We start from the raw sequence: 57,256 nt of genomic DNA on the forward strand, positions 1-57,256 counted from the left end.
GATGCCGGCGAGGACGACGGTCGCCGGCTCGTGACGCGCGTGGGCGAGCGGCACGAGCGCAGCGGATGCGGCGGTGGCGGCGAGGGCGGCGCGCGCGCCGGCGCGCCACCGTGTTAGGCCGGGGTCCGATGCGATCACGAGGTCGAGCGCATGGCGCACGGGAGCCGGGCGCACGGCATCGCGCCGTCGCGACTCGTCCGAGGTCCTCCGTGAGCGCATCGAAGACGCCGGCGTGCATAGACTGCGCCATGCGGCGGCGGTTGACGCCGGGGAGCACGGGCCGCATCGTCCGGGGCGCAGCGTGCGTTGTGCACCGGAGTCGGCGACGCTCGGGGGCGGCAGGCGCGCGATCCTCTTCCGTTAGGCACATGCCCGATTTCATCCCCGGCGCGCGCGACGCCCTCGAGCGGCTGCGCGCGCTTCCTGCCCTTCCGCTCATCACCGAACCGACGCCGATTCAGGAGATGACACGGCTGCGTTCCGCTCTCGGCGGCGGACCGCGACTGGTCGTCAAGCGCGACGATGCGATTCCGTTCGGGTTCGGCGGCAACAAGGTGCGAAAGCTCGCGTACGTCGTTGCCGGAGCGGTCGCGTCCGGCGCCGACGCGCTGGTCACCAGCGGCGGCGTGCAGTCGAACCACGCGCGCGTCACGGCGGCGGTCGCGGCGACGCTCGGCATGCCATGCGTGATCGTCGCGAACGGCGTACGGCAGGAGCGACCGACCGCCAACGCGTTTCTCGACGTGCTGCTCGGCGCGGAGGTCCGATACGTAGGCTCGCGTGAAGCGAGGGCGGCGGCGGTCGAGGACGTCGCGGCGGAATTGCGGCTGCAGGGGCGGACGCCGGCCGCCATTCCTCTTGGCGCCTCGACTCCGTTAGGCGCGCTCGGCTTCGTCCGGGCGGTGGGCGAAATGCTGGAGCAGGGTCCGGCGCCCGACGTGATCGTTCACGCGAGCTCATCGGCCGGCACGCAGGCGGGTCTGCTCGCCGGATGTGCGCTCCACGGCATGCCGACGCGTGTGGTCGGCGTGAGCCCGGACGACCCATCGGCGTCGATCGCGGGCCGGATTCGCGAGGTGTTGCGCGGCATGGGGTATTTGTTAGGCATCGACGGCGCGGCCGTCGCCGAGGCGCAGCCCATCGTCGTGGACGACACGTTCATCGGCGGCGGCTACGGCGTGCCGAGCGATGCGTCGCGCGAGGCGCAGCGTCTGGCCGCGCAGCGCGAGGCCATGTTCGTGGACAACACCTACACCGCCAAGGCGCTGGCCGCCCTCATTGCCTCAGTGCGATCGGGCCGCATCCCGCGGGACGCGACGGTGATGTTCTGGCACACCGGCGGCCAGGTGGGCATCTTCGCCTAACGGCGAAGCGCCGCACCCGGACGCGGCGGGGTATCGGTCAGCGGCGGTGGCGTGCGCGCGTGCGCGCGGCCTTGCGCGCCGCCGCCGAACGGCCGGAGGCGCCTTTCGTCCGCGACGCCTGGCGCGCCGAGGCCGAGCGCTCGGACGCGGTGCGGCGGCGCGCGCTGGTGCGCGCCTGCTTGGAAAGCGAACGGCGCGATGCCGCCTTGTGCCCTTCCCGTCGCAATGCACCGCGCACGGCGCGCGACCGGGTGCTCGACGTCTTCCGACGGCGCTTCCGACCCTTGGACAGGTCGCGCTTCGCCTGCTTCTTCGTGCGCTTCGAGGACCGCTTGCTCGCCGGCAGCTTCACGCCGGCGCGGCGCGCCTTCGAGAGTCCGATGGCGATCGCCTGCTTGGTGGACCGTGCGCCGTGTTTGCCCTCGCGCACGTGCTCCATCTCTTCGCGAACGAACTCGCCGGCCTGCGTCGACGGCGACTTGCCTTCCCGCGCATCTTCGTGCGCGCGCTCGATCGTTTCTCTGTCCGGCATCCTGACCTCCATCCGACTGGTCAGCGTTCCGCTCGCCGCGTGACGACGAGCCCGAGTGACATACGTCGAGCGGCGTCGCATAACACGGACCACACCGCCCGACGAGCGGGACGCGAGAGTCGGACGTCGGTTCAGTCGATTACCGCGGATTCTTCCCTTTCGCCGGTTTGTTGGCCGGCTTCGCCGGCGCGCGCGCCGGTTTCGGCGCAGGCGGCAGCTTGCTCTTTCCCTCGGCCGCGGCCTGCTGATAGCGGGCGGACAGATCGCGGTGCTCCGAGTCCTGACGCGCCGTCAACTCGGGGACGGACTCGCCTTTGGGCGGCTTCGCGAACTCCTGCGCGTGGCGCTGCTCCATCTGCTGCTGCGCCTTCTGGTAGGCCTGATCCAGCTGTGTGCGCGCGGCGGTCGCGTTCTTCCCGTTAGGCGGCGGCGGAGATCCGGGCGGCAGGCGCACGGGCCGCGGCGTGGGCTCGGGCGCGACCCGGGCCGCCGGTGTGTTAGGCGCCGGCTTCCCGGCCACCGGCGGCCGCGTGATGGTCACGCGCGCCGGCGGAAGCTCGGTGGCCGGACGCGTCGGCGGCAAGCCGCTGCGCGCGGGCTTGAGTCCCGCGCCGCCCGGCAGCACCTTGAGGGCCGGCCGGTCGCGGACCTGGCTCGCCGCAACCGGCGCCTGCCGGCGCAGCGTGGTCAGCTCGGTGTGCGTGAGCGGACGGCCGCCCGTGGCGGCGAGCTGACGCTGCTGAACGGCGAACGGAACCGGTGCGGGCGGCGGCGCATGCACCGCGAGCACCGGACGTCGCTCGAGCTTCGCCGGCGGGAACGCGGCGCGACGGCCCGCTGCTTCCTGGCCGATGAGGCTCACACGCGTTGGAACCACGGGCGCCCGCTCGATGACCGACACGCGCGACACGTCCTGCGGCGCCACGCGCACCACCGAGCGCCCAACCGGCCGTCCATTCACGAACGTCTGCTGCGACACCACGGTCACCGCGTTCGTGACCGTGCGGTTTCGATAGTTGACGTTGGTCACGTTGACGTTCGTGATGTTGATGTTGGTCACGTTCACGTTGGTCACGTTCACGCGGCGCAGATACACGGGACTCACCGTGTAGGGCGGCCGGTAGACTTCTTCGGGCGCGAGCGGGAACCACCCGACGCCGCCTCCCGGTCCGAATTGCGCCGACACCGCGAAGCCGCTGCCGCCGACGAACGCGACTAACGCAGGAGCGAAGACGGGCGGCGCCACCGTGCGTCCCGGGCACCATCCCCATCGATTGTTGATGTACGCCCAGCGCCCGTAGTGGAACGGCGCCCAGCCCCAGGGCGCATCGTCCACCCAGGTCCATCCCCAGCGACCGACCCACACCCAGTGCCCGTAGCGATACGGCGCCCAACCGGCGACGACGGTGCGCGGATACCAGACCGGACCATACGTCGCATTCTGCGACCAGCTTCCTTCGTCGTTGAGGTCGGCGGTGCCCGGCATGTACGGCGACACGTATTGCGACGCCGCGGCCGCCGCGGCGTCGATCCGCGCATCTCGCGACCGCGACCACTGGTCAAAGTCATCGGGCGAGCCGATGTCGGCGAGGTTGTAGGTGGCCGTGCTGTCGCCCTGGACCGTCGCCACTTGTCCGGCGTCGACGGCGAACGACGAGCCGCCGGCCGAGACGTTGGCGGAACCGGAAAACACCGAAATCGACGTCGTCTGGCCGTCCGGCGTGACGTCGACGCGATATTCGCCCACCGTCGCCATCTGGACGGCTGCGTTAGGCGCGTCGATCTCGTCGGTTTCGCCGTTGGCGAGCGAGCGGAGTCTCAGGATGGCCGAGCCCTGCGGAACGCTGAACTGGAGCGCCGCATCGTCCAGCCGTTCGACGTCGAGCTCGGTTTGCTGGTCGAGGCGCACTTCGGCGGACCCGATCTCGATGCCGACCCGCCCGTTGGTATCGGCCCAGAGTGCGTCGCCGGTGGTGACGGGGCTGTTGGGCACGGCGACTGCCCAGGCCGTGTCGCCGCCGGCGCGGAACGACACCGTGCCGGTGAGATAGGCGAGGCGCCCGACGCGGCCCGGCGGATCGCCGGTCGCAGCGCCGGGTCTCGCCGGAGGTTGGGCAACCTGTGCGGCCACCGGGGCGACCGACGTTAGGATCATTGCAACCGCCAGCGTCAGCGATCGCGAGCGCTGCAACGAGTGCATCGACATGGATGCGAGCCTCTGCTCGTGAAGGTGGTGTTCCATTCCGAGTCGCGCCTAAAGATGCGCGCGCGACCACGGGGCCGCGAGTCACTTCCGATGCGTCACGGCACGGCTCGCCTGCTTGTGTTGGGCACTGGCGAGGTCAGGCATGAACACGACGAGTCCATCGGCCGCCGTGTTACGCGAATACCCCGCGACGAGCTGCGTGTTGTACTGGTCGATGCTGAATTGGAAGGCGTTGCCGGGATCGAGGTCGATGATTTCCATGTCGGCATCGACCATGTAGAGCTTGCCGAAATGGAGCGTCCCGCCCCGGAAGTACATGTAGTTGCGCGCGGGCTCGGGCGGGTGGAGCGCGGGAGCCGCCGGCGGCGTCGAACCGCCGAAGACCTGGACGACCTCGTTAGGCTCGATGCGGACGGCGGTGACGTGTCCCTCGATGGCGGGCGGCGGCAGGAGCTGCACCGGGTTCAGCAGCAGGTCGTTGCCCTGGACGCTCACGCCATGGGCGTGCTGCACGTCGAGCAGCTTCTGCAGGGTGATGCCTAACGCTTTCATGAGCCCGCGGCCGTTGACCGAAAAGATCTTGATCGCTACGGGGTGTACGCGGATCAAGCCCTCGGGCGTCATCGACATCTCGGCCGTGATCCGAAACGGAATGTCGACCACTTTGTGCAGCGTGCCCTCCTGCACCAGCTTGCCGCTGTCGGTGGAGAACTTGAGGTGGCGCAACGGCGCGCCGCGGTAGGCGAACACCCACCCGTTCATCAGGCTGTCGAGGCTTTCCATACTCAGTCCGACTTCCGCCGATGCGATGTCGATCACGAACGAGGTCTTGTCGTCGAACCCGATGGGCGCGCCGTGCTGTTTGCTGTGCAGCGCGCCGCGCAGCCTCGTGATGTCGAGGGTGATGCCGTGGCCGATCTGGAAGTCGACGTTGCGGAATTGCGCTTGCGTGCCGGCATCCGGCGTATGGTCCGCGACGGACGGCGGCGTTTCGTTAGGAACCGTATCGATGCGCGGCGCGACCGCAGCGCGGCTCGCGACTGGCGTGCGCGCGATCGCGACGGCGCTCGCCGCGCCGGCGAGGAGCAGGAGCACCAACCACGGACGGCGGGTGCGCGAACGTCGGCGAAGACGCGTCGATGGAGACACCATGACCCGACGCTCCGGCAAGCACCGCGCCGGATCGCCATTACCCGGACGCGCACGGCGCAACCTGGAACGGAGCTTGATTCCGTCTCACGGCATGCCGCGCGCGCGACGCAAACGCTCACCCTCGAATCCGAGACGCCGACCCGCGAATAAGCGCTGGTCGGGCTACGTCACCAAGCACAGCAATGCGCTCGATCTGGATCGCAGCGTCTTCACCTGGAAGGATCCCCATCGCATCGCGCGATCGCTCAAACGCTCGGCCGACCGGAGCCATCGTCGCAAGAGCGATCCGTACCGCTCGGCGATGTCGATGCTGACGTTTTACATCAATCGGGCGGGCAAGAATCTGGGAGCGCGCCAGAAGGGTGTGCTCGAACGGGCGAAGACCGAGTTGCGCAAGTTGTACAAGCGACCGGCGTAGGACGGCGCCGGCGTCATCGCGTTGAGGGCGATGGCGTCTCGCGGCGGGCCGCGCCGCGATGCCTAACCGCCTGACTGCCCCTCGATGCGCACGCCCTTGATCGGTTGCGACGGGAGCGAGAAGGCGGCGCCGTTGAACGTGCCGGCAGCCGATGCCGTCGTCGTTTCGAGCTCGCACGAAATACCCGGCGGCACCGAGATGTCCGGGGGCAGATGACCGAGGAGCGAGGCGCATGCTCCGTTAGGCGGCTGCGCGGTGGCCGACGCGCCGGTGCCCGCGGATCCCGCCACGACCGATCCGGCCGTCATCACGAGGCCGCTCGCCTGGTGAAAAATCTGCAGCGTCACGAGTGTGTCGGCATCGCCGCCGCGCCAGCCGATGATCGTGAACGCCGAATCCGCTGGATTCCCCTCGATGTCATCGGTTACTTCGAACGCGGCGACGCTCGAGTAGGTGACCGTCTGCCCGTTCGTCGTCAGCTGGACGTCGTGCACGGGTGCGCCGAGCGCGAGCAGCGTGATCGCGCCGGCGAGCTGCGTGCGGCGCTCCGACTCGCTATCGGGGCTCGAGGATGCACGGAGCGAATCGAAGTGCGCCATGAGCGCGATGTTCTGATTCTGCTGCGGCGCCGTGGAATCGCTTGAGCAGGCGGCGGCGAGCGCAACGCACACGACACTCGCAACGAGCGGCCGGGTTGGAACGCGATGCGCGAACAGCGGCCGAAAATTCCGAATCAGCATGGGCACGTCTCGTGTGGCGGAGTCCAGGAGCTGCCGGTGGTCCCGTATCGAGCGGCATACCCCGCCTTCGCCCACCGGTTCCCTGCTCCGGCTTCCCGACCGGCGCCGGCGGCACGAAGCGATGTTCCGCGGGCACGACGGCCTCGCGTTAGGCGCACGTCACGACGGCACGCCGCCCTCGAGGATCGTGATCAGCTTGGCCAGATCGAGGCTGCCGCCCGACACCACACAGACGACGTGGTCGCCGGCGGCCTGTCCGGTCATCGCCGCCGCCACCGAGGTCGCGCCGGCGCCCTCGGCGATCACGTGCGCGCGTTCGGCGAGAAAGCGCACCGCCAGCGCCACGTCGTCGACCGAGCTGACGAGACTGCCGCCTAACAAGGTGCTCGCCAGCGGCCACATCTCCTCGAGCAGGCTCCCGATGCCGATGCCGTCCACGAAGCTCGGCGTCCGAGTCACGGTGGTCGGTTTGCCGGCGCGCAGCGACGCCGACAGCGGTGCGGCCGTCGCGACCTCGCACGCAAACACGCGCGCCGAGGACCCGCGCGCCCGCAGACCCAGCGCAATGCCGCACGCCAGACCGCCGCCGCCGAACGGCACCAGCACCGTGTCCGTGTCCGGCGCGTCGTCGAGAATTTCGGCGGCAATGGTCGCGTTGCCGGCGATCACGTCGGGGTCGGACACCGGGTGCACGAACAGTCCGTCCATGCCCGGATACGTGCGTTCGACCATCACCTGCCACCAGCGATCGAGCGGGACGGGAACGACCGTGGCTCCCAACCGCTCGACGGCCGAGATCTTGGCGGCCGGCGCGTGCTCGGGCACGATCACCGTGCATGGAACGCCCACGGCGCGCGCACACCAGGCGACGCCCTGCGCCATGTTGCCCGCGCTGGCGGTGTACACGCCGTGCGCCAATCGGTCGCGCGAAGCGGCCGTGATGGCGGAGCCGGCGCCGCGAATCTTGAACGAGCCGACGGGCTGCAGCGTCTCGAGCTTGAGGTGAATCGGACGCGTTCGGTTAGGCAGCTCGAGAGGCACCAGCGGCGTGCGGACCGCGATCCCGCGCAAGCGGCCGCGCGCGGCCTCGATCGCGTCGGGTGACGCAGCCAGCGGGTTCAACGAGACGCGCCCGGCGCGACCTGGCCCAGGCCGATCACTTCGCCGCTCGCCAGCACGTGTCCCTTCATTGCGATGGTGAGCGAGGCATAGTTGGCCAGCGCGTCATCGGGAAGCGTCCGGTCTAACGCAAAGACCTGGAAATGGTACCGGTGCTTGGGGCCGGCCGGCGTGTGCGGGCCCATGTACGACTGGTCGGTTCCGCGAATGTTCGGGCCGTACTTCGCGCCCTCGGGCGGTGCTTTCATTCCAGGCGCCAGGCTCGTGACGGACGAGGGGATGTTCACCATGCTCCAGTGGAAGATCGGCGCGCCGTCGTGCATGGCATCGCCATCCTGCATGATGATCGCGTACGACTTGGTGCCCGCCGGCCCGGCGCTCCACGAGAGTCCGGGAAAGATGTTGCCCTGGTACTGCGTGTTCTCGAACGGGATATCGCCGCCGGGCGCAAAGGCCGGCGTGTTCACCGTGAGCTTCGCACCGTCCTTGGCCGGGAGATTGGCGAGCGCGAGTTGCGACGCGCCAGGCTCGGTGGCGGTAGGCGCGCCCTGCGCGCATAGCGGGGCAGCACCGCTCACGATGAGCAGCGATGCCAACACGGCAGTAGTCGCACGTGCGATCATGGTCCTATCCTGGTCAAAAGGTCGCGGATGATGCCTAACGCTCTACTTTGGCACGGCACCGTAGCGGCCGATGGCATCGGCCGTCATCGTAATTACGTCGATGTGCAGCGGAATGGGCGTGAGCGGTTTGTTCGTCGAGTCGGTGGGCTGGCTCACGATGGCCTCGACCACATCCATTCCCTTGAAGACTTGTCCATACACCGTGTAGTGATGGTCGAGCTTGGGCAGGCCGGACTTGTTGGCGACGATATAGAACTGGCACCCCGCGGACAGTTGCTGCGGGTTGTCGTCGCGGCCTGCGCCGACGGCGCCGTAAACGTGTCGCAGGCTGTCACGGAACTCCGGTGCCAGCAGGTACGGCGAGTGTGAAAACCCTTCCGGGGTATCGGGACAGCCGCCTTGCGCCACGAAATTCTTGATGACGCGATTGAACGTCAGCGTGTCCCAGTAGTGCTCGCCGGCGAGCTTGATGAAGCTCTCCTTGTGGTGCGGCGTCTGGTCGTAGAGCACGAACAGAATTTCGCCCAGCCGCGTTTCGATGCGGCCCACCTGATACGTCTTGTCGGCCCGCGGCGTCGCCGAGAGCAAGGGCGCGGCGAGGAGCAACGTGGAGAAGAGTCGGCGCATGGATCAAACTTGACATGAGACGGTGCGGACCGACAGAGGGATCAGTCGCCGCTCGGGTTGGGTGCCGGCTCCGGCGCCGCGGCGCCCCGCGGTCCGCGCCGCCAATGGGCAAACTTGAATTGGAGCTCGTCGAAGTACGTGTAGAACACGGGCGTGACGTACAGCGTCACGAGCTGCGAGAACGCCAGGCCGCCGACCACCGCCACGCCTAACGGACGCCGTGTCGCCGCGCCCGCGCCCCAGCCGACGGCGATCGGCAGCGCGGCCATGAGCGCCGCCATGGTCGTCATCATGATCGGGCGGAAGCGCACGCTGGCGGCCTGCACGATCGCCTCCTGCGGCGACTTGTGTCCGGCGCGCTCGGCGTCGAGCGCGAAATCGATCATCATGATGGCGTTCTTCTTCACGATCCCGATGAGCATGATGATGCCGACGAAGCCGTAGACATCGAGGCTCAGGCCGCAGACCACGAGCGCCACCAGCGCGCCGAACGCGGCGAACGGCAGACCCGACAGGATCGTGATGGGGTGGACGAAGCTCTCGTACAACACGCCGAGGATCACGTAGATCACGAAGATCGCCAGCACCACGAGCAGCACCAGGCCCTGCTGCGTCACCATGAACGCCTGCGCGAGGCCGGAGAAGCTGGCGGCGATCGTCGAGGGCAGAACCTGCCGCGCCTGCGCCTCCACGGCCGCGACCGCATTGCCTAACGACGCGCCCGGCGCGAGGTCGAACGAGATGGTCACCGCGGGCAGCTGGCCGGCGTGATTCACCGTCACCGGGCCGATACCCGTCTTGAAGGTGGCCACCGCGCTCAGCGGCAGGATCGTTCCCGTGGACGACCGCACCCAGAGTGAGCGCAACGATGGCACGTCCTGTTGGAACTGGGGCAGCAGCTCCATCACCACCCAGTACTCGTTGGTCGGCGTGTAGATCGTGGACACCTGCCGCTGGCCGAAGGCGTCGTACAGCGTGTTCTCGATTTCGGTGGCCGATACGCCTAACTGGCCGGCGCGGTCGCGGTCGATGTCGACCGTCACCTGCGGGCTCGCGATGAGCAGGTCGCTGGTCACGTTCGCCAGCTGCGGCAGCGCGCGCAGCCGGGCCTCGAGCGTGCGCGACGCCTGGTCCAGCGCGTCGATGTCGCCGCTCTGCAGCGTGTACTGGTAGAGGCTCTTCGTCGTTAGGCCACCGATCTGGATGACCGGCGGATTCTGCACGTACACCGTGATGCCGGGGACGCCGCTGGTGGCGCGCGCCAGGTCGCGCGCCACGTCGTCGGCGCCGCGGCGCCGGTCGGCGATCGGCTTCACGTCGATCGTCATCTGCCCCTGATTCGCCGCCGCCGATGTGCCCACCGATGACGTCACCGACACTACGGCCGGATCTTTGGCGATGATCGCCGCGGCTTCGCCCTGCCGCCGGATCAATTGGTCGTACGACACGCCCTGCGCTGCTTCCGTGGTCGCGGTGAGCTGGCCCGTGTCGTCGCTCGGGAACAAGCCCTTTGGCGTCACCCAGAACAGCCACGCCGTGGCCACCAGCACGATGAACGAGAACACGAGCGTGCGCACACGATGCAGCATCACCCAGTCGAGGCTCCGCTCGTACGCCTTGAGCCATCGCTCGTAGATGCGCTCCGTGGTCATGTAGAACTTGCCGTGCGTGCGCCCGTGATCGCCGCGCAGGAAGCGGCTCGACAACATCGGCGTGAGCGTGAGCGACACGAAGCCCGACACGAGAATCGAAACCGCAATCGTGACCGCGAATTCGTGGAACAGCTTGCCGATGATCCCGCCCATGAACAGGATCGGAATGAACACCGCGGCCAGCGACAACGTCATCGAGAGAATCGTGAACCCCACCTCGCTTGCGCCGTCGAGCGCGGCTTGCATGGGCGGTTTTCCCATCTCGAGATGGCGCACGATGTTCTCGAGCATCACGATCGCGTCGTCGACCACGAAGCCCACGGCGAGGGTGAGCGCCATGAGCGAGAGGTTGTCGAGACTGTAGTGGAGCAGGTACATCGCCGAGAACGTGCCGATGATCGACATCGGCAGCGCCAGACTCGGGATGATCGTGGCCGACGCATTTCTGAGGAACAGAAAGATCACGAGCACGACGAGCGCGAGCGTCAGCTCGAGCGTGAACGTGACGTCGTGCACCGATGCCTGGATCGACGTCGACCGGTCGTACAGCAGATGCACCTGCACGCCGGCCGGAATGTCGCCCGAGAGCTTTGCCAGCGCCGCTTTGACGCGCTCGGCGACGGCGACGGTGTTCGTGCCCGGCTGCCGTTGAATCGCGAGCACCACCGCGCGCGATCCGTTGTACCAGCTCGCGGTCTTGGTGTTCTGCACGTTGTCGGTCACCTGGCCTAACTCATCCAGGTGCACGGGCGCGCCGTTGTGGTAGGCAACGACCATGTTCCGGAACTGCTGCGCGTCCGACAATTGACCGGTGGCCTGCACGGTGAGGGCCGCCTTGGGTCCCCACAGCACGCCGGTGGGCAGGTTGACATTCTGCGCGGCGACGGCGGTTGCGACGTCTTCGAGCGCCAGATTGCGCGACGCGAGCTGCGACGGGTCGAGCTGGATGCGCACCGCGTATTTTTCGGACCCGAACACCAGCACCTGCGCGACGCCGCCGACCATGGACAGATGTTGCGCGATGGTCGTCTCGCCCACCTCGTCGAGTGTGTAGAGCGGCACGACGTCCGACGTGAGCGCGAGCGTGATGATCGGGGCGCTCGCCGGATTCGTTTTCTGATACGACGGCGGCAGGATGCCCTGCGGCAGCGTGCGCAACGTTTGGGTGATCGCCGCCTGCACGTCCTGCGCGGCGGCATCGATGTCGCGGTCCAACGTGAACTGCACGACGATCTGCGTTTGGCCGAGGCTCGACGTCGAGGTCATGTTGTCGATGCCGGCGATCGTCGAGAATTGCTTTTCGAGCGGCGTGGCCACGGTCGCCGCCATCGTCGCCGGGCTCGCGCCGGGCAGCACCGCACTGACGGTAATGGTCGGATAGTCGACGTTGGGGAGGTCGCTCACCGGCAGGCCGCGATAGGCGATGATCCCGAAGAACAGGATCGCCACCATGACCAGCGTGGTCATGATCGGCCGCTTGATGAACAGGGTGGTGAAGTTCATCGGTTAGTCGTCCGCGCCCGGAGACGGCTCGGGCTCGAGCGGCGTGCGATGCAACCGGCGGCTGATGCGGCCCGGCAGGCCGGCGAGCCAGCTCTGCGCGTCGTCCAGATACGTGTAGAACACGGGCGTCACGTACAGCGTCACGATCTGCGAGAAGGCGAGGCCGCCGACGACGGCGACGCCTAACGGACGCCGCGACGCGGCGCTCGGCCCGACGCCAATGGCGATCGGCAGCGTCCCCATGATCGCCGCACAGGTGGTCATGATGATCGGCCGGAACCGGACGCTGGCCGCCTTCACGATCGCCTCGGCCGGCGAGGAATGCTCGGTGCGCTCGGTCTGCACCGCGAAGTCGATCATCATGATCGCGTTCTTCTTGACAATGCCGATGAGCATGATGACCCCGACGTAGCCGTACACGTCCAGCTCGACGTGCGTGATCACGAGCGCCAGGAGCGCGCCGAACGCGGCGAAGGGCAATCCGGTCAGAATCGTGATCGGATGGATGAAGCTCTCGTAGAGGATGCCGAGGATCACGTAGATCACGAAGATCGTGATCAGGAGCAGCACGCCGAGTCCCTGCTCGGACGATTGGAACGCCTGCGCCGTGCCGGCGAAGCCGGTGGTGATGTCCGCCGGCAGCGTGGTGCGCGCGACGTCCTCCACCGCCGCCACCGCCGCGCCCAACGATTCGTTGGGCGGCGTGTTGAACGAGATGGTGACCGACGGCAGCTGGCCCGAATGATTCACCGCCGCCGGCCCGACGCCGCGCTCGAAGTCGGCGATGTCCGCCAGGCGGACCGCCTTGCTCCCGCTGCCGGGCACGTACAGGTGGGCGAGCGCGGCGGCATCGAGCTGGTCCTTGGGCAGCGTCTGCATCACCACCCAATACTCGTTGCTCGCGGTGTAGATGGTCGAGACCTGCTGCTCGTTGTACGCCGTGGCGAGCGACTGCTCGATCGCCTGCGGCGTTACGCCTAACTGAGCCGCGCGGTCGCGGTCGATCCGCACCGTGATCTGCGGGTTCTGGTTGAGCAGGTCGGTGGTCACGCCGGTGAGAATCGGCAGCGTCCGCAGCTTCGCCACCAGGACGTCCGTCCAGTGGTACAGCTCGTTCACATCGCTGCTCTGCAGCGTGAACTGGTACTGCCCCTTCGACGACCGCCCGCCGATGCGAATGCTCGGGGGATTTTGGATGAACACGGTGAGCCCGGGAATGCGCGAGAGCTTGCGCGACAGTTCGGCGGACACGACGTCGCCGGATGGCCGCTGGCCCGCGGGCTTGAGCGCGAGGAACAACGAGCCCTGGTTGGTCGCGCTCGACGGACCGCCGGAGCCAACCGATGTCATGTAGCCGGCGACGTTCGTGTCCTTGGCGACGATCGACCGCGCAATGGTGCTGAGCCGCACCATCTCGTCGTAAGACGTGCCCTCTGCTGCTTCGGTGGTCCCGGACAAGAGACCGGAGTCGTCCGGTGGGAAGAGCCCCTTGGGCACGATCGCGAACAACACCACCGTGAGCACGAGGATCAACACCGAGAACACGAGCGTGAGCGGGCGGTGGCGCATCGTCCATGCAAGGCTGCGCTCGTACGCGCGCAGCCAACCGTTGAACATGCGCTCGCTCCACTCGTACACCCGGCCGTGGTGCACCTCGTGGGGCGGTTTCAGGAACCGGCTGCAGAGCATCGGCGTGAGCGTCACCGAGACGAAGCCGGACACGATCACCGCGGCGGCAATCGTGATCGCGAACTCGCGGAACAGCCGGCCGATGAGGCCGCCCATGAAAATGAGCGGAATGAACACCGCCGCCAGCGACAGCGTCATCGAGAGAATCGTGAAACCGACCTCCGAGGCGCCTTCGAGCGCCGCCGCGAGCGGCGGTTTGCCCATCTCCTGATGCCTAACGATGTTCTCCAGCATCACGATGGCGTCATCGATCACGAAGCCGACCGCCAGCGTGAGCGCCATGAGCGAGAGGTTGTCGATGCTGAAATTGAGCAGCGCCATGACGGCGAAGGTCCCGACCACCGCCATCGGCAGCGTGAGACTCGGGATCAGCGTCGCGACACCGTTGCGGATGAACAGGAAGATCACGAGGATCACGAGCGCCAGCGCCAGCACGAGCGAGAACTTGACATCGTGCACCGATCGCTCGATCGATACCGAGCGATCGTACCGCACGTTCATCGAAACATCGGATGGAATTTCGTGCTGGATCTCGGCGAGCACGGCTTTGACGGCAGTCGCGACGGCGACGGTGTTCGTGCCCGGCTGCCGCTCCACCGCGAGCACGATCGCGCGTTCATCGTTGTACCAGCTCGCCGCCTTGTCGTTTTGCACGTCGTCCAGCACGTTGCCTAACTCTGCCAGGTGGACCGGCGAGCCGTTGTGGTAGGCGACGACCAGCCGGCGGAACTGTGCGGCGTCGCTGAGCTGTCCGGTGGCCAACACGGTGTAGGTGCGCGCGGGACCGTACAGCACGCCCGTGGGCAGCACCACGTTGTTGGCGCGTATCGCCTGCGACACTTGCTGCATGCTCAGGTTGCGCGCCGCGAGCTGCTGCGGGTCGAGCTCGATGCGCACCGCATACTTCTGCGAGCCGTACACCGAGACCTCGGCGACGCCGTCCACCATCGACAGTCGTTGGGCGATCGTGGTCTCGCCATATTCATCCAGCACCGGCAGCGGCACCACCTTGGACGTGAGCGCGATGAACAGAATGGGCGCGGCCGCGGGATTCTGCTTGCGGTACGACGGCGGGATGATGTTCGACGGAAGATTCGGCAGCGCCTGGGAGATGGCCGCGTTCACGTCCTGCGCGGCCGCGTCGACGTTGCGGTCGAGCGAGAATTGCAGCGTCACCCGCGTCGAGCCCAGTGTGCTGGTCGACGTGATGTTGTCGATGCCGGCGATGGCGGAGAACGACTTCTCGAGTGGCGTCGCCACGGTGGCAGCCATCGTCTCCGGGCTCGCGCCGGAGAGACTCGCACTCACGGAAATCGTGGGATAGTCCACCGTCGGCAAGTCGCTCACGGGCAGTCGCGCGTACGCGACGACGCCGAACACGAGGATCATGACCATGAGCAGCGTCGTCATGACCGGCCGGCGGATGAACAGCCCGGTGAGTCTCATCGCATCGCGCGACCGAGGGCCGCGCTCCTCCGCATCATTGCGACTTCCGTCGGCGCGACGTGCCGCTGGATCTCGAATCCGTCGAGGCAGGCGACGCCACAGCGGCCGCCGAGCTCAAGATCGAAACCTTGGCGCCGGGCGTCAGGCGCGACTGGCCGTCGGTGACCACGCGCTGGCCTGCCGTTAGGCCGGAGGCGATCACCGTCACGTTGCCGGCCACCCGCTCGACCGAGACGGGGATCTGCCGGGCGACGTCCGCGCTGTCGACCACGTAGACGTAGGTTCCCTGCTGGCCCGTCTGCACGGCCGTTGCCGGCACCGTGAGCGCGTTCTGTTCGGTAAAGAGCCGCAGGGACGTGGACACGAACTCGCCCGCCCACAGCGTCGCCGCCGTATTGTCGAACGTCGCCTTGAGCGTGATCGTGCCGGTCGTCGTGTCGACCGCGTTGTCGATGAAAAACAGGCGGCCGGTGGCCGGTGGAATCGATGGCATCTGCCGCGACGCGATCGTGTCCGACGCGTAAGGCGATGCGCCGTTAGGATCGCCTGGCGGTCCGGTCGTCGACGTGGTGGAGTCGGCCGTCGATTGCGTACTCGGCACCGCGGTCACCGGCAGCGCCGATTGCGCCGCATAGCGCTGGATGAGCGGCAGATCGGTGCCGGGAACCGCGAAGCGAACGAGGATCGGCTTGATCTGATTGATCACCACGAGCGGCGTGCCCTGGGCCGCGTGCACGAGATTGCCTTCGCGCACGAGCAACGCGCCGGTGCGGCCATCGATCGGCGCGCGCACGGTGGTGTTGCGGAGATTGAATGCGGCGTTGGCGAGCGTAGCGCGGTCTGCCTTGACCGTTGCGACGGCGGCGGCGGCGGTGGCGCGAATCTGATCGGCCTGCTCGTGCGTGACGTAATCCTGCTTGACTAACGAATCGTACCGCGGCACTTCGCGCTCGGCGTTCGCGGCCGTGGCGCTGTCGCGAGCCAGCGCGGCGAGGGCTTGATCGTATGCCGCCTGGTATGGCCTGGGTTCGATCTGGAACAACGGCTGCCCCTGCTTCACGTCGTCGCCTTCGCGAAAATCGACGCGCGTGATCACGCCATCGACTTGCGGCGCAACGTTCGCGAGTTGCGTCGGCATGACGAGACCGTTGGCATCAATGTCGTACGGGACGGCCGCGCGGGCGACCGGCTTGACCGTGACCGGGATTGCGGCGCGCCGCGGCGCGGCCTTGGTCTTGGAGCACCCGGCGGCGAGCAGCGCCGCCAGGCACGCGGCGGCGGCCGCGCGAGCGATCACCGTGTCACCGACCCTCGCCGGCGGCCTGCCTAACGCGGTGCGGGCGGCGCCCGGAGAGGCCGGCGCGGCAGCGCGTCCATCGCGGTCCTGCGGAGAGGGCCAGCGCATCGTGGATTGGGTTCCGTGGCAAGGTGTTCGGCCCGGGTCTCGTGGTTCTCAAGTAATATGCCGGAGGCTGCCCTTTCGTTGGACGCGAGCCGCGAGCGAGCGCACGGTGCGCCGGGCGGCGGCGAGCGGACTCTGCCCTGCAACCGGCGCTGCTGCCTCTCGGGCGCCGGCATGTGACCGCAATCGCGTCGCGATGCGCGATCGCCCGGGGCCACTGTCGCAGCGGGAATGAGACTTGATGGAATGCCGGGGTTCGACGCCCGAGATGCGGATCACTACCGACGCGGAGGTATTCCATGGCGCGATGTGAAGTGTGCGGCAACGACTACGACATGGCCTTCCAAGTCGTAACCGCCGGCTACACACACACCTTCGACAGTTTCGAGTGCGCCATTCACAAGTTGGCGCCGATGTGCGAGCACTGCGGATGCCGGGTCATCGGACACGGCGTGCAGGCAGGTGCGTCGTACTATTGCTGCGCGCACTGCGCACGCGAGCACGGGGCAACGGCGGCGGTCGACAACGTCGAGCACGCCATGCACGCCGGTTAGCACTCGCGCGGACGCGATCGTCAGTCCACGCGCAGGGCGGCCATCGGATCGAGACGCGCCGCGCGACGGGCGGGAATCCAACAGGCGAGGAGCACCATGGCCGTCAGCAGCGCGGCGGCCACGGCGATCGCGCGCGCATCGAAGGCGCCGACACCCTCGAGCTCTGCGCGCACCAGGCGCATCGCGAGTACCGAGGCGGCGAGTCCGGCGCCGGCGCCCCCTGCGCCTAACGAAAGCCCTTCGCCGATCACGAGCCATGCGATCGCCCGCGGCCGGGCGCCGAGTGCGGTGCGCACCGCGAGCTCGCGCCGGCGCTGCAACACGCCCTGCGCCACGACGCCGTACAAGCCGACCGCCGCCAGCACCAGCGCCAGCGAGCCGAACGCTCCGATCCACAGGCTCGCGAGTCGCTGGGGCTCGAGCGTCATCGCGATCACACTCCCCAGTGGCCGCGGTTCTTCGACTCTCGCCGAAGGTGCGATGCCCGCGACGATGCGGCGGATCCACGCCGCGGACACCGGCGCGCCGTCGCGCGTGCGCACGAGCAGCGACAGATTGGTCGGTCGCTCCTGCGTGTATGGGACGTACATCACGAACGGCGGCTCGGCGTCGGCGAGCGAGGCGTGCTTGGTGTCGGCCACCTCCCCGACCACGAGCAGCGGCGGGCGCGGCGCGCCGGAGAGGTTAGGCCACACGAGCAGCTTGCCGATGGGGTTCACACCCGGCCACAGCGCCTCACCGAGGCGGCGGCTCACGATGACGACGTGCGCGGCGTGCTCGTCGTCCGCCGACGTGAACTCTCGACCGCGCAACAGTGGAATGTGCAGCACAGCGAAGAGCGCCGGCGACACGTTGTCCATGTAGGACCTGATCGGAAAATCGAAGTCGTGGCCCGCGAGCTGCTCGCGCGATGGTTCTTCACCCGCGCGAAAGACCGACGCGCGCGTCGACCACTCTTGCGGCGGCGGCGTGGTGGTGAGCGCGGCGGCGGCCACGCTCGCATTCCGTCGCACGTTGGCCAGTAGCTCGCGGAAAAACGCGAGCTGTCCCGCGCTGTCCAACCGTGCCGTGTGCGGGTCGATCCAGGCGTACGTCACGCCGGGCACATCGAAGCCCGGGTCGGCGGCGAGCATGTGCTGCATCGCATCGAATACCGCGGCGGCTGCGCCTAACAAAACGAGCGAGGCGGCCACCTGGCCCGCAACCAGCAGCCGCTGCAGGCGCGACCGGCGCCGCACCGCGCCGGCCGCGCCATCCTTGAGCACCGCTCCCGGCGACAGGTGCATCGCGTGCGCCACCGGCGCGAGCGAGACCAGCACGGCGACGCCTAACGCAAGCAGCGCCGCCGCGAACACCACGCGCCAATCCAATGACAGATCGGGATTCGGCATCGCCACTATTGTGTGGACCACGGGGGCCCACACGACCAGCTGCGCGAGCCCCACGCCAAGCGCCGCGGCAGCCACCGCGAGGATGGCGCCCTCAATGGCCAGACGTCCGGCGAGCGACGTGCGCGACGCGCCGAGCGCCAGACGCGTCGCCAGCTCGCGCCGGCGCGCCGCCGACCGAACGAGCCCGAGATTGGCGACGTTCGCACAGGCGATGAGCAGCACCATGGCGACGGCTGCGGACACGAGGCGCGGCAGCCGCTCCACGTCGCTCCGGTCGTAGCTCGCCATGCCCGCGCCGGCGAACACGCGAACGCCGCGACCGCGATCCTCCGCATACGTCGCCGCCAGGCGGCTCATGATCAGGGACAGCTCGCGCTGCGCCTCCGCGACCGTGTGTCCGGGCGCCAGCCGCCCAACGGCGCGGAACCAGCCGTCGCCGCGACGGGCGGTCGGGTCGCCCTCGTTAGACACCGGCTGCAGCATCGTCAGCGGGATCCAGAGATCCATCGGATACAGGTTCATCGCACCGATGAATCCTTTCGGCGCGACGCCGATGATCGTGAGCGGATAGCCATACACATCGAGCGTCGAGCCGACCGCCGATACCGCTCGGCCGAATCGCTGCTGCCAGAACCGATAGCTGATCACGACCACCGGCGCGATCGTGCGCGGCACGACATCCGATGGTGCGAGCAGCCGCCCCGCTGCCGCGCGAACGCCGAGCACGGAGAAGAACTCGCCGCTCACGTAGTTCACCATCGCGCGCGTGTCGCCGGCGGCGTCGTGCACCTGCATCGGCGTTCCGTTGTAGGCCGTTAGGCCAGAAAGCGTGTGGGTCTCGCCGCGAATGTCCCGAAAATCGGGATAGCTCATTTCGCCGAGCGCGCCCGATGAGGCCACGACCTCAACCGATACGAGCTGCGCGGGCGCACGCACGGCGGGCAGCGGGCGCAGCAGCGTGCCCTTGAAGATGGTGATCATGGCCGTGGCGCCGCCGATGCCGATGGCCAGCGTCAGAATCGCCGTGCTCGTGTAGACAGGTGAGCGCGCGAGCGAGCGCAGCGCGTGTCGCACAGCGCGAACGGCGTTGGAGATCGATTCGCCGACCCAGGCGTCACGCGTCTCGTCTTTCACGCGCTCGATTCCACCGGTGGCAAGGAGCGCGGCTCGCCGCGCCGCCTCGGGTCCGGCACCTGCCCGCTGATGCTCGGCCGCGAGCAACGCGACGTAGGCGTGCAGTTCCTCGTCCAGGTCGAGCTCGGCGCGCCGCCGGTGGGCGACGGTTCGCCAGATGTGTCGGACCATCGAGATGGGGCGCATGCGTGTCGCCGTCCCGGTCTATGCGGATTCGAGCGCGGCGCGCATCGCGCCGGCCACCCGTTTCCACTCGTCGGTTTCGGCGGCCAACTGGCGCCGGCCGGCGGGCGTTAGGCGGTAGTACTTGGCGCGGCGGTTGTGCTCGGATGCTCCCCACGAGGCCGCGAGCCATCCGTGCTGCTCGAGGCGATGCAGCGCCGGAAAGAGCGAACCCGGCCGAACGCTGTACGCCCCGCGCGTGATCTGCTCGACGCGCCGAGAGACCGCGAGTCCATGCAGCGGCTCGAGGCTCAGGGCCTTGAGGATGAGCAGGTCGAGGGTTCCCTGTAGCAGCGGCGTCTGCGGCATCTTCACTCGTATAGGGTGTCTACACGAGTATGCCGCCTGCCCTATCGAATGTCAATAGGAGCGGCGAGCACAGCAGGGCGGCCGCGGTCGGACGGCGCGTGGTGGTCCCCGGACCGGCCACGGCGCTCGCACATGGTTAGGCGCCGGGCTTTGACGCGGGATGCGTCGGGCCAATATGTTCGTGCTATCCCAGGTTCCTCTCTTCTCCGGACTCGAGCATGCGCCCACTCCGCTTCTTCCTCGTCCTGCCTGTACTCCTTCTCGGCGCGTCGCTTCCGGCGCAGCAGCCATCGACCACCGGGCCGTATCACGTGCTCAAGCGGGCTCGAGTGGGCGGCGACGGCGGGTACGACTACGTGTACGCCGACGTCGCCGGCCGGCGCCTCTACATTCCGCGCGGCGGTTCGCGCGCCGAACCGGCCACGGACAGCACGCCCGCCAAGGCGGCGGTGCCGGGCCGGATCACCGTCTTCGATCTGCAGACGCTGGCTCCGTTAGGCGAGATTCCCAATAGCGGCGGCCAGGGCGTCGTCGTCGATCCCAAGTCCGGCCACGGCTTCTCGAGCAGTCCCGCCGTGACGATGTTCGACACCAAGTCGCTCACCATCATCAAGCAGATCCCGGTTGCCCCGGCGCGGCCCGACGGCATTCTCTTCGATCCGTTCAACCGGCGCGTCTACGTGTTCAGCCATCCGACACGCAACGCCACCGTCATCGACGCCAAGGACGGCACGGTGCTCGGTACCGTCGACCTGGGCGGCACGCCGGAAGAGGCGGTAACCGACGGGCACGGCACGATCTACGATGTGATGCAGGACTCGGCCGGCAGCGTGACGGTGATCGACGCCAGGACGATGCGCGCCACCGCGCACTATTCGTTAGGCGACCACGGCCGCTGCAATGGCCTGGCGCTCGACGACGCGCACCACGTGCTGTTCGCGGCCTGCGCGCAGTCGGGCAATCCGCCGGCGAATCCTCCGCAGCCGACGATGGTGATCCTGAGCGCGAGGACCGGCGCGATCCTGGACACGCTGCCGCTGGCCGGCCGGTCGGATGGCGCCGTATTCAATCCGGCGACCGGGGAAGCGTTCAGCACCGGCGCCAACGGCACGCTGACGGTGGTCAAGGAACGGAGTCCGACGGCGTTCGCGGTCGAAGAGGACCTGCCAACGATGAACGGCGCGCGCACGATCACGCTGGACACGAAGACGAATCGCATTTTCACGATCAGCCTCGAGCGCACCCCGCCCCCGGCGGGCGCCGAGCCGGGAAGCCGGGCCTCGTTCGGGACGCCGGTGCCGGGCTCGTTCACCATCCTCATGATCGGCCGTTAGGCATTCGGTGAACGAGACGGCATCGGACGCGCCGCGCTCCCGGTACGCCGCGCTGGCCGCGTCGGCGTTCGCGTTCGTCGTGGTGATGGGCATCGTCAACCTGTTCGCCGACATCACGTACGAGGGCGGCGGCAGCATCAACGGCCCCTTCATGGGATCGTTAGGCGCGGGCGCCGCCGCCATCAGCATCGTCGCCGGGCTCGGCGAGTTCTTGGGGTACAGCCTGCGCGCCGTGTCCGGTTGGGCGGCGGACCGGACCGGCAAGTACTGGGCGCTCACGTTCGTCGGCTACGGCATCAACCTGTTCGCCGTGCCGGCCATGGCGTTCGCCGGCAACTGGGAAATCGCCGGCGTGCTCATCCTGACCGAGCGCATCGGCCGAGCGATCCGCAAGCCGACCGTCGGCGCGATGCTGTCGTACTCCACCGGCGCGCTGGGCCGCGGGTGGGTGTACGGGCTCAACTCGGCGCTCGACGAAACCGGGGCCACGATCGGACCGATCATTCTCGCGATCGCGCTGTCGCGCGGACTCGGGTATCGCCACGGCTACGCCCTGCTCTTCATCTCGGCCGCCTGCGCGATCGCCGCGTTGGTGGTGGCGCGCGTCATTTTTCCGGTGCCATCGCGGCTCGAGACCGACAGCGACCGGCGGGCGGCGCCGGCAGGCTTCACGCCGTCGTTCTGGCTGTTCATGTTGGCCGCGGGATGCTTCGGCGCCGGCCTCATGAGCTTCGAGTTTATCTCGTTCCATCTGGCGAGCCGGCACGTGGTGTCGCTCGGCTGGATCCCGCTCTTCCTGGCTATCTCGACCGGCGTGGGCGTGTTCGTCAACCTTGCGTTAGGCAAGCTGTACGATCGCGCCGGCCTGCGCGTCGTGCTCGTGGCGGTGTTCGTGAGCTCCCTGTTTTCGCCGCTCGTGTTCCTGGGCGGTTTCGGCGCCGCGCTCGTCGGCCTCGTGCTCTGGGGTGTCGGCTACGCGACCCAGGACACGCTGCTCAAGGCCGTGCTCGCCGGCATGCTGCCCGAGGGGAAGCGCAATCTCGCGTTCGGGTTGTTCTACACCGGCTACGGCGTCGGCTGGCTGATCGGCAGCGTCGTGACCGGGCTGTTGTATCGCAGCTCGATCCCCGCCGTCATCGTGTTCGCGATGGCAGTGCAGCTCGTGTCGATTCCAATTTTTATCCAGGCGGACAAAAGGCGGAGACTGCCGGACACTGCCTGACACGGTGCGCGTTTGTCCGGCAGTGTCCGGCAGTATCATAGCTTGCTCCGCCTTTCGCTTTTGTCCGTTAGTGTCAGAGCTTGGTCCGTCTTTTAGCCGCCGCGCAACACGTCCATCGGTTCGAACGCCGCGGCACGGCGCGCCGGGACGTAGCTCGCCACCAGCGCCACGCCGCAGAGCACCACGAGCACCGTCGCGAACGCGATCGGATCGGTGGGGCTCACCTGATAGAGGAGCCGCTTGAGGACGCGCGTGGCCGCCAGCGCCGCCACACCGCCGATAATCGCGCCCACCAGCGACAACGCCACTCCCTGCTTCAACACCAGATGCACGATCTGCGGCGCCGAGGCGCCCAACGCGACGCGAATGCTGATCTCGCGCCCGCGTTGGGCGACGAGATACGAGATCACGCTGTAGACACCGAGCGTTGCCAGCAGCAGCGCGACCGCCCCGAAGATGCCCACGAGGAGCAGCATGAATCGCTGGCTGTCCACCGACCGGCCGATGATGTCCTCGACGGTGAGAAACCGCATCGGCACATCGGCGCGCACCTGCGGGAACGCGCGCCGCGCCGCGGCAATCGCCCCGGCTTCGTTGCTTGCCGCCATGATCACGAACATCTCGTTGCTGTTGCCGGGACGCTGATCGAAGTCGACGTACGCCGCGGGCAGAGGGTCGGCCGCCAGGTCCTGCTCGCGCGTATCGCCGACGATGCCGACGATCGTCATCGGCGTCAGGTCGCCGTCGATGTTGCCGAATTCGATCACCTTGCCCATGGCATCTCCGTTAGGCCACCGCTTGTGCGCCAGCGCCGCGTTGATCACGGCGACTTCCGGCCCGCCCGCGCGGTCGGTCGCATCGAACACCCGACCCGACAGTACCGGGATCCCCATCGCCTTGAAGTAGCCGCCGGTGGCCGTGCGATAGGTCGCGTAGCCGGTGCGCGCCTTGTCGTTGAACATCCCCTCGAGGGCGCTCGGCGCGAGCTTGATGCCCGCGTTGTCGAGCACCAGGAACTCGCCGTTGCTGCTGCCGTTCGAGAACGGCGGCGCATCGGAGATGCCGACGCTCGTCACGCCCGGAATGGCGAGCGCGCGCTCGGCGAGCTGCTGATAGTACACGGAGCGGCGGCCGATGTAATTCGTGTCGCGCGGCTCATCGAAGACGGTGCCGGCCACCACCATGCCGTGCGTGCGAAATCCCGGGTCGATGCTCATGAGGCCGACGAAGCTGCGCGCGAGCAGGCCGGCGCCGATGAGCAGCACCACCGTCATCGCGAGCTGCACGACGACGAGCGAGCCGCGCACGCGATAGCTCGCGCCACCGCCGCCTTGCGTGCGCTGCGACTGTGACAGCGCGGCGCGCAGATCGCCGGCGGTGCCGCGCCACGCGGCGACGAGTGCTAACGCAACCGCCGTGGCCGCCGAAATGACGACGGCGAACACGAGCACGCGCCAATCGAGCGACAACTCTCCCACGCGCGGGATCAACGCCGGACGCAGCACGAGCAGCATCTTCATCCCCGCGGCCGCGATCACCATGCCTCCCAGGCATCCCACCGCGGCCAGCAGCGACGTTTCGATCAGCAGCTGCTGCGCAATCCGCCCCCGCCCGGCGCCGATGGCCACGCGTACGGCGATTTCACTCTCGCGCACCGCCATGCGCGCGATGAGCAGGTTGGCAACGTTCGCGCACGCGATGAGCAGCAGCACGGCGGACGCGCCAAGGATGAGCAAGAGGAGGACTTTGACGCTGCCGATGATCTGATCGCGCAGTGGAATCGCCGTGCCGTCAAGCGTCCACGTCGCATCGCCGACTGCCGCGTGCAAGCGGCGCAGCACCATCGAAACGTCGCGTGTCGCGGCCTCGGTCGTGACGCCGTCTTTCACGCGCGCGATGACGTTCCAGTTGTGCGCCGTGTAGCTGGTGGCTTCGCCGAACGGCTCGCGCGGATACCAGGCATCGGTGCCGGCGGGAAATTCCTTGCCGGCCGGCAGCACGCCGATGATCGTGATCGGCGTTTCGCCGCTCTTGATGATGGTACCGATCACTGACTCCGATCCGCCAAAGAGCCGCATCCAGAGGCCATGGCTGATCAGGATCACCATGGGCGAACCCTTCTGTTGGTCTTCCGGCGCAAACGATCGACCGAGCTCGGGGCGGACGTTCAGCACGCGAAAAAACTCTTTCGACACCCCGGCCGCGGTCACACGCGTCGCGGTGCCGTTCGTGGAGAACGACATGTCGCCGGTGTTGTACTCCGCCGCCGCGCTCAGCGTATGGTTTTCGGCGAGGAGATGGTCGAACGTCGGATCTGCGAAGTGCAGATGGCGCCCGTTGGCGTCGATGCCCCACAGTTGGACCAGCTGCTGCGGATCGGAGAACGGCAGCGGTTTGAGCACGACCCCGTTGACGACGGAGAAGATCGCTGTCGTGGCGCCGACGCCCAACGCGAGCGTCAGGCTTGCGATGAGAGCGAACGCCGGGGACCGGCGCATCTGACGAAGCGCGAATCGCAGGTCCTGGGCGATGCTGGAAAGTCGTTCGCGAGCTTGCGCGCGTTGCATGTGCGGCACCTCCAAGGCGACGCAGTAGTCGTGCAGGTCCTGGACGTCTCCGAATTTCCGTTGGGCTTGAGCGATCGCGTCATCGTGGGACCGTCCCGCACGTTCGAGCGACTGGACGCGCATCGCGACATGGAAAGCCACCTCGTCCTCCAGGTCGCGCGTGATCTGCCCGCTCGACGCGGGCAGTCGGAACGCGCGGCGAACACCGGAGGGCACCTGCATGATCAGCTCGACTCGATGATTCGGCCCACCGCGAGGGCGTACCGCTTCCAGGTCTCCGATTCAGAGCGGAGTCGCGCGCGGCCGCGCGTTGTGAGCGAGTAGTACTTCGCTCGGCGCTTGTTGTCGGAGAGTCCCCACTCCGACGTGATGGCACCGCTTTCCTCGAGTCGGTGGAGCGCCTTGTAGAGCGCGGCATCCACGATCACGAGGTGGCCGCCGCCGCGGTGCTCGATCCATTCGGCGATGGCGTAGCCGTGCATGGCGCCCCAGGAGAGGGTCTTGAGCACCAGCACATCGAGCGTGCCGTGCAGGAGGTCACTGGCGTCGCGAGGCATCGTTCGTCCACTAACGAGGTTTGGGCAACGATAGTTTCACCGCTCGCGGAACGCAATCGCTGGGCTGAACCCGGACGGGACAATGTCCCCCGCGACAGCATCAGAGAGTTTTTGCCTACTTTGTAGGCAAAAACTCCGTGATGCTCCGTCGAGCATGGCCGGGCTCGCGGATGCCCTATCGCTAGTCGGCGCGCATTGCGATCGCCGGGTCGGCCCATGCGGCGCGCAGAGCCGGACCGAGAACCGCGGCGGCGGTCGCCGCCAGCTTTGAAGCTTCCCTTCGAGATGACGATCCCGCAGGACGCGCCGAGACGGGATATGTTGAAAGACAACCGCGCCACGGCAGTCGGCGGCGCGCGAACACTTCGACCGGGATCGGACCATGCTCGGCACTCGCCCGTTAGGCACAAGCGGCCTCACCGTCTCCGCCATGGGCCTCGGCCTCATGGGCATGAGCTACGCCTACGGCACCACCGCCGACCGCGATGAACGAGAGTCCATCGCCACCATCCATCGCGCGATCGAGCTCGGCGTCACGTTCCTCGACACCGCGGAAGCGTACGGCCCGTACGAGAACGAGAAACTCCTGGCCCGCGCGCTCAGATCGTTAGGCGGAGACGCGCGCGACCGCGTGATGATCGCGACCAAGTTCGGCTTCACCTTCGGCGACGGCGCGATCAACGGCGTGAACAGCCAGCCCGCGCACATCCGCCAGGTCGTCGACGCGTCGCTAGAGCGCTTGCACACCGACCGCATCGACCTGCTCTATCAGCACCGCGTCGATCCTGCGGTGCCGATCGAGGACGTCGTCGGCACGATGGCCGAACTCGTTCGTGCCGGCAAGGTGCGCTTCCTCGGCCTGTCGGAAGCGGGCGAGTCGACGATTCGTCGTGCGCATGCGGTCCACCCGATTGCCGCGCTGCAGAGCGAATACTCGCTCTGGGAACGCAACCTCGAGCCCAAGCTCATTCCCCTGCTCCGCGAGTTGGGCATCGGACTCGTCGCGTTCGCGCCGCTGGGCCGCGGATTCCTCACTGGACACGTCCAGCGCGCCGAGGAGTATCCGCAGGGCGACTACCGCCGCGGCGATCCGCGCTACCAGGGCGCCAACTTCGATGCGAACATGCGCGCCGCGGCCGCCGTACGCGAGGTGGCCTCCCGAAAGGCGGCGACACCTGCGCAGATCGCGCTGGCGTGGCTGCTGTCGCGCGGACCGGACATCGTGCCCATTCCCGGCACCAAGCGCCGCTCATACCTCGAAGAAAACGTCGCCGCGGCCGACATCCGCCTAACGTCAGACGACGTCGGGCAGCTCGAGCGCGCGCTCGCGCCGGGCCAGGTCGCCGGCCCGCGCTACGGCGTCGCGCAGATGGCGCAGATCGATCGGTAGTCGCTCAAGACGCTGAGCCTTGGGTCGCTGCATGGCTACGGCACGGTACTATCGCCTCACGGCGGCCGGCCGCTAACAACTCGGCGTCGAGTCGTCGGCATTCGCGCGCGCGATGCGCGCTTCGGCATCCGGACGCTCGGCCGCAGCCCAGCCTCGGCACTGCGGCAGGACTGAGCCCGCGACGGCTAACGTGCGCGAACGGCTATTCCGCCCGCATCGCCCGCGACGGGTCCACCGACATCGCTCGGCGCGCGGGAATGAACAACGCCGCGAAGGAGATCGCCGCGATCACACATGCCGCGAGCGCGTAGCTCAACACGTCGATCGGCGCAACCTCGTAGAGCAGCGAGCCGAGCGTGCGCGAGAGAAGCGCGCCTGACGTCAACCCGATCGCCAATCCCGCGAGCACCAGACGGCCGCCGTGGCCGTACACCAACGCCAACACATCGCCACGCTGCGCACCAAGCGCCACCCGGACACCGATCTCGCGCGTCCGCTGAAAGACGCTGTACGACACGAGACCGTAGAGTCCCACCGCGGCCAGCAGCAGCGCCAGCGCGGCGAAGGCCGCCAGTACTCTGCTCTGCACGCGCTGTCGCCAGAGCGACTGGTTCACGGCGTCATCCATTGTCTTGACGTCGTACAGCGCCAGGCCGGGATCCAGGTCGTGCAGGGCGGCACGCATCGCCGGCACGATGGCATAGGGATTCGTTAGGCGCGTACGCACGACGAGCACCTGCGAGCGCGTCGGTAGCATCCGATACGGCATGTACAGCGCCGGCCCCATCGGCTGCGGCAGGCGGTAGTGGCGGTAGTCGCGCACCACCCCAACGATCGTCACCCACGGCTGGCCGCTTTCGGGCGGCGCGAATCGCACGCGTTTGCCGATCGGATCTTCGTTTGGATACGCACGCCGCACGAAGCTCTCGTTCACGACCGCAACCGGCGCAAGCGTGTCGCGGTCGGCCGCGGCGAGCGCACGTCCTCGGACTAACGCAACGCCCAGCGCCGGGAAGAAGTCCGGAGACACCACCTGGAAATGCGACTCGAATTCTTCGTTGGGCCGCGCCGGCGGCCGACCGTCAAACCAGACGTCGCTCTGCACGTCCCATCCGCTGAACGGAATGCCCTGCGCCGACCCGACGACGCGTACACCAGGAATCGCGCGCACGCGTGCCTCGAGATTCGTGAACAACGCGATGCGCCGCGCACTCGCCTCGTAGCCCTGGTCGGGCAGTGTCACGCGCGCCGTGAGGATTCCGGCCCGATCGAACCCCAGGTCCGTGTGTGTGTAAGCCCGATAGCTGCGAACCAGCAGCGCGCCGCCGATCACCAGGACGGTCGAGATGGCGAGCTCGGCGACCACCAGGATCGAGCGGCCGCTCACGTGGGCGTCGCCACTGCCGCCCGTTCGTGCGCGCTCATCGCGTAGCGCGCGATTCACGTCCAGCTTCGTCACGCGCAGCGCCGGCACGACACCGCACAGCACCGCGGTCATGACAATCACGAGCGCCGAGGCGGCGAGCGCCCGCGCATCCACGGTGAAATCGAAATAGAACGGGACGCCGTTCGGAAACGCCAAGCGCGCCAACCGCACCGCCCAGATGCCGGCCACGGCGCCGGCGACGCCGCCCGCAACCGCGATGAGCGCGCTCTCCGTGAACAATTGCCTAACGAGATCGCCGCGCGCGGCGCCAAGCGCGGAGCGCAGCGCAAGCTCCCGGCCACGCGAGATGCCGCGCACGAGCGTCAAGTTCGCCACGTTGGCGCACGCGATCAGCAGCACGAACGCCACCGCGCCGAGAAACACGAACAGGGGGCGCCGGAAGTCTCCCGTGAGGTCCTCGCGCAGCGTCATCACCTCGGCTGCCCACCCGGTGTTCTCGTTGGGAAATTCGCGCTGCAGTTGGGCCGATACGCGCGCCAGGTCCGTCGTTGCCTGCTCGACGGTCACGCCGGGTCGCAGCCGGCCGATCGCACCCGCGTATTCGCGATTGTTGCGCGGTTCGCTCGACGGCCCATCGGTCGCGAACGGCATCCAGAACTGGCCGACATCCGGGAAGCTGAATCCGGGCGGCATCACGCCGGCGACGAGATGCGGCCGACCGTCCATCGAGATCGTACGTCCGACGATCGAGCTGTCGCCGCCGAAGCGCCGCTGCCAGAGTCCGTAGCCGAGCAGCACGACGTCTGACGATGCGAGGCGCTCCTCTTCCGGCCGGAATCCTCTGCCCAACATCGGCCGGACGCCTAACAGCGAGAAGAGATTCGCCGACACCGCGGCGCCGGACACGCGCTCGCTCTCGCCGGTCGTGATCGTGATCGTCGCCCAGGTCCAGATGCCTAACGCCAAGAGCGACCGGTTCTCGTCGCGCCAGGAGACATAGTCTTTGTAGGAGACGTTCACGCGGTGATAGTCGTGCGACACGTTCTGCGCGTACACGGACACGAGCTGCCGCGCATTCGGATACGGCAGCGGCCGCACGAGCATCGCGTCGACGGCGGACAGGATCATCGTCGTCACGCCGACGCCAAGCGCGATGCAGACGATGGACGTGATCGCGAAACCCGGACTCTTCAGGATGGCGCGGAGCGCGACGCGCGCGTCGCGTGCCACAGCGGCGACGAGGTCGCGCGCACTCTGCCGGCGCTTGTACGCACGCTCCATTCGCACGGCCTCATCGCGCACACTGGAGACCTGGCCAAAGCGTTGCATGGCGCGCTCGCGTGCGGCGATGGGGTCCAACCCTGCCGCGACGTACTCGGCGACGCGACGCTCGAGGTGATACGCGATCTCATCGTCGATGTCGCGCTCCACACCGCGCGACATCAGGCGCGCACGCCAGCCGCGTCGATGCGATCGGTCGTCTCGCCGCATCGGTTCTTCGTTAGACCGGGTTGGCCGGCGCCGAGAGCGCCGCGAACACCGCGGTCGCGTACCGCGTCCAGGTGTCGCGCTCGACGCGCAGTTGCGCCCGGCCTTGCGCGGTGAGCTCGTAGTAGCAGGCGCGTCGTCCGTTGTCCGAGACGCCCCACGACGGTCGCACCCACCCCTTGCTCCGCAGCCGGTGCAGCGCGGGATAGAGCGTGCCTTCGCCGACGTTCAGCACGTCGCCGGTTGCGCGCTCGATCCAGCGCGCAACGTCGTAGCCGTGGCTCGGTCCCCACGACAGCGCTTTGAGCACGAGGACGTCGAGGGTGCCGCGGAGAATGTCGATCGATGCGGGCAGAGGGCACTCCCATTTGGTTTCGATGGATAGGATGCGAGGCCTTCCATCGAAGCGCAAGGGGGCGGTCAGCCCGTGCGGTGGTACCTCCTGACGGTCTTTCGGTTAGGCGCCGAGTGTGATGAGGCCGAGCCGGCCTGTCCCGCTGAGGGCGAGCCAGAGGCGGCCGCGCGCCGCGTCGAGCGCCATGTTGCGGACGACCGCACCCTTGGTCGGAATCGCGACCACCTCGGCGACGCGATCGGCGTTCGGGTCGAACACGATCACCTGATTCGTCCCCGCCTCGTCGTACCAGAGACGGCCGTCCGGCGCGATGGCGATGCCGTAGGGGCCGGCTTCCTTTCCGCCGGGCGTCGCGAACTCCCGCACGGTGCCCGTGGCCGGATCCAGCACGCCTAACTTGTGCTGCACGTAGTCGGTGAACCACACACGACCTGTCGCGTCGACGACCAGCCGCCGCGGACGCGCGCCGGCATCGGGCAGCGTGAACTCGCGCAATGCGCCGCTCGATGGATCGATGCGGCCGATGACGTTCGTGCCGAACAAGGCCATCCAGAGACCGCCATCGTGGCCGGCCACGAGACCGTACGGCAGCGCGTGCGGCGTCGCGAGCGGAAAGATGCGGACGTGGCCCGTTGCCGGATCGAGCTCGCCGTACAGATTCGAGCCTTGCGCCGTGAACCAGATCTTGCCGTCGTGAAAGAGCGGCGTATGCGGGTCGCGCGCACGGGCGGGCAACACGTATTCACGAATCTTGCCCGTCGCGGGGTCCAGCCTGCCTAACCGGCCGGCGGCGTTCGCCGTGTACCACACGGCCCCGTCGGGCGCGACGATGATGCCGTGCGGGCCCGATCGCGGCGTCGGCGTCGGGTAGTCCGTGATCCTGCCCGTCGACGGATCGAGCCGCCCGATGACGCTGTTGGCCATGTCCGTGTACCACACGATGCCATCGGCGCCGACCGCGGGGTCGTGCGGGAATGCGTTAGGCCGAGGGATGGCGTACTCGGTGATGTGGTGCGCGGGCGGGAGCGGCAGCGGGCGCGCGGCGGCGAGACCAAGCGTGAGCGTCGTGACTGCAACGATCGGCGACGTGAAGCGAAGCGAGCGGCGCATCGGGGAACCCTCCGCGGGCGAGCGAAGCGAAGGCACAAAGATCGTGCCCGTGCCGGTGATACGCGCAAACGAAGCAAATGCTTACATCAACTATCTCCGCAACCCGGCCGCATGCGCAAGAAGGCGAGCGCGACGCAGATGTTTTGTGTCACGCTCGTGCGCGCCGCGTCAAAGTTTGCGCCGCACCGCTTGCATTTCCGGCCGGCGCTGGTGAGCATGAGGGTCCACGATCATTTGCAGGAGGGACACATGGCCAAGGCGAAGAGAACGGTACCCGAGGGGTATCACACCGTCACGCCGCATCTCACCATGGCGAACGCGGCCCAGGCGATCGAATGGTACAAGAAAGCGCTCGGCGCCGAGGAGGTGGCGCGCGCGGTGGGGCCGGACGGCAAAGTGCTGCACGCGCAGATTCGCATTGGCGATTCTGCGATCATGCTCAACGATGACATGATGGGCGGCAACACGACGAAAGATCACAACGGCTCGCCGGTGTCGATCTGGCTGTACGTCGACGACTGCGACACGCTATTCAATCGCGCGCTCAAGGCAGGCGCCAAGGTTGCGCCCGGCGGCATGGGAGAAATGGCGGATCAATTCTGGGGAGATCGCTGCGGCATGATCGTGGATCCCGAGGGTTATTGGTGGACGATCGCGACCCACAAGGAAGATCTGACCCCGGAGGAAATGAAGACGCGCACCGAGGAGTTCATGCGGCAGATGGCCGGCGCGCATTAGCCGACTCCCGTCCCGATTTCGACATTGTCCGTCGGCGAGCGGGTTCGTCTCGTCGACCATGCGAAGGCCACTGTCCAGTCTGACGGTGGCCTTCGCGATCGATGGCAATGCGTTGGGCCTTCGAGCAGCCGCCTGACACGGGCGGCGTCGACCGCTCGACTCCGAGCGAGCACTTCGGCACGACTCGCGCGGCGATTCGCCCGCTCCGCGAGATGACCGCCTCAGCGGTTGGCCGCTCGCGGCGGCGCCGGCCGTGCCTAACGGTGCGGCGCGACAACCATGCGACCGAGGATGGTAAGCGATGCCGAACCACCAGCGGAATTATCGGGCGATACTCGAGCGCAACGTCGGATTCGATGGCAACACGCGCTGGCTGCGATACGCCAGACGCAACGGATTCAAGGAGGTGAAGGCGGAACGCGTGCGGCGATGCCCGGACTGCGGCGGGCGCCCCAAGCGAAAACCCTGGGGCCAGTACGTCCATTTCAGCACGCTGATTCATCTCCTCGAGTGCAGCCGGTGCGGGCTCGTTTGGTCCGACGCGCGCATCGATCCGGGTCTCGTCCGCAGGCAATTCGAGGTCATGTACAATGGCGAGAAGTACTTTCGCTTCTCGAGACGCCGCATATTCAGGCACTTGGCGCGCGTCATCGACGATCTCGCGCCGCGCGGCGCACACGTGCTCGACATCGGCGGTGCGCGCGGCGATCTCATGGCGCATCTCGTCGAACGGCGTCCGGACCTGTACGTGGTCGTGAACGACATCTCTGCCTCGGGGACCAAGGCCGCGAACGAGCAACATGGATTCCCGACGATCACCGGCGGCGCGCAAGCGCTCGACGAGCACGAGCGGCGTTACGACATCGTCGTGCTGAGCGACGTCCTGTACTTCGAACCCGACATCCGGCGTCTCTGGTCTGCGTTAGACAAGCTCGTCGCGCCCGGCGGCACGGTGATTCTCCGCCTGCCGCACAAGTGGCCGCTCATCCGGCTGTGGCAGCGGTGGTATCGCGCCACGCGCTCGCGTGCCCGGCAGCGGCTGCAGCATCGCATTCGCTTTTTCAACCCCGAGCACATCTTCATTTTCCGTCGCCAGTATCTGCGCGCGCGCCTCGCCGCCATGGGCTTTGGGCGGATTCGCGCGATGCCGTCACCCGTCCTCGCGCATGCGGGCACGCGCGCGTTCGACGCCGCGGCGTACGCCTTCGCCACGCTGCTCTACTGGTTGACCGCCGGCGCCCTTGCGGTGACGCCGAGCATCGTGGTCGTCGGCGCCGCCCGCCGCGCCTAACGCGATGCATCCAGGCCGTCGGATGGCCCGGCGTGCTGCTTGGCCTGTTCTATTCGACGAGCGCCGCCGCCGGGTCGGCTCGCGCCGCCCGCCTCGCCGGCAGGTAGCTGGCGAGGACGGCGACCACGCAGAATAGAGCGGCTACCCCCGCGAACGTGACAGGGTCCAACGGGGAGACGCCGTACAACCATCGGTCGAGCGAATGCATCGCTCCGAGTGTGCACGCCAAGCCGACGATCGTCCCGATCGCCGCCAGTCGCAGCGCCCGCACGACGACGAGCCTGACCACGCCGCCGGCGGAGGACCCGAGAGCGATACGCAACCCCATCTCCTGCCGGCGCTCGTTCACGACGTACGACATGACACCGAATATGCCGACGGCGCCAAGCGCCAGCGCGACTAACGCAAACACCGTCACTAAGCCAGCGGTGAACCGGGCGCCGGCAACCGAGTTGTCCACGACATCGTTCATCGTCCGCACGTCGCTCACCGGCACGCCGCGGTCGATGTCGTGGACAATGCCACGAATCGCCATGCCCGTGGCTGCGGGATCACCCGCGCCGCGCACGACGATCCATAGCTCAGTGCCGACCATGCTGGTGCGCTGCGCCCACGGCATGTACATCGTCGCGCTCGACGTGTCGCGCAGGCTGTCCTGCTTGGTATCGGGCACCACGCCGACGACCGTGATCCAGGGGCTGTCGAACGGATAGCCGATGCGTTGGCCGATGGCATCGCCATTCGGCCAGAACCGCCTCGCGACACTCCTACTAACGACAGCCACCAGCGGCTCACCCGGACGATCCGCATCCGTGAACGATCGTCCGCGCAGAACCGGAATCCCCATGGCCGCGAAGTATCCCGGACTCACGGTTTGAAAGTGGTCGACGATCGGCAGCGCATGCTTCACGTCTTCGAACTGTCCCTGGACGCGGATCGCCTGACTCCAGACCGGCTCGGCGAGCGAAAGCTGGTTGACTAACGCAGCGCTCGTGACGCCCGGCATGGCGCCCACGCGCTCGAGCACGTCGGCATAGAAGTTGGCCAGACGCTCGCTGCCGGAGGTGTACGTCGCCTCGGGCGCCGAGATGCGCGCGGCAACGACGTGAGCGGGATCGAATCCGGGGGCGATCGATCGAAGCGCGGCGAAACTGCGTACGAGAAGCATCGAAGCTGCGACGAGCATGACGGCGAGCGCTATTTCACCGCCCACGAGCCACGCCGACACGCGAGCGTGCGACCTGGACGCCGTCGCTCGGCGGCCAAGCATGGCGCCCGAGGCGGACGCGGCCGCGGACGTGGCGCGAATCGCCGGCACGATGCTGAACACGATGCCGGTTGCAATGGCCATAACGAGCGCGAAGCCCAACGCTGTGCCGCTGACGCCGATTTCATTCGCTCTCGGAAGGCCCGTCGGCACCGCGGTGACGAGCGCGTGTACGGTTAGGACGGCAAGCGCGACCCCGGCAACCGCACCAACGGCGGAAAGCAGCAGGCCTTCGGTCACGAGCTGTCGCGTCAGACGGCCGCGGCCGCCGCCCAACGCCGCACGCACGGCGAGTTCGCGTTCGCGGGAATTCGCTCGAGCGAGCAGCAGATTGGCGACGTTGACGCAGGCGATGGCCAACACGAACAGCGTTGCGCCAAAGAGCATCCAGAGGAGCGGTTCGCTGCTGCCGACGACATCTGCCTTGAGCGGCGTCACCGTCGCATCCCGGCGATACTGGGGGCCGGGGTCCCAGATCGGGTTCGATGTACGCAGTGACGGCCACACCACGCGCAGCTCGCGCCGCGCCTGATCGAGCGTCGTGTTAGGCGCGAGCCGGCCGACGAACTCCTTGCCGCCCACGCCCCACATGAGGCCGATGTTCTGCGGATCGATGACGTACGGTCGCCAGTACTGAACGTCGGCGTTTGGATAGCGGAACGAGGGGCCCATGACGCCGATGATGGTGTATGGCAGCCCCTCGAGCGTCACCTTCCGGCCGATGACGTCTCGGGCGCCGCCAAACTCCCGGCGCCAGGTCGCGTAGCTCAACATCAACACATGAGCGTTGCCGACCTCGCCGTCGTTAGGCGTGAACCCGCGGCCGAGCATCGGCGCGGCGCCGAGCAACGGCATGAGGTTCGGCGTCACGGCGACGCCCGTCAGGCGCAGTGCGTCGCGGCCGTCGTCAACCGGATCGGTTGTCGGATCCCATTCCGCGAGACCGGTAATCGTGCGCAAACGCTCCCGGAGCGCCAGGTACTCTCCCGACGATCCCTGTCCCAGCGTGACCAAACGATCGGGCTGCGAGTATGGCAGCGGCTGCAGCACCACCGCATTGAGCACCGAAAAGATGGCGGTGTTCGCTCCGATTCCAAGCGCAAGTGTGAGAGCGGCAGCAATCGTAAATGCCGGCGCGCGCCGCAGCGCCCGCCAGCCGAATATGATGTCCTGCACGAAGTCCGCGAGATACTCGGCCCGTCGCTCGGTCGCCCGCTGCCGTTCGTCATGCCTGACCAGAATAGAGCGAACCGCCGCGATGTCGCCGAACCGTTCGACGGCGTCGCGGCGCGCATCCGCCGCCGACATTCCGAGCGCAAGGTTGCGCTCGATGCGCGACTGGATATGAAACGCGAGCTCCTCGTCGACATCGCCGGCGTCGTCGGGGCGCAGAAAGCCCGAGTACCGGCGGCGATGCGATCCGCGACCATCGCTCATGCGAGCGATGGCTCCGCCCGCAGCACGCGTGTCACGGCGTGGGAATACTCGAGCCAGATCGACGCTTCGGTGCGAAGCAGCGCGCGACCGGCGCGCGTAATACTATAGTAGCGCGCCCGCCGATTGTTCTCCGACACGCCCCATTCGGAGGTAACGAGCCCGCGATCCTGCAGGCGGCGGAGGGCCGGGTACAGCGACCCCTCCTCGATGCGAAGCACGTCGCCCGTCGTATCCTCGATCCAGCGCGATATCGCGTAGCCGTGCGCACGGCCTAACAGGAGCGACTTGAGAATGAGGATGCGCAGGGTGCCCTGGAGCAGGTCACCGGGGTCGCGAAAGGCTGGCATGTTCATCGTCCCTTGGCAAGTCTACATGACGATATGCCGCCCGTCCCTCCCCTGTCAAGACTATGGGCCGAGCGGGCCCGGTGACAGGCGACTGAATTGCCGCCACGGCACCACGCCGACGCGGCCGGCCGCTACGAGCTTCGAAGAACGTCCAAGGGGTCGAGCCGCGTCGCGCGACGGCCCGGGATGTATGCGGCGACGACGGCGACCAGCACCAGGAACGCCGCCACTGCACCAAAGGCTGTCGGATCCGTAGTACTCACGCCAAAGACGAGCGACGCCATCACGCGCGTCAGCACGAAGCTGAGGACGATGCCGATGGCAATGCCGGCGAGCGACAAGCGCATGCCTTCCCCAACGACCAAGCCGAGCACGTCCGCCTGCTGCGCGCCGAGTGCGATGCGGACGCCGATTTCCCGCGTGCGCTGCGTCACCAGATACGACACGATGCCGTACACGCCAAGGGTGGCCAACACGAGGGCCGCGCCGGCGAACGCCGCGATGATGAAGAGGGTGAAGCGCCGGTCGGCCACCGACGATGCGACCACGCGGTCAATGGTCCGCACCTGAACGGCGACATCCGGCCGTAGATCGTGCACCACGCGCCTAACGGAGGCGATGATCGTCGCGGGATCACCGGTCGTGCGGACCACCAGCGAGAGCGGCCAGTACGTGGCGAGGCGCTGCGGATAATACGCATAGAAGGTGGGTGGAGGCGCGGACGCGAGGTCGTCATCGTGGACATCCCCCACGACGCCGATGACCGTAAACGATCGCGGGTCCGAGTCCATGCTGTATCCGACCACTTTGCCGATCGGATTCTGCCCCGGCCACGCACGGGCGGCGAAGCGCTGGCTGACGACGGCCAGCGGCTGGCTTCCAACGCGATCGCGCGCATCGAAGAGGCGCCCCGCTTCGAGCGGGATGCCTAACGTGCGGAAATAGTCGCCATCGACGACCACATAATTCGCGTATCCCTTGCGCGACGCCGGAAAGGTGAGCCACGCGTTCGCGGGGACAGAGTCGGTTGGCGCGTCGAGGAGCACGTAGCCGCCGTCCGGCGGAGAATTGGCGATCGGCACTCCGGTTCCCGCCCCTACCCCGCGCACTCCCGGCAGCGCACGCAGACGATCGATCAGCGTGTTGTAATACGCGAGCCGTTGCTGTTGGTCATCGATGCTTGGCGCCGCGTCGACCACGGCCACGCGCTCCGCGTCGAATCCCGGGTTCACGTGCAGCAGATTGAGAAAGCTGCGTCCGAGAAGCGCCGCGCCGGTGAGCAGCACCACGGTCAGCGAAAGTTGGGCGACGACTGTCGCCCGGCGGAGTCCCGCACCCGAGGCGGACACCGATCGCGAGCTGGCAGAGAGCGCATCGCGCACGTGTTGTCCGGCGATGCGCGACGCCGAGAGCGCTCCGAGCGCCAGGGAGAGGAGCGCGGCAATCGCGACCGTGAAGGCGAGCGCCTGCCAGTCGACCGTGATTTCTCCTACGCGAGGCAGCGCCGACACCGGCGCGGCGACAACCAGTCGCACGATGAGCAGCGCGAGCCACACGCCGGCGAACGCGGCCAGCCCCACCAGCACCGATGACTCCACAAGCACCTGCCGAACGAGACGAGACGGCGCGGCGCCGAGTGCCACCCGAACGGCGAGCTCGCTGCGGCGGACGGCGAGTCGCGTCGTCATGAGGTTGAGCGCGTTGGCCAAGCCGATGAGCAACAGGAATCCTGACGCGCCCAGGAGCATGAGGAGCCGCGGACGAACGCCGCCGACCATCTGCTCGCGAAGCCCAACGAGCATCGCGTCGGACATGGTCGTCTGATTGCCGTACTCCACCTTCATCGCGCGCGAGACTGCGCTCAGATCGCGCTGGGCGGCGTCAATCGTGACGCCGGTGCGCAGCCGCGCGATGACGGCGTAGCCTTGCGATGTGCGTCCGGTGCTGGGCGGCAGCAGCTCCATCGGCACCCAGATCTGATTCCCTTCCGGATAGTCGACGGTGGCAGGGAGCACACCCACGATCGTATAGCTGTCGTTTCCCCAACCGATCTGCCGTCCGATGGCGCGGCGCGCGTCGCCGAATTGAGCGCGGGAGAAGGGTTCACTGATGACCGCCGCCCGTTGTCCGCCGAACCGTTGCTCTTCGGGCACGAACAGACGGCCTAACCGCGCGTGCACGCCGAGCACCTTGAAGAAGTCACGGGTGACCGGCGTCACGCGAGCCAGCGTTGGGCCGGAGGGCATCTCGACCGTGCTCGTTCCCGTCCAGCCGGACAAGAGCGCCATGGCGGCGAAACTGCGCGTCCGATCGGCCCAGTCGTGGAAGTTAGGCTGCGAGACGGAGTTTCGTGCGCCCTTGTCGCTGATCTGGTACAGGCGAACGATGCGCTTCGATTGCGGATAGGGCAGCGGCCTGAGCACGACGCTGTCGACGATGCTGAAGATCGCGGTCGTCGCCGCGATGCCGAGCGCGATCGTGACGATGACAATGGCGGCGAAGGCCGGCGCGCGGCGCAGCATGCGGAGCGAGAAGCGCACGTCCTGGCCGAGGTGCTCGAGCCATCGCCCCGCGACGTGCCACTCGTCGCGCGCGACTTCCTGCACCAGGCCGGCGTTGCCGAACTCTCGGCGCGCATGCGCGGCGGCGTCGCGCGGCGACTCGCCGCGTGCCATCCGGTCGCGCGCCGACATCTCCAGGTGCGCGCGCAGCTCGTCGGCGAGGTCACCGGTTAGGCGGGCGCGGCGCCCGGGGAGCCAGTCGAGGAGGCTCATGCATCCTCCGCGGCGGGCGGGTGCATGAGGCCGGCCATGGCTTCCGACATCCGCTCCCACCGCGAGCGTTCGGCCGCCAGGCGCTTCCGCCCCTTGGGCGTCAGCCGATAGATGCGCACACGGCGCTCGGTGTCGGAGACGCCCCATGCGGCGGCGATGGCGCGCTGGCGGAGCAGGCGTTGAAGCGCGGGATAGAGCGATCCCGTTTCCACCTGCAGCACGTTGGCGGTTTGCGCGCGGATGAGGAGCAGGAGGCCGTAGCCGTGGCTCGGTCCCCAGCGCAGCGCCTGGAGGATGATGAAGTCGAGCGTGCCTTGGAGGAGCTCGATGCGCGAGGTCGGGGCCGGCGAGCGGGCCATGACGCCTCCATATGTAGATGCCCTACGTACGATGGGTAAGCTGTCTACGCATGGGCAGGGCTGTCAAGGCCGGCACCGGGATGCGCCGTGTCCGACGCGATGGTGCGCCGCCAGGCACCTGTTGGTGTCCGGACGCGCGGATGACGTCAGGCAGCGCGAGGGCGAGTGCCGCGGCTGGCTGTTCGTGGATCGCTCGCCGAGCGGCCACCGGCGGTGGTGCCGCGTGGCCGACTCTGGGAGCCGCGAGAAGGCGCGGCGTAGTGGTGCGGTTGACTCGCCGGCATTTATTTACTGCATGCCCGACACTTCTACACGCGACACTCCGCTCGTTGCGCTGCTCCGAGGCGTGCCGCTGTTCGGCGAGCTCGAGGACGATGCGTTGCGGCAGCTCGCAGAGCGGTGCGTCGTGAGATCGATGCCGGCCGGACACGTCCTGTTCACGACGGGCGAAGCGTGCCGCGGTCTCTACATCATACAATCGGGGCACGTGCGCATCTTTCGCACCGACCTCGCCGGTCGAGAGCAGGTGCTGCACGTCGAAGGGCCGGGGCGCCCGGTTGCGGAGCTCCCGTTGTTCGACGGCGGACCGTATCCCGCGTCAGCACTGACGATCGACGAGTCGCGACTGGCGTTCCTGCCGCGCGACGCGTTCGAGCACCTCTATCGCACACATCCCGACATTGCGCAGGCGATGATTCGTGCGTTAGGCAAACGCCTCAGGCACCTCGTCCACGTCACGGAGACGCTGGCGTTCCGCGACGTCGCGGCTCGACTGGCCATGTTGCTCGTCGGCTACGCGCAACGCGGCGGCACGCGGACCGACGCCGGCACCGTGATCGAGCTGGATCGCACCCAGGAGGACATCGCGCACGAAATCGGAACGGCGCGCGAGTCCGTGTCGCGCGCCATGAAACAGCTCCGCGCCCAGAAGCTGATCGTATCGCTCGGCGGCAAGCGGATTCTGATTCCGGACGCGGACCGTTTGCAGGCGTTGCTGCCGGGCGAGAGCGACAGGTAAGATCGGCGGCGCAGGATCGCCTGCGTTGGTGAGACATCCGTCACAGCACGTGGGCGCGGTGACGCCCAACTTTCGGCATGAGCGTTGTGCCTTCCCAGCCGGGCCGGGGGCGGTTCGCGCTCCCCGGCGCGCATTTCGCGGTGGCGACGTGCTATCTGGTGGCGGCGGCGGCCGGTCTGGTCTGGATCGCACCGCAGCTGGCGGCCGGCGACTTCGCCTCGCCGCGCGTGGCCGGCGTCACGCACCTGTTCACGTTAGGCTGGCTCACCACCACTATCTTCGGCGCGCTCTATCAATTGATGCCGAGCGCGCTCGGCGCGCCGATCCGCTGGCCCAGGATCGGCTATGCCAGCCTCGCCGCGTTTGCGCCCGGCGTGGCGGCGTTTGCGTTAGGCGTTGCCACAGGCGGCGCCGCGGCCCAGTACGCCGGCGTGTGTCTGGTGGCGCTCGGCGTCGCGCTCGCTGTGGCCAACATCGCGGCGACGCTGCCGCGTGCACGCCGACACGACGTGACGTGGGCCGGCATCGCCATCGCCATCACCTACCTCTCGGTCGCGCTCCTGCTTGGCGCCCTGCTCTTCCACAATCTTCGCACCGGAGCCATCGCTGCCGCGCGCATCAGGGTGCTGGCGACGCATCTGCACGTCGCGATCGTCGGCTGGGTGCTCATGATGATCGTCGGCGTGTCGCACCGCTTGCTGCCGATGTTTCTGATCGCGCGCGGCGCGGACACGCGGTGGACCGCCCGGGCGCTGGCGTCGCTCGCCGCCGGCGTTCCGGTCCTCGGCGCGGGATTCCTGACGCATCGCGCGCCGGTTGTCTGGATGGGCGCGGCAGTGTTGGATCTGGGCGTTGCGCTCTTTCTCTACCAGGCCTTCTGCTTTGTTCGTGCACGCGTACGCAAGCGCATCGACATCGGCATGCGCTACGCGGGCGTGGGGCTGTCGTTTCTCGCCGCGGCTGCCGTGTTAGGCCCGATCGTTCTCTGGCGCCGCCCGCTTTCCATGCGCCTCGCTACGACGTACGTGCTCCTGGGACTGCTCGGCGGAATCGTGATGTTCGTGATCGGACTCTTCTATAAAATCGTTCCGATGCTCGCGTGGACGGCGCGCTATGGCGGGCAGGCAAAGCCCAACGTGCCGACGATCGCCGACATGTTCTCGGAGCCCGTGGCACGCGCACAGCTGGTGCTCATGACCGGTGCGATTCTCGCGATGGCCGGAGCGATCCTGTCGGGCTCGCCCATCGGCGCCCGGATCGGCGCCGCGGCATTCTTGCTGGGCGTGCTGCTCTTCGGCAGACAGATACTTCGTGTGGCGTTAGGCAGGTCCTCGAGCCGCCACGAGCCGAACGGGCTTGCGGCGCGGCATTCCGGCCGCTCGGCGCGGGCCGTGGTGACCCGCGTGTAGGTCCTGTCGACCTGATGTGCGCCACACTGGTCTCGTGCCGTCGCGCAAACGCCCGGACAACGTAGAGATCTGACGCACGCCGCAAAGGTCCGGCAGCTAACCTGCGCGGCGCGGTTTCGCTATCGGGTACGCATAGTGGAAGCGGAGCCCCGATTTTTTCTGGGTCGTCACGGCGTCGAGGATCGCGCGCGAGTTCGCATCAACCAGATATCTGGTCGTGATCACCGGATCGGCAAAGCGCACCACCCACGCATCGACCCCGGTCTCCCGCGTCCGGCCCATGACGGTGAGCGTGTCGCGCTCGAGATCGCCGTCCACTTCGGAGAAGAGCGGCACGACCACCTGCATCCCGCTCCGGTACTCGAGCGATCGCACCAGCGGCTCGATCTCATTGAACGCGAACACGGGCACGTCGAACGTCTGATCGTAATCACGCGGCGCCGAGTCGGGGTGCTGAATGGTGCCCGTCACATGCGCGCCGGCGTAGCGATACGCATAGCGCACGTGGTTGAATTCCAGCACCTCGGAGGCCGGTCGCAGGCTCCGGGCACCGACGATGAGCGTATCGCTGGACTGGAATGGCGGCGCCCAGTTTCTCGTTAGGCGGATGTGGTCGCCCGACCGGAGCGCTGCCATCGCGACGTGCGCCACGAGACGCGTCGTCGTGTCGCCGGTTGGGCGCTGCGTGAACACGGCCACGTCGGCCGACGAATCGACGAGATCCGGCGCGCTGAGCGCGTGGGCGCCGGGCAGCAGCATACTGCCCGGCGCATGCGGAGAGGTCGCACACGCGACGGCGATCGCGACGATTGTGGCGATCGCCGTTTGTCTCGCTCGCCGTGTGGTGGTGGCGACGGCAACGGGTCTCATCAGATGACCATCTCCGGGAAGGTGTGTCACACTCTGCTCCGCCCGCACCTCCGATCTCGGCGCCGGCGTGCTGTAGAATAGCCGCCGAATAATGTGTGGAGGCGCGTCGATGATCCACATGCGGCTCGCCAGCCTGTTGGGCCCGCCTTTGGATCCCGCGATGTAATCGGCCACGAGTCACCGGTGCACGGCGACGCTCGCGCACCGGAACGCGGTGCTTGGCGCATCGAAAGGCGCCGGCGTGGCCGTTCGACTGCGTCGCCTCTTCGGCTACTCGCGGTGCAGGCGACGGCGGATACTCTTGACGGCGCCGGCGTATCTCGTAGTGTTGAGCGTTAACCTGATAGCGGCAGTTAATGGGGTTAACCCTTTCCGTGGTGTGCGAACCAATGGCGCAGTTGACGCGGTCCCGTCGCGTGTGTGTCTCGAGCGCGCTGTTGCTCGTGGCCGTCGTGCCGTCCCTGCGTGGACAGCATGCCGGCGGCGACGAGCGCGGCGCCGTCTCGATCACGTTGGGCCGGGCGATCGTCCCCCTCGACGGACCATGGCGATTTCGCACCGGCGACGATTCCCGTTGGGCCGACCCCGATTTTGACGACGCGTCGTGGGAGACGGTCGACCTCACACCGGCCGCCGGCGCCCATGACCCCGATGTCGGGTTACCGCGATACGTGCCCGGCTGGGGCGCACGCGGGCATCGCGGATATGCCGGCTATGCCTGGTACCGCATGCGGGTCAGCGTCGCCGCAGCGGACAGCACGGCGTTAGCACTGGCCGGACCGCTCGAGGTCGATCAGGCCTATGAGCTATTCGTCAACGGCCGGCTGGTGGGCGGCTCCGGCAACTTCGACGGCGCGGCGCCCGTGGTGTACAACACCCGCCCCGCCACGTTCCCGCTGTCGGACGCGGCGGGCGGCGCCGGGCACACGCCTAACGGCTCGTTGGTCATCGCGGTGCGGGTCTGGGCCGGCGATGCGTACATGCGCGCGCTGCCGGACGGCGGTGGAATGCGCATTGCGCCGGCGCTCGGCGACGCCGCCGCCGTCGCGGCGCGCTACAAACTCGACTGGCTGGCCAAGGTCCTCGGCTACGTGGTCGAGGTCGTCGAGGCGGCCGCCCTGCTCCTGCTCGCCGTCATGGCCCTCGCCATCGGAAAGTTCGAGCCATTTGCTCCCGCCTACCGATGGCTCGCGGCGGCGCTCGTCCTCACGGCGCTGGCGCGCGCCAATCAAGCCGTCTTCTATTGGACCCCATGGGAAAGCGCGCACACCGCCATCGTGCTGCGCTACGTCTACCTCGACCCGCTCGCGCTGGGCGCGTGGGCCATGGCGTGGCGCGACTGGTTTCGCCTCGAGCGGCCGCGATGGCTGCCCGGCGCGATCGCCGCCCTCACCGGACTGTACGTCGTGGCGGACTTCGTCGCCACCGCCGGACTCGGCACGGCGAGCGATGCCGCGCTCGCCGCCGCCTCGCCGATTCGCCTGACATTCGTCATCGTGACCGTCCTCATCGTCGGCGCAAGTCTGCTGCGTTCCCGACCGAGAGATTGGCTGTCGACGGCCGCCGCGGTGCTCGTGTCGATCGGTCTCTACGCGCCAGAGGTGAGCGCGCTCCACGTGCCCGGCATCTGGTTTCCCTTTGGCGTTGGTGTGTCGCGCACCCAATATGCGTACGCGGCCTTCGCCATCCTGCTCTTCGCGGTGCTGTACCAGCGGCTGGCGGCGCACGCTCCCGCCCGGCGGCCGTCCCGCGCGAACGTACGCCTCCATGCGGCCGCCAACTGACGACTTCCAGTGCATCGCCGGCAACCTATCGCTCGACTTCGTGAATACGATCGGCGACCGGTTAGGCGCCGCGCGCGAGTACCTGACGAGCTCGGCCGAGCTCACGCGGTGGGCGCGCCTGGCCGGCATTCTGCCGCCTAACGGACGGCTGACGCTCTCGGCGCGGCAGATGTCGGAGATCCGTACGGCACGCGAGAGCCTGTATCGGCTGTTTCAGCAGCTCGCACGGGGAGGCACGCCGTCGCGCCGCGCGGTGTCCGACCTCAATACGCGACTCGCATCGGTGGCCGGCGCGCGGCGTCTCCGTCTCGGCACACGGGGCGTTCGCTGGGAATGGCTGTCGCGCGCGCGCGATGCACGCTCCCTGTTGGCGCAGGTGTATGCGAGCGCCGCCGAGTTGTTGGTGTCCGAACACGCCGCTGCGGTGAGGCAGTGCGAGGGCGAGCGCTGCGGCTGGCTCTTCGTGGACCGCTCGCGCAGCGGGCACCGCCGCTGGTGCAGCATGGCGGATTGTGGCAATCGGGAAAAGGCGCGGCGCCATCTCGCTCGCATCCGCCGCAGCGCCCGCTGAGACACCGCTATGCGTTGCCCGGCTTCCGCCCTTCGTCGCCCAGCAAGTATGCGCCGAGCCAGCCGAGGACGCGCTCCCAGCCGTGGGCGTGGCCGTCGCAGGACGCGCGGTCGGTGAAGCCCTCATGCCTAACCGTAAGGCGCGAGCCGCCGGGGATGGCGTCGATGCGATAGCGCACGGTCGTGACATCGCCCGGCTTGTCCTCGTAGCGCCACGTTTGAACGAGGAGACGCGGCGGCTCGACCTCGAGCACGTCCCCGCCGACAGCGAATGCTTTGCCGTTAGTCGATATGCCCTGGCTGCGCCACCATCCGCCCGGGCGGATGTCGCCGTCCCACTGCGTGACGCGGTACGCGTCGGTCGATCCCCACCAGCCGGCGATTTCCGCAGAGCTGATGGCGTGAAACACCCGCTCGGGCGATGCCGCGATCTCGACCACGGCGAGGATGACACCGTCCGTTAGGTCTGCGACAGCTCGCGCGGACGCGAGCTCGGGCTCGGTCACCGGTCCTCCAGTCGACGTTTGAGGTTGTCGAGGCTCGTCACCCAGAAGGCCCGATATCCTTCGATCCATCCAGCGACCCGTTGCAATGGCAGCGGGTCGAGCTGGTAAATGCGCTCTCGTCCCACCCGCCGTTCGCGGACGAGGCGCGCCTCGCGCAGCACTTTCAAATGCTTCGAGATGGATGGCCGGCTTTGCTCGAACTCGGCGGCCAGCGCGTTGACGTGGGCGCCGCCGCCGCGCAATCGGTCGAGAATGGCGCGCCGTGTCGGGTCGGCGACGGCGCGGAAGACGTCGGAGCTGGCAGCGATTCGTCCCATGCCGGTAACCTATCGGTATCTGCGCCGGACGCAATACGGCGCGGCGCCCTATTGACTCCTTTCGCAGCGCGCAATATTGTCAGTAACCGATTGACTACTTAATTATCCTCTCATGGAGGTCCTGATGTCGGCGACTCATGGCACGCCGCGGTTCGACTATGAAATTCACATTGGCGTCCCGGTCGCGCGCGTGTGGCACGCACTCGCGGACGGCGAGATGACTCGTCACTACGCGTTTGGAGCCCACTTCGAGGGCCGCCCGGTCGCAGGCGGGCCGTATGCGTTCATTGCAGACGGGGCGTTCAGGGCGGTGGACGGCGAAACCCTCGACGTGACGACAAGCGGCATGAGGTAACCGATTGCTCACTCATCATAGCGCGGCCCGAACACCGGCAGCGTCGTGCACGACTCCACCCCTGCCCCAACGCTCATGAGCCCGAAATCGATCTACCGAATCGTGACCGCCCTCCTTCTCCTCTTCACGTTAGGCCACACGCTCGGCTTCACTACAATCGACCCGAGCTGGGGGGTGAGCGCGCCCATTATGGCGCTGCGCGAGATTCGGTTCACGGCGCAGGGCACGCCCAACCGGACGTACTGGGGCTTCTATCTGGGATTCGGGTACTTCTGCTCGGTACTGATGCTCTTCGCCGCCTGCGTCGCATGGCAGCTCAGCCGGCTGTCCGTCGAGACGCTCCGGCGGATGCAATTCATCTCGTGGGCGTTCGCGCTACTATTTCTCGTGGTCACGGGCATCACGTGGCGATTCTTTTTTACGGCGCCGGTCGTGTTCACGGTCGTCATCACGATCGGCTTGATCGCGGGAGCATGGCGCGCGCGAATGGCCTGACCCGATCATCGCCCGGTCAAGTGCAGGCGTGCGCACGAACGAGCGACGGAGCGCCCGGACGAGCGATATGGGGCATATTGAAAAGACGGGGAAACAAGACGCTGTGACATCAGGCACGCCCCCGGCCCATCGCGCACTGAGAGCTTACATCAGTCACGACCTATGAATGAGCCCACGCAGCTCGATCCAACTCTTACGATCAACGAGATCGTCGCGGCTGGCCAGCAAATGAAAAGCGATGACACTCCAAGATCTCCACCTGAGGCGATCCTCACCGGCGATCGACCGACCGGCCCGCTCCATCTCGGTCACTACGTCGGCTCGCTGGCTAACCGCGTGCGACTCCAGCACGAGCACAAGCAGACCATACTCATCGCTGATCTTCAGGCGCTCACCGACAACGCTGGTCGCGCAGCGGACGTGCGACACAACGTTCGCGAGGTCATGCTCGACTACCTCGCGGTCGGCATCGATCCAGAGCTGACGCCTATTGCATTGCAGTCGGCGATGCCGGAACTCGCCGAGCTCACGATGCTCTATTTGAATCTCGTCACCGTCGCGCGGCTCGAGCGGAATCCTACGCTGAAAGCCGAGATCGAATTGCGCGGGTTTACGCGAGACATCCCAGCTGGTTTCCTCGCGTATCCCGTGAGCCAAGCGGCCGACATCACCGCGTTCCGCGCCACACTCGTGCCGGTCGGCGACGATCAGCTCCCCATGATCGAGCAGACCAATGAAATCGTGCGGCGGCTCGCGCACCTCGCGGGCCGGCCGGTGCTACCGGAATGCCGAGCACTGCTCTCGGCCACGGCGCGGCTGCCCGGGATCGATGGCCGCAAGGCGAGCAAGTCGCTCGGAAACGCTATCTCCCTCTCCGCATCGGACGACGAAATCCGTAGGCTCGTCCACGCGATGTTCACCGATCCCGGCCACGTGCGCGCGAGCGATCCCGGTCGCGTCGAGGACAACGTGGTCTTCGCATACCTGCACGCGTTCGATCCCGATCAGCATGCAGTCGCCGAGCTCGAGACACACTACCGGCGCGGTGGCTTGGGTGATGCCGCACTCAAGCAGCGCCTCACGCGCATTCTCCAAACATTTCTCGCGCCGATCCGCGAGCGACGCGCGCTGTACGCGCAGAATCGCGACATCGTCCGCGACGTCCTTCGTGACGGCACCGGGGCTTCGCGCCCAACCGCGCGCGCCGTGCTCGAGGAGGTACGCGAGGTGTTTGCATTGGGTTCCTGGTGAGGGCCGACTCGCACGGCGCCCAATCATGAATGTCGGACGGAACACGACATTCGGTCAGTTAGCGCCGCACAGCGCTAGCGCTAGTGTTGCCGGCATAAGGCGAGAAACTCCGGGGAGCGTACCGCGACGAATCGCGCGGTTCGTCGCACGCTGGCGTCATCGGTCCAGTGGACCCAGACTTCCGGAAAGAGTTGTACCTGATCCAGCGGTGTTTCTATCCTGGTTAGGCGCGCGACCGGCAGGCGCATTTGCGGGAACGGTCGTCGCAGCACCAGGTGCTCGTCGCAGCGCCATGCGCCGTGCGCATTGAAGAGCCGGCGCCATATCGCCACACGGCCGCCGAGCAACCCGATTTAGGCAGGTCCTTGGATGTGTTGACGATTCGGCTCGTCGGTGAGGCTATCTCTCCCATCATGGCGCTGGAATGTTGACCTCGACGCGGATGCCGGCGACTGACTGCGCCGGGAGGGCGTACGTGACCTGGTGAACGGTGTCAGCGCCGAACGCCACGGACGCCGGTTCGAGATCGCACCGCACAGGCAGTGGGGCCTCAACGTCGATCGGCGTGTACGCCAGAAACGACGTGCACGACGCGCCAAGCGCGCCTAACGTTACCGTTGGACTTCCGGTGCCAATGAATTCACCCGAGATGCCGGCGGTACCGACGAGCACGCCCACCACGTTGCTGCCGACGCTGAAAACCACGATCTGCCTCGCCCGGTCGCCGTCCCATGCCGCCACGGTGTACTCCGAATCGCCCGGCACGCCGTTGAAGTCCGTCACCTCGAGCTCGGCAATCATGTTCATTCGTTGGGTAGACCCGTTCGTCTCGGTCGCGCCCGTGGCAACAGGTGCGCCTTCGGCCAGCATCTGCGCGATCTGCAGGAGCGCGCCGGCTCGGGCGTCGTCGTTCGTCTCGTTGGCCATCGAGTCGAAGCGCAGCATGAGCGTGAGGTTCCGATCCGTCGATGGCCCGCTCACCGCATCGCTGGAACAGGCAGCGACGACGATGGCGGCGCCAATCGCACCAATGACGCGGCGGCGAGGCAGGCGCCTAACGAGCAGCGGACGCACCGAGCACGCGGCTGGGTGTTGACGCGAGTCGAGGCCGCGCCGATAGACTCGGGAGCGCGACGTCGTCGCCGAGGTGCACGCCGCGGCAATACTTGATGGTTCGAAACATCGCGTCCTCACGCTCCGGAGCAGTATCGTGTACGTCTGCGCACGGCGACTGCGAGCACTTCGATCGTTCGTTAGGATGCCTGCCGAAGTTGCCACGCGTCGGCGCCTGGCGCAAGATAGTTCGGCACCCAATGCGGAACATGCGGTCGGCAGCCGCGTGCGCGCGCCCCAGCATTTGTCGTGGCCGCCCGCGGGACGCCCCCCGGCGCGCCTAACGGCACGGCGTGCCATCCATGATCAATGGGCCCGTGGAAGCCTCGACGCCCGGAGGTGTATCGGCTACGACCTTCGGCTGACAGGGGAACGAAGGGCCTGATCCGCGCCCGAGCCCGGCCTCTCGCCGCCGCGGACGAGTACGGTCAGAGACTCGCGGCGCGCCATGCGACGCTCGCCACGCGTGCACATCCCTCCGCGACGCATGCGCCGGAGCTTCGCACTCAAGTCCGCATCCGGTTCACGCCTTGCAGGCGCGCGCACCGAAGCGCGTCGATCGGCCCGGGACACATCCGCCGGCGCCCCTCGCGTCGTATCGGCGCGCGATGTCCACCATCCCCTTTTTTCCCGGAGGCTCGTATGCGACGAGCTACCATGGTAGTCCCCGCTGTACTCGCGCTCGCTGCCGGCATACTCGCCTGCAACGACCAGCGCGCTCCGACCGAGGCATCATCCCGCGGCGGGATGGCCGTCATGGGGAACAGCGCCCGAGACGGCGCACCCGCGGGCTTCACCGCGGGGTGGGACGACGGACAGACGGTCACGTTCTTTTATCACAAGCCGTTCTTCTGCGCGGAGCCGCCGTCGAGTGGCGCGACGACGCACTGCGAGGTCGGAGAGGATGGATCGGTGGATCCGCGTCCTGGCCCAATTCCGATTCTGTTCGTCATGACGCCGATGGGATTCCGGCCGCCGGACAGCACGCTCCAGTGCCCGACCGTCGGCAACTGCATCAACCATCCATCGACGATCGATCTGTCGCGCCTCGCCGGCCCCGGAGCCGCGAACGCGCCGCTGCCGGCACACAGCCACATCATCTCCAGCAGCTTGCACGCCGATGGCGGCAATGCGGGCTGGTGGGAGATAGTGGTGATCGGTGTGACCGACCCTGCGGTGTGGGACAAGATCGTAGCGGGCAAAAGCCTCGCGACGGTGCGCGCCCTCCAGGCCTCCGGTGCGGGGATCACCGGCGACATCCGGTCGAACGCGTATCTGTTCTTCGCCGTTAGGCGGCCGAAATGAACGCGGACGGCCAATGCATCGCCCGCCGCCGAGCCGCGGCGACGGTGTTGGGTGGGGCGCTCGTGGCCACGGGAGCACTGCTCCCGTGGCTCACGCTCTTCGCCGGGCTCCAGCACTACTCGGGACTGATCGGGCTGTACGGTTGGTTGGTCCTCGCGGGCGGAGCCGCGTCGGTGGCGATCGGCCTCGCCATGCTCGTGCGCCGCGCCCGATGGCTGCAACTCAGCGGCCTAACGATTGGCCTGACACTGACGATTTTTACGGTGTTTCTCGTAGGCCGATTGTTTGAAACCATGCACGGACTCGGCGCCGACGCCATGATGGTGGCGCGGCCCGGACCGGGGCTGTTCGTGGCGATGGCCGGAGCCCTCATCGTGGCCATCGCCGCCATACCACGAATACGCCACGTGTGATCACTCATGGTGATGCCGCCGCGAACGCTTACGCCTGCGCCGCGGCGGCAAGGTCGTTCGACTCCGCCGTCGTTGCATCGATGATCGCCGCGACTTCGAGCACGCGATCGGCCGGGAATCCCCCGCGCCTGGCGTGTTCCCGGATCAGCTCCGCGTCCCGTGCGATGTACTCGCAGATGATCTTGTCCTCGGTCACGAAGCTCTGCACCCACTGGATGCTCGGCCCCAGCTGCTGCAAGACATCGCAGGACCGCCGCGCGATCGCCTTGAGGTCCGCAGCCGACAGCGCCGCTGCGTTAGGAATCTCGCGTTCGATGATGTACCTCGGCATCGGAATTCTCCTCGCAAGTAGGTCGACCGTGGTCAGTTGTGAGCCATGGCTGCGGCAACGTCCGTGGTGTGGTCGCACGTGACCCGAGGGTTCCAGTTGGCGAAGACTCCGCTCGGATTGTGCTTCCACGCCCAGACGTGCAGCCCCCACAGCTGAAACACGTCATTTTGCAGGAACTTTTGCCCGAATAGCACCGGCGGCGCGGCGTCTCGACTCACAGCGGTGTATGGGATGATGTACTCGACGGCCACCAGCTCGAGCCGGCCATTCTTCTCCGGCTCGTACAGCAGGAGCTCGGGCTGATCCACACTCACCGTTCCGTCGATGAGCGAGGTGTTGCCGTAATGGAAGCCCATCCCGCCGGCGCCAGCCGGATCGGTCATACAAGCGGTGATCTTCGCGCTCCATCCGGCCGCCACCGCTTTGTCGAACTCGTGGAACGGCGCGGTCACTCGGCGGAGCTCTGCGACATCCGCTCGCTGGGCCGCGCTCAGCTCCGCGTACGCGGCAACCTCCGGATCGACGCTGCCATTGACTCTGCCGGCGACAGTCTGGCCGCCGCACCCGGCCAGTATCGCGATGCCTACCATCCAGTGCGCGCTGCGTGTCATGTTTGCCTCGCTTGGTGTAGGTTATCTTGAACCCGCGGCAAACTTGCGCTCGAGCGATTAACGGCATCATGCGCCGAGAGTTAGCCACCGATTAGCTGGCACACGGGACACCATGATCACCGTCCAACTGCTCGGCGGCGCATGCCTGCGGTCCGGCGATACGGTCCTCACCGGTCCGCCCGCTCAGCGTCACCGCATTGCGCTGTTGACGATGATCGTCACGGCGTGGCCGCAGCCCCTCGCCCGCGACCGCGCGATGGCGCTGCTCTGGCCCGAGCGCGACACGGCCAATGCGCGCCGTCTGCTCAACCTTGCCGTACACGTGCTGCGGTCTGCGTTAGGCGAGGGCGCGATCGCATCGGCGGGCGACGGCTTGGTCATGAGCCCGCCCCACATCGCCTGCGACCTGCACGAATTGCGTTCGGCAATCGCGCAGGATGCATCCGAGCGCGTCGTGCAACTGTACTCTGGGCCGTTGCTCGATGGCTTTCATCTCGACGAGTCGACGGACTTCAGCTACTGGCTCGATGAGCACCGCAGCGAGCTCTCGCACGCGTACATCGGTGCGCTCCTCGCGGTCGCGGCGCGGCAGGAGCTGGTAGGCGACGTACACGGGCGAGTCGGCACGTGCCGCCGCCTGGTGGCCGCCGACCCGCACTCCGGCGTATACGCGCAGACACTGATGCGCGCGCTCCATGCGGCGGGCGATCACGCCGGCGCGATCCAGCACGCGAGCGAGCACGCGAGCCGTCTGCGCGCGGACCTCGATCTCGGACCCGATCCGGAGGTCGTCGCGCTCGCGGAACGGCTCCGCCGCTCGGGCGCGGCGCGGAACCAGATGCCTAACGAACGCGACCGCGCCGCCGCGGCGTCGGTGGCCGTCCTCCCGTTCGTCGACCTGAACGCCGACCCGGACAAGGACTACTTCGCGGACGGCATCACCGAAGATGTCATCGCGCAGCTATCCAACATCCGGGCATTGCGAGTGATCTCGCGTGCATCGGTGATGCCGTTCAAGCAGCGACGGCAGAGCCTCAAGGAGATCGGCATGGCGCTCGGCGCGCGCACGGTGCTCGACGGGAGCATCCGCCACGCCGGCGACCGCGTGCGTATCGTGGCCAAGCTCGTCGATCCGGAAACCGGTCAGCATCTCTGGGCGGAGACGTACGACCGGCAGCTCACGGACATCTTCGCGATCCAGACCGACGTCGCGCTGCACATCGCCGAGGCGCTGAAGGCGGAGTTATCGCGAGACGAACGAGACCGCGTGCGGAGGCAGCCGACGAAGGACCTCCATGCCTACCAGCTTTTTCTACAGGGTCGCGAGTGGTTCATCAAGTACAACCCGGACTCCCTCACGCGGGCGATCGAATACTTCGATCGCGCGATCGCGCGCGACCCGGCGTTCGCGCTCGCGTACGCGCACCTGGCGATGGCGTACATCGAACTGGCCGAGAATGGTGTGATCGCTCCCGACGTGTCGTATGGGCGCGCGTCGGAGGCGGCGGCGACGGCGCTTCGGCTCGATCCGGCGTTAGGCGCCGCACATTGCACGATGGGATACCTCAAGACCGTTCGCGAGTTCGACTGGGCGAGCGCCGAACAGGAATTCAAGCGCGCCCTGGAGTTGCGACCGAGCAACGCCGACGCGTTCGATTTGTACGGGCGGCTGTGCGCGGCCCACGAGCGGTACGATGAGGCGATCGCGATGCACGAGCGCGCCAATGAACTGGACCCGCTGGCGCACCGTCTCGATGTCATCACGACGCTCTTGCGCGCCGGGCGCTACGATCAAGCCGTCCTTCGCGCCGAGGTGGCGGTGGAGCTCGACCCCGACTACGATCGCGCGCGCGCCACGCTCGGTTGGGCGCACTTGCTGAGTGGGCGACAGGACGCCGGACTGGCGGAGCTGGAGCGCGCGGTGTCGGTATCGCGCGGCAACACGCTGTGGTTAGGCCAACTGGGCCACGCGTACGCGTTCGCCGGACAGACCTCCAAGGCGCTCGCGATTCTGCGAGAGCTCGAGGAGCGAGCGCGGGCGGTGTACGTGTCGCCCTATCATTTCGCTTACGTGTACGTGGGACTCGGCGACAACGAGCAGGCGCTGGATTGGCTGGAGCGGGCGGTGGCGGAGCGCACGGGCGCCGCGTACGGCATCAAGGGCTCGTTCCTCTTCACGCCGCTTCGCGCACATCCGCGATTTCGTGCGCTGCTCAAGCAGATGAAGCTGGCGTAACGCGCCGAGCAGCATCGCCGCACGCCCTCCCTCGGTGGCGATCAATCGGCCGCGCGTTATTCACCAGAGATCTGCGCGCGTGGTCGAGCACTGCCACGTTCCCTTCAAGCTTCGCCTAACCCCGGCGGACAAGCATGACGTGATCGAATGCGTGAAGTCGTTATAGCGATAGCCGCGTCGCCGAGCACGCAGCCATTCTTGTAGAAGCGCAACAGGTCGCCGCAGCGACCGGTCGCCGAAACAGTCGTGGGTCAACTCTCCCATTGCGTCGAAGCGCCCACATCCGTTCGCTAAAGGCATTGGTTGCGCGATTAGGCGTGCAAAGGCGGCTCGAGCTCGCGGGTCATCTCGACCATGGTTCGGCGAAAGCCGGCGCTCGCGAATAGACGTTGCGCCGCCTCGTTCCGCTCTGCCGTCGACAACACGACTTGTGATGAGCCGCTCGTGCGAAGCGCCTCGAGCATCGCGTGCAACAGCTGTCGTCCAATCCCGCGACCGCGGAATTGCGGGTCGACGATGATGTCCTGAATAACAGCGGCTGGTCCGCGAAGCGCCATGTAATCGTAGCCTTCGATCGTCGCGTACGCGTAGCCGACCACATCCCCGTGGTCGTCGGCGACCAGCACAATCACATGCGGATCGGCTAGCTGCCTAACGAGGAATGCCGCGTAGTCGGCGGGCGTGCGATCGCGCGTCGGAAGGAACCGCCGCTCGTCAAAGTGGTGGTGCTCCTCGACGAGCAGCGCGCCGAGTCTGCCCAGCCGGGGCAGATCGGCGGTCGAGGCGCGCCGGATGGCGGTGGTGGAAGCTTGCGTTCTCGACATAGTAGCTACTCGTTAGGCTGGTTGGTGCCGGCAACGCGTTGCGCTGCACAAAAATGTGTCCGACCGAAGGCACGGCCGAAAGATGTTCACCACGGCGACCGCGCGAATCGGGCGATCAGCGGACGGCGACGCTCGGCGGCCGCGCGCAGTTCGCCCGAGAGATCGCAATTGACGAGGTCAGCCGTCAGCTCGATGCGCGTGCCCCGCACGTAGCCCACCGAGACTTCGCCCGCCAGCCTTGGCAACGCCCACGTCGAGCTCACCTGGCCGCAGGAGAAAGAAGCGGTCGGGAAATCGACTTTCGGGGATTCCAGACTTCGAGTAGGTACACGCGTATTTGTCATAGCCCTTAATGAAATTCGAGAGGACCGTGACGTGCCAGAGCTGCTCTGGAGCTTCCGGGTTCACGCGCATGCGTGCCTACAGTTCAAAGTTGAAGCCGCCCTTCTTGAGCGCGGCGTACTTTGCGTGGTTGAATCGGAACAGCTGCGCCGGTCGATGGGCGCCCTGCACTGCGAACTCATTGAGCGGCGTGAGGACGTCCATTGCCAATATCTTCTTTCGAAAATTTCGCTTGTCGATCGAGCATTGAGTCACGGCCTCGTAGAGGGTCTGAAGCTGCGATAGCGCGAATTTGCCTGGCAACAGCTCAAACCCAAGTGGTTCGTAGCGCACCTTCGCGCGAAGCCGCCCGACGGCTTTGGCTACTATCCGATCGTGATCGAAGGCCAGCGGCGGCAGCTTCGGAAGAGGAAACCATGCCGCGGCGTCAGCATCGGTTGCTCCGATTGCAGGATGTCCGGCGAGATCGACGAGGGCATAGTAGGCTACACTAACCACTCGCCCCCTCGGGTCCCGATCCAGCGCGCCGAACGTATACAACTGCTCCAAGAACACGTCCTGCAAGGTCGTTTCTTCCCGCAGTTCGCGCCGGGCGGCGTCATCGAGTGTCTCGTCGATGTGTGCGAACCCACCCGGCAGTGCCCAACGACCCTTGAATGGCTCCAGTCCCCGTTGGATGAGAAGGATCTTGAGTTTGGCGTCATCGAAGCCGAAAGCGACACAGTCTACCGTCAGCGCCGGCCGCGGAAATTTGTAGGAATGGCCCATGGCTACACGTAGTCGGCGCGCTATTCGGCAATGACCGCGACAGCGGGTCGATAGAGCGTAGTAGTTGACATCGAAGGTATCTTGATGCGCCCCCAGATGCCCACCCAGGGCGTGGGAGGTTCGCCGCGATCCCGGGGGGGGGTCCATCCCCGCCACCGTCCCGAATACGACGAAGACCGCCGGCGTCGCAGCGGAATCGATGCGGAACTGCTTGCCGAATGCCGCGAGCTGCCGCGCTTCTCAAATCAGCGTCTCCAGTCGCGCAAAGCTCGCCTCCATTCCTCCCTCCATTCCCGTCGCCAACATCGCCGCGCGCGTCGCTGCGTTAGGCAGCGTCATTCGCATCGTCATGACCGTCCCCGATCCATTCGCCTCGAACGTCGTTTCGACGTGATTGTCCGGCGTCGGATCCGGCAAGTGCATCCGCTCGACGTGCACGATTCTGCGATAGGGCGTGAGCTCGATGAACTCGCCGGTCAAGAAGAATCCGGCCTGACCGCTGCTCGCCCATTCGAAGCGCATCTTGCCCCCCGGGCGCGCGTCGCAGATACAGACCGGCATCGTCCAGCCGTCGGGGCCGAGCATCCATTGTTGGATGAGCTTGGGGTCGGTGTGCGCGCGGTACAGCGCCTCGGGCGTCGCCGCGAACTGCCTCGTGACCACCACGTAGCGATCGCCCTGCGTCTCGAGTTTGAGTTTGCTCATCGCTTTCCTCCTTTTTTTCGGGGTGCCGATTCCATGTCCGCGAGCACGTGGTCGAGCCGGTCGTAGTTCCGCTCGAGGGCCGTTCGCAGCATCTCGAGCCAGCGGTCCATCGCGTCGATTCCCGCAGTGGCGAGGCGACGCGGACGCCGCGTGCCCTCCGTGCGCTGCGCGACGAGCCCTGCGTCCTCGAGCACTTTGAGGTGCTGCGAGATCGCGGGCTGCGACATCGCGAACGGCTTGGCGAGTTCCATGACGGTGGCCTCGCCTTTGGCGAGGCGGGTCAGGATCGCGCGGCGCGTGGGATCGGCGAGGGCGAGGAAGGCGCTG

Annotated in this window: 51 protein-coding genes (2 of these 51 only partly in view); 18 read left to right on the forward strand and 33 right to left on the reverse strand. The window is 67.3% G+C overall.

From position 1 onward, the window contains the following. Positions 1–174 carry the 5' end (the start) of an FUSC family protein gene (locus VFW04_16425; protein HEX5180918.1) on the reverse strand. The gene continues 1,764 nt to the left of window position 1, outside the view, so 174 of the gene's 1,938 nt are visible here — the first part of the coding sequence; it begins with the start codon at positions 172–174; the stop codon falls past the left edge of the window. 194 nt (positions 175–368) lie between these two features. Between VFW04_16425 and VFW04_16430 the strand changes: the two genes are divergently transcribed. Next, positions 369–1,364 (forward strand): pyridoxal-phosphate dependent enzyme, encoded by a 996-nt coding sequence (locus VFW04_16430; GenBank protein HEX5180919.1) that lies wholly within the window; start codon positions 369–371, stop codon positions 1,362–1,364. 37 nt (positions 1,365–1,401) lie between these two features. Here the strand turns inward: VFW04_16430 and VFW04_16435 are convergent, their stop codons facing one another. From VFW04_16435 to VFW04_16445, 3 genes are all read right to left on the reverse strand, one after another. Then, entirely contained in the window at positions 1,402–1,896 is a 495-nt protein-coding gene (locus VFW04_16435; protein HEX5180920.1) for a DUF6496 domain-containing protein, read from the reverse strand. Between the two features lie 139 nt (positions 1,897–2,035). Beyond that, the gene (locus tag VFW04_16440; GenBank protein HEX5180921.1) at positions 2,036–4,102 is read right to left on the reverse strand and encodes a DUF6600 domain-containing protein; all 2,067 of its coding nucleotides are present in this window, start codon (positions 4,100–4,102) and stop codon (positions 2,036–2,038) included. 81 nt (positions 4,103–4,183) lie between these two features. Beyond that, positions 4,184–5,254: a hypothetical protein gene (locus tag VFW04_16445; GenBank protein ID HEX5180922.1), complete on the reverse strand. Its 1,071-nt coding sequence runs from the start codon at positions 5,252–5,254 to the stop codon at positions 4,184–4,186. On the opposite strand from VFW04_16445, the gene VFW04_16450 reads away from it, so the two are divergent. Further along, positions 5,253–5,672, forward strand: coding sequence for a DUF3175 domain-containing protein (locus tag VFW04_16450; GenBank protein HEX5180923.1), 420 nt, complete (start codon positions 5,253–5,255; stop codon positions 5,670–5,672). The two genes, VFW04_16445 and VFW04_16450, sit on opposite strands and share 2 nt — an antisense overlap. A 62-nt stretch (positions 5,673–5,734) precedes the next feature. On the opposite strand, the gene VFW04_16455 is transcribed toward VFW04_16450, so the two are convergent. The 7 genes from VFW04_16455 to VFW04_16485 all read right to left on the reverse strand — a co-directional run bounded on the left by VFW04_16455 (position 5,735) and on the right by VFW04_16485 (position 16,476). Next, complete coding sequence (locus VFW04_16455; protein HEX5180924.1) at positions 5,735–6,412, reverse strand: hypothetical protein; 678 nt, start codon at positions 6,410–6,412, stop codon at positions 5,735–5,737. A gap of 159 nt (positions 6,413–6,571) precedes the next feature. Then, positions 6,572–7,534 carry a pyridoxal-phosphate dependent enzyme gene (locus tag VFW04_16460; GenBank protein ID HEX5180925.1) on the reverse strand — a complete coding sequence of 321 codons (963 nt, stop codon included), beginning with the start codon at positions 7,532–7,534 and terminating at the stop codon, positions 6,572–6,574. After that, on the reverse strand, positions 7,531–8,154 hold the full coding sequence (locus tag VFW04_16465; protein ID HEX5180926.1) for a YbhB/YbcL family Raf kinase inhibitor-like protein: 624 nt from the start codon (positions 8,152–8,154) through the stop codon (positions 7,531–7,533). Before VFW04_16465 ends, VFW04_16460 begins: the two co-directional genes overlap by 4 nt. Before the next feature lie 42 nt (positions 8,155–8,196). After that, complete coding sequence (locus tag VFW04_16470) at positions 8,197–8,781, reverse strand: peptidylprolyl isomerase (protein HEX5180927.1); 585 nt, start codon at positions 8,779–8,781, stop codon at positions 8,197–8,199. A gap of 41 nt (positions 8,782–8,822) precedes the next feature. After that, positions 8,823–11,936, reverse strand: coding sequence for an efflux RND transporter permease subunit (locus VFW04_16475; GenBank protein ID HEX5180928.1), 3,114 nt, complete (start codon positions 11,934–11,936; stop codon positions 8,823–8,825). A gap of 3 nt (positions 11,937–11,939) precedes the next feature. After that, positions 11,940–15,071 (reverse strand): efflux RND transporter permease subunit, encoded by a 3,132-nt coding sequence (locus tag VFW04_16480; protein HEX5180929.1) that lies wholly within the window; start codon positions 15,069–15,071, stop codon positions 11,940–11,942. A gap of 34 nt (positions 15,072–15,105) precedes the next feature. Beyond that, a complete protein-coding gene (locus tag VFW04_16485) occupies positions 15,106–16,476 on the reverse strand; it encodes an efflux RND transporter periplasmic adaptor subunit (GenBank protein HEX5180930.1) in 1,371 nt (456 codons plus the stop codon). A gap of 296 nt (positions 16,477–16,772) precedes the next feature. On the opposite strand from VFW04_16485, the gene VFW04_16490 reads away from it, so the two are divergent. Then, complete coding sequence (locus VFW04_16490; protein HEX5180931.1) at positions 16,773–17,027, forward strand: hypothetical protein; 255 nt, start codon at positions 16,773–16,775, stop codon at positions 17,025–17,027. Between the two features lie 20 nt (positions 17,028–17,047). Here the strand turns inward: VFW04_16490 and VFW04_16495 are convergent, their stop codons facing one another. Together VFW04_16495 and VFW04_16500 are read right to left on the reverse strand one after the other, a co-directional pair. Further along, the gene (locus tag VFW04_16495; protein ID HEX5180932.1) at positions 17,048–19,738 is read right to left on the reverse strand and encodes an ADOP family duplicated permease; all 2,691 of its coding nucleotides are present in this window, start codon (positions 19,736–19,738) and stop codon (positions 17,048–17,050) included. Positions 19,739–19,756: 18 nt separating this feature from the next. Next, complete coding sequence (locus tag VFW04_16500) at positions 19,757–20,083, reverse strand: PadR family transcriptional regulator (GenBank protein ID HEX5180933.1); 327 nt, start codon at positions 20,081–20,083, stop codon at positions 19,757–19,759. A 218-nt stretch (positions 20,084–20,301) separates the two neighbouring features. Here VFW04_16500 and VFW04_16505 point away from each other — a divergent pair, with 218 nt between their 5' ends. Further along, complete coding sequence (locus tag VFW04_16505; GenBank protein HEX5180934.1) at positions 20,302–21,417, forward strand: hypothetical protein; 1,116 nt, start codon at positions 20,302–20,304, stop codon at positions 21,415–21,417. Between the two features lie 7 nt (positions 21,418–21,424). Next, a complete protein-coding gene (locus VFW04_16510; protein HEX5180935.1) occupies positions 21,425–22,639 on the forward strand; it encodes an MFS transporter in 1,215 nt (404 codons plus the stop codon). Positions 22,640–22,731: 92 nt separating this feature from the next. Here the strand turns inward: VFW04_16510 and VFW04_16515 are convergent, their stop codons facing one another. Both VFW04_16515 and VFW04_16520 read right to left on the reverse strand, forming a co-directional pair. Then, positions 22,732–25,428, reverse strand: coding sequence for an ABC transporter permease (locus VFW04_16515; protein ID HEX5180936.1), 2,697 nt, complete (start codon positions 25,426–25,428; stop codon positions 22,732–22,734). Between the two features lie 2 nt (positions 25,429–25,430). Next, a complete protein-coding gene (locus VFW04_16520) occupies positions 25,431–25,763 on the reverse strand; it encodes a PadR family transcriptional regulator (GenBank protein ID HEX5180937.1) in 333 nt (110 codons plus the stop codon). A gap of 382 nt (positions 25,764–26,145) precedes the next feature. Here VFW04_16520 and VFW04_16525 point away from each other — a divergent pair, with 382 nt between their 5' ends. Further along, positions 26,146–27,153, forward strand: a complete 1,008-nt coding sequence (locus tag VFW04_16525) for an aldo/keto reductase (protein HEX5180938.1) — start codon at positions 26,146–26,148, stop codon at positions 27,151–27,153. 202 nt (positions 27,154–27,355) lie between these two features. Here VFW04_16525 and VFW04_16530 read toward each other — a convergent pair whose 3' ends face one another. Genes VFW04_16530 through VFW04_16540 form a run of 3 tightly spaced genes read right to left on the reverse strand, consistent with a single transcriptional unit; the run spans position 27,356 to position 31,493 of the window. Then, on the reverse strand, positions 27,356–29,983 hold the full coding sequence (locus tag VFW04_16530) for an ABC transporter permease (GenBank protein HEX5180939.1): 2,628 nt from the start codon (positions 29,981–29,983) through the stop codon (positions 27,356–27,358). Positions 29,984–30,041: 58 nt separating this feature from the next. Further along, positions 30,042–30,440, reverse strand: coding sequence for a PadR family transcriptional regulator (locus VFW04_16535; GenBank protein HEX5180940.1), 399 nt, complete (start codon positions 30,438–30,440; stop codon positions 30,042–30,044). A 45-nt stretch (positions 30,441–30,485) separates the two neighbouring features. Continuing rightward, a complete protein-coding gene (locus VFW04_16540) occupies positions 30,486–31,493 on the reverse strand; it encodes a hypothetical protein (protein HEX5180941.1) in 1,008 nt (335 codons plus the stop codon). A 249-nt stretch (positions 31,494–31,742) separates the two neighbouring features. Here VFW04_16540 and VFW04_16545 point away from each other — a divergent pair, with 249 nt between their 5' ends. Together VFW04_16545 and VFW04_16550 are read left to right on the forward strand one after the other, a co-directional pair. Next, entirely contained in the window at positions 31,743–32,231 is a 489-nt protein-coding gene (locus VFW04_16545; GenBank protein HEX5180942.1) for a VOC family protein, read from the forward strand. Between the two features lie 301 nt (positions 32,232–32,532). Then, positions 32,533–33,522 (forward strand): methyltransferase domain-containing protein, encoded by a 990-nt coding sequence (locus VFW04_16550; GenBank protein HEX5180943.1) that lies wholly within the window; start codon positions 32,533–32,535, stop codon positions 33,520–33,522. Positions 33,523–33,571: 49 nt separating this feature from the next. Here the strand turns inward: VFW04_16550 and VFW04_16555 are convergent, their stop codons facing one another. From VFW04_16555 to VFW04_16570, 4 genes are all read right to left on the reverse strand, one after another. Then, positions 33,572–36,226, reverse strand: coding sequence for an ABC transporter permease (locus VFW04_16555; protein ID HEX5180944.1), 2,655 nt, complete (start codon positions 36,224–36,226; stop codon positions 33,572–33,574). Then, entirely contained in the window at positions 36,223–36,573 is a 351-nt protein-coding gene (locus VFW04_16560) for a PadR family transcriptional regulator (protein ID HEX5180945.1), read from the reverse strand. Before VFW04_16560 ends, VFW04_16555 begins: the two co-directional genes overlap by 4 nt. Before the next feature lie 131 nt (positions 36,574–36,704). Next, entirely contained in the window at positions 36,705–39,347 is a 2,643-nt protein-coding gene (locus VFW04_16565; GenBank protein HEX5180946.1) for an ABC transporter permease, read from the reverse strand. Further along, positions 39,344–39,706 carry a PadR family transcriptional regulator gene (locus VFW04_16570; GenBank protein HEX5180947.1) on the reverse strand — a complete coding sequence of 121 codons (363 nt, stop codon included), beginning with the start codon at positions 39,704–39,706 and terminating at the stop codon, positions 39,344–39,346. The genes VFW04_16565 and VFW04_16570 overlap by 4 nt, the downstream gene beginning before the upstream one ends. A gap of 295 nt (positions 39,707–40,001) precedes the next feature. Here VFW04_16570 and VFW04_16575 point away from each other — a divergent pair, with 295 nt between their 5' ends. Then, positions 40,002–40,724: a Crp/Fnr family transcriptional regulator gene (locus VFW04_16575; GenBank protein HEX5180948.1), complete on the forward strand. Its 723-nt coding sequence runs from the start codon at positions 40,002–40,004 to the stop codon at positions 40,722–40,724. A gap of 77 nt (positions 40,725–40,801) precedes the next feature. Further along, the gene (locus tag VFW04_16580) at positions 40,802–42,133 is read left to right on the forward strand and encodes a hypothetical protein (GenBank protein ID HEX5180949.1); all 1,332 of its coding nucleotides are present in this window, start codon (positions 40,802–40,804) and stop codon (positions 42,131–42,133) included. Positions 42,134–42,229: 96 nt separating this feature from the next. Here the strand turns inward: VFW04_16580 and VFW04_16585 are convergent, their stop codons facing one another. Next, positions 42,230–43,003: a hypothetical protein gene (locus VFW04_16585; GenBank protein ID HEX5180950.1), complete on the reverse strand. Its 774-nt coding sequence runs from the start codon at positions 43,001–43,003 to the stop codon at positions 42,230–42,232. 389 nt (positions 43,004–43,392) lie between these two features. Here VFW04_16585 and VFW04_16590 point away from each other — a divergent pair, with 389 nt between their 5' ends. Beyond that, on the forward strand, positions 43,393–44,787 hold the full coding sequence (locus VFW04_16590; GenBank protein ID HEX5180951.1) for a hypothetical protein: 1,395 nt from the start codon (positions 43,393–43,395) through the stop codon (positions 44,785–44,787). Beyond that, positions 44,771–45,358, forward strand: a complete 588-nt coding sequence (locus tag VFW04_16595) for an ABATE domain-containing protein (GenBank protein ID HEX5180952.1) — start codon at positions 44,771–44,773, stop codon at positions 45,356–45,358. The genes VFW04_16590 and VFW04_16595 overlap by 17 nt, the downstream gene beginning before the upstream one ends. Before the next feature lie 7 nt (positions 45,359–45,365). Here the strand turns inward: VFW04_16595 and VFW04_16600 are convergent, their stop codons facing one another. Together VFW04_16600 and VFW04_16605 are read right to left on the reverse strand one after the other, a co-directional pair. Further along, complete coding sequence (locus tag VFW04_16600; GenBank protein HEX5180953.1) at positions 45,366–45,863, reverse strand: SRPBCC domain-containing protein; 498 nt, start codon at positions 45,861–45,863, stop codon at positions 45,366–45,368. Further along, positions 45,860–46,180 carry a metalloregulator ArsR/SmtB family transcription factor gene (locus VFW04_16605; protein ID HEX5180954.1) on the reverse strand — a complete coding sequence of 107 codons (321 nt, stop codon included), beginning with the start codon at positions 46,178–46,180 and terminating at the stop codon, positions 45,860–45,862. Before VFW04_16605 ends, VFW04_16600 begins: the two co-directional genes overlap by 4 nt. Before the next feature lie 124 nt (positions 46,181–46,304). On the opposite strand from VFW04_16605, the gene VFW04_16610 reads away from it, so the two are divergent. The 3 genes from VFW04_16610 (at position 46,305) to trpS (ending at position 48,281) form a co-directional block, all read left to right on the forward strand. Next, positions 46,305–46,535: a hypothetical protein gene (locus tag VFW04_16610; protein ID HEX5180955.1), complete on the forward strand. Its 231-nt coding sequence runs from the start codon at positions 46,305–46,307 to the stop codon at positions 46,533–46,535. A 75-nt stretch (positions 46,536–46,610) separates the two neighbouring features. Beyond that, positions 46,611–47,030: a hypothetical protein gene (locus VFW04_16615; protein ID HEX5180956.1), complete on the forward strand. Its 420-nt coding sequence runs from the start codon at positions 46,611–46,613 to the stop codon at positions 47,028–47,030. 162 nt (positions 47,031–47,192) lie between these two features. Continuing rightward, complete coding sequence (gene trpS, locus VFW04_16620; protein ID HEX5180957.1) at positions 47,193–48,281, forward strand: tryptophan--tRNA ligase; 1,089 nt, start codon at positions 47,193–47,195, stop codon at positions 48,279–48,281. A 411-nt stretch (positions 48,282–48,692) separates the two neighbouring features. Here the strand turns inward: trpS and VFW04_16625 are convergent, their stop codons facing one another. Beyond that, the gene (locus VFW04_16625) at positions 48,693–49,355 is read right to left on the reverse strand and encodes a hypothetical protein (protein HEX5180958.1); all 663 of its coding nucleotides are present in this window, start codon (positions 49,353–49,355) and stop codon (positions 48,693–48,695) included. 696 nt (positions 49,356–50,051) lie between these two features. On the opposite strand from VFW04_16625, the gene VFW04_16630 reads away from it, so the two are divergent. Then, positions 50,052–50,699, forward strand: coding sequence for a hypothetical protein (locus VFW04_16630; protein ID HEX5180959.1), 648 nt, complete (start codon positions 50,052–50,054; stop codon positions 50,697–50,699). Beyond that, the gene (locus VFW04_16635; GenBank protein HEX5180960.1) at positions 50,696–51,112 is read left to right on the forward strand and encodes a hypothetical protein; all 417 of its coding nucleotides are present in this window, start codon (positions 50,696–50,698) and stop codon (positions 51,110–51,112) included. Before VFW04_16630 ends, VFW04_16635 begins: the two co-directional genes overlap by 4 nt. A 28-nt stretch (positions 51,113–51,140) precedes the next feature. Here VFW04_16635 and VFW04_16640 read toward each other — a convergent pair whose 3' ends face one another. Both VFW04_16640 and VFW04_16645 read right to left on the reverse strand, forming a co-directional pair. Then, entirely contained in the window at positions 51,141–51,443 is a 303-nt protein-coding gene (locus tag VFW04_16640) for a DUF4242 domain-containing protein (GenBank protein ID HEX5180961.1), read from the reverse strand. A gap of 32 nt (positions 51,444–51,475) precedes the next feature. Next, positions 51,476–52,054 (reverse strand): hypothetical protein, encoded by a 579-nt coding sequence (locus VFW04_16645; protein HEX5180962.1) that lies wholly within the window; start codon positions 52,052–52,054, stop codon positions 51,476–51,478. Between the two features lie 112 nt (positions 52,055–52,166). On the opposite strand from VFW04_16645, the gene VFW04_16650 reads away from it, so the two are divergent. Continuing rightward, the gene (locus tag VFW04_16650; GenBank protein HEX5180963.1) at positions 52,167–54,290 is read left to right on the forward strand and encodes a tetratricopeptide repeat protein; all 2,124 of its coding nucleotides are present in this window, start codon (positions 52,167–52,169) and stop codon (positions 54,288–54,290) included. Between the two features lie 311 nt (positions 54,291–54,601). Here the strand turns inward: VFW04_16650 and VFW04_16655 are convergent, their stop codons facing one another. The 5 genes from VFW04_16655 to VFW04_16675 form a co-directional block, all read right to left on the reverse strand. After that, complete coding sequence (locus VFW04_16655) at positions 54,602–55,114, reverse strand: GNAT family N-acetyltransferase (protein HEX5180964.1); 513 nt, start codon at positions 55,112–55,114, stop codon at positions 54,602–54,604. Between the two features lie 86 nt (positions 55,115–55,200). Next, positions 55,201–55,377: a hypothetical protein gene (locus tag VFW04_16660; GenBank protein ID HEX5180965.1), complete on the reverse strand. Its 177-nt coding sequence runs from the start codon at positions 55,375–55,377 to the stop codon at positions 55,201–55,203. A 157-nt stretch (positions 55,378–55,534) separates the two neighbouring features. Beyond that, on the reverse strand, positions 55,535–56,224 hold the full coding sequence (locus VFW04_16665; GenBank protein ID HEX5180966.1) for an NUDIX domain-containing protein: 690 nt from the start codon (positions 56,222–56,224) through the stop codon (positions 55,535–55,537). Positions 56,225–56,464: 240 nt separating this feature from the next. Further along, positions 56,465–56,929, reverse strand: a complete 465-nt coding sequence (locus tag VFW04_16670; GenBank protein ID HEX5180967.1) for an SRPBCC domain-containing protein — start codon at positions 56,927–56,929, stop codon at positions 56,465–56,467. Further along, positions 56,926–57,256: the 3' portion of a metalloregulator ArsR/SmtB family transcription factor gene (locus tag VFW04_16675; GenBank protein HEX5180968.1), read on the reverse strand. 23 nt of this gene lie beyond the right edge of the window; the window shows 331 of its 354 coding nt (coding positions 24–354); its start codon lies off the right edge, out of view; it ends in the stop codon at positions 56,926–56,928. The genes VFW04_16670 and VFW04_16675 overlap by 4 nt, the downstream gene beginning before the upstream one ends.

This window comes from Gemmatimonadaceae bacterium, assembly GCA_036273715.1.
Lineage (GTDB): Bacteria > Gemmatimonadota > Gemmatimonadetes > Gemmatimonadales > Gemmatimonadaceae > JADGGM01.

Coding starts and splice junctions, on each gene's coding strand:
- VFW04_16430 (HEX5180919.1), top strand. CDS start 369: ATGCCCGATTTCATCCCCGGCGCGCGCGACGCCCTCGAGCGGCTGCGC.
- VFW04_16435 (HEX5180920.1), bottom strand. CDS start 1,896: ATGCCGGACAGAGAAACGATCGAGCGCGCGCACGAAGATGCGCGGGAA.
- VFW04_16440 (HEX5180921.1), bottom strand. CDS start 4,102: ATGTCGATGCACTCGTTGCAGCGCTCGCGATCGCTGACGCTGGCGGTT.
- VFW04_16450 (HEX5180923.1), top strand. CDS start 5,253: ATGACCCGACGCTCCGGCAAGCACCGCGCCGGATCGCCATTACCCGGA.
- VFW04_16445 (HEX5180922.1), bottom strand. CDS start 5,254: ATGGTGTCTCCATCGACGCGTCTTCGCCGACGTTCGCGCACCCGCCGT.
- VFW04_16455 (HEX5180924.1), bottom strand. CDS start 6,412: ATGCTGATTCGGAATTTTCGGCCGCTGTTCGCGCATCGCGTTCCAACC.
- VFW04_16465 (HEX5180926.1), bottom strand. CDS start 8,154: ATGATCGCACGTGCGACTACTGCCGTGTTGGCATCGCTGCTCATCGTG.
- VFW04_16470 (HEX5180927.1), bottom strand. CDS start 8,781: ATGCGCCGACTCTTCTCCACGTTGCTCCTCGCCGCGCCCTTGCTCTCG.
- VFW04_16475 (HEX5180928.1), bottom strand. CDS start 11,936: ATGAACTTCACCACCCTGTTCATCAAGCGGCCGATCATGACCACGCTG.
- VFW04_16480 (HEX5180929.1), bottom strand. CDS start 15,071: ATGAGACTCACCGGGCTGTTCATCCGCCGGCCGGTCATGACGACGCTG.
- VFW04_16485 (HEX5180930.1), bottom strand. CDS start 16,476: ATGCGCTGGCCCTCTCCGCAGGACCGCGATGGACGCGCTGCCGCGCCG.
- VFW04_16490 (HEX5180931.1), top strand. CDS start 16,773: ATGGCGCGATGTGAAGTGTGCGGCAACGACTACGACATGGCCTTCCAA.
- VFW04_16495 (HEX5180932.1), bottom strand. CDS start 19,738: ATGCGCCCCATCTCGATGGTCCGACACATCTGGCGAACCGTCGCCCAC.
- VFW04_16500 (HEX5180933.1), bottom strand. CDS start 20,083: ATGCCGCAGACGCCGCTGCTACAGGGAACCCTCGACCTGCTCATCCTC.
- VFW04_16505 (HEX5180934.1), top strand. CDS start 20,302: ATGCGCCCACTCCGCTTCTTCCTCGTCCTGCCTGTACTCCTTCTCGGC.
- VFW04_16515 (HEX5180936.1), bottom strand. CDS start 25,428: ATGCAGGTGCCCTCCGGTGTTCGCCGCGCGTTCCGACTGCCCGCGTCG.
- VFW04_16520 (HEX5180937.1), bottom strand. CDS start 25,763: ATGCCTCGCGACGCCAGTGACCTCCTGCACGGCACGCTCGATGTGCTG.
- VFW04_16525 (HEX5180938.1), top strand. CDS start 26,146: ATGCTCGGCACTCGCCCGTTAGGCACAAGCGGCCTCACCGTCTCCGCC.
- VFW04_16530 (HEX5180939.1), bottom strand. CDS start 29,983: ATGTCGCGCGGTGTGGAGCGCGACATCGACGATGAGATCGCGTATCAC.
- VFW04_16540 (HEX5180941.1), bottom strand. CDS start 31,493: ATGCGCCGCTCGCTTCGCTTCACGTCGCCGATCGTTGCAGTCACGACG.
- VFW04_16545 (HEX5180942.1), top strand. CDS start 31,743: ATGGCCAAGGCGAAGAGAACGGTACCCGAGGGGTATCACACCGTCACG.
- VFW04_16550 (HEX5180943.1), top strand. CDS start 32,533: ATGCCGAACCACCAGCGGAATTATCGGGCGATACTCGAGCGCAACGTC.
- VFW04_16555 (HEX5180944.1), bottom strand. CDS start 36,226: ATGAGCGATGGTCGCGGATCGCATCGCCGCCGGTACTCGGGCTTTCTG.
- VFW04_16560 (HEX5180945.1), bottom strand. CDS start 36,573: ATGCCAGCCTTTCGCGACCCCGGTGACCTGCTCCAGGGCACCCTGCGC.
- VFW04_16565 (HEX5180946.1), bottom strand. CDS start 39,347: ATGAGCCTCCTCGACTGGCTCCCCGGGCGCCGCGCCCGCCTAACCGGT.
- VFW04_16570 (HEX5180947.1), bottom strand. CDS start 39,706: ATGGCCCGCTCGCCGGCCCCGACCTCGCGCATCGAGCTCCTCCAAGGC.
- VFW04_16575 (HEX5180948.1), top strand. CDS start 40,002: ATGCCCGACACTTCTACACGCGACACTCCGCTCGTTGCGCTGCTCCGA.
- VFW04_16580 (HEX5180949.1), top strand. CDS start 40,802: ATGAGCGTTGTGCCTTCCCAGCCGGGCCGGGGGCGGTTCGCGCTCCCC.
- VFW04_16585 (HEX5180950.1), bottom strand. CDS start 43,003: ATGAGACCCGTTGCCGTCGCCACCACCACACGGCGAGCGAGACAAACG.
- VFW04_16590 (HEX5180951.1), top strand. CDS start 43,393: ATGGCGCAGTTGACGCGGTCCCGTCGCGTGTGTGTCTCGAGCGCGCTG.
- VFW04_16595 (HEX5180952.1), top strand. CDS start 44,771: ATGCGGCCGCCAACTGACGACTTCCAGTGCATCGCCGGCAACCTATCG.
- VFW04_16605 (HEX5180954.1), bottom strand. CDS start 46,180: ATGGGACGAATCGCTGCCAGCTCCGACGTCTTCCGCGCCGTCGCCGAC.
- VFW04_16610 (HEX5180955.1), top strand. CDS start 46,305: ATGTCGGCGACTCATGGCACGCCGCGGTTCGACTATGAAATTCACATT.
- VFW04_16615 (HEX5180956.1), top strand. CDS start 46,611: ATGAGCCCGAAATCGATCTACCGAATCGTGACCGCCCTCCTTCTCCTC.
- trpS (HEX5180957.1), top strand. CDS start 47,193: ATGAATGAGCCCACGCAGCTCGATCCAACTCTTACGATCAACGAGATC.
- VFW04_16630 (HEX5180959.1), top strand. CDS start 50,052: ATGGTAGTCCCCGCTGTACTCGCGCTCGCTGCCGGCATACTCGCCTGC.
- VFW04_16635 (HEX5180960.1), top strand. CDS start 50,696: ATGAACGCGGACGGCCAATGCATCGCCCGCCGCCGAGCCGCGGCGACG.
- VFW04_16640 (HEX5180961.1), bottom strand. CDS start 51,443: ATGCCGAGGTACATCATCGAACGCGAGATTCCTAACGCAGCGGCGCTG.
- VFW04_16645 (HEX5180962.1), bottom strand. CDS start 52,054: ATGACACGCAGCGCGCACTGGATGGTAGGCATCGCGATACTGGCCGGG.
- VFW04_16650 (HEX5180963.1), top strand. CDS start 52,167: ATGATCACCGTCCAACTGCTCGGCGGCGCATGCCTGCGGTCCGGCGAT.
- VFW04_16655 (HEX5180964.1), bottom strand. CDS start 55,114: ATGTCGAGAACGCAAGCTTCCACCACCGCCATCCGGCGCGCCTCGACC.
- VFW04_16665 (HEX5180966.1), bottom strand. CDS start 56,224: ATGGGCCATTCCTACAAATTTCCGCGGCCGGCGCTGACGGTAGACTGT.
- VFW04_16670 (HEX5180967.1), bottom strand. CDS start 56,929: ATGAGCAAACTCAAACTCGAGACGCAGGGCGATCGCTACGTGGTGGTC.